Origin of the sequence: Nannocystis sp. RBIL2 (genome assembly GCF_026626745.1) — a bacterium.
Classification (GTDB): Bacteria; Myxococcota_A; Polyangia; order Nannocystales; family Nannocystaceae; genus Nannocystis.
Window position 1 is genome coordinate 5,361,214 of sequence record NZ_JAPNJW010000002.1, and the last position, 57,671, is coordinate 5,418,884.

At 71.1% G+C, this 57,671-nt stretch carries 45 protein-coding genes (2 of these 45 only partly in view); 23 read left to right on the forward strand and 22 right to left on the reverse strand.

The annotated features are described in order from the left end of the window. Both OV090_RS46170 and OV090_RS46175 read left to right on the forward strand, forming a co-directional pair. On the forward strand, positions 1–16 hold the end of the coding sequence (locus tag OV090_RS46170) for a hypothetical protein (protein ID WP_267711419.1). Its footprint begins 110 nt before the window's first position; the window shows 16 of its 126 coding nt (coding positions 111–126); the start codon falls outside the window, past its left edge; its stop codon occupies positions 14–16. Positions 17–29: 13 nt separating this feature from the next. Beyond that, positions 30–443 carry a hypothetical protein gene (locus tag OV090_RS46175; RefSeq protein ID WP_267711420.1) on the forward strand — a complete coding sequence of 138 codons (414 nt, stop codon included), beginning with the start codon at positions 30–32 and terminating at the stop codon, positions 441–443. 254 nt (positions 444–697) lie between these two features. Here OV090_RS46175 and OV090_RS46180 read toward each other — a convergent pair whose 3' ends face one another. After that, a complete protein-coding gene (locus OV090_RS46180) occupies positions 698–1,156 on the reverse strand; it encodes a hypothetical protein (protein WP_267711421.1) in 459 nt (152 codons plus the stop codon). A gap of 40 nt (positions 1,157–1,196) precedes the next feature. Beyond that, positions 1,197–1,742, reverse strand: coding sequence for a hypothetical protein (locus tag OV090_RS46185; protein WP_267711423.1), 546 nt, complete (start codon positions 1,740–1,742; stop codon positions 1,197–1,199). Positions 1,743–1,992: 250 nt separating this feature from the next. Between OV090_RS46185 and OV090_RS51355 the strand changes: the two genes are divergently transcribed. The 4 genes from OV090_RS51355 to OV090_RS46205 all read left to right on the forward strand — a co-directional run bounded on the left by OV090_RS51355 (position 1,993) and on the right by OV090_RS46205 (position 6,533). Further along, positions 1,993–3,399, forward strand: a complete 1,407-nt coding sequence (locus OV090_RS51355) for a GGDEF domain-containing protein (protein ID WP_267711424.1) — start codon at positions 1,993–1,995, stop codon at positions 3,397–3,399. Positions 3,400–3,621: 222 nt separating this feature from the next. Next, positions 3,622–4,149, forward strand: a complete 528-nt coding sequence (locus OV090_RS46195) for a hypothetical protein (RefSeq protein WP_346660443.1) — start codon at positions 3,622–3,624, stop codon at positions 4,147–4,149. 10 nt (positions 4,150–4,159) lie between these two features. Then, positions 4,160–5,476, forward strand: coding sequence for a peroxidase (locus tag OV090_RS46200; protein WP_267711426.1), 1,317 nt, complete (start codon positions 4,160–4,162; stop codon positions 5,474–5,476). 28 nt (positions 5,477–5,504) lie between these two features. Continuing rightward, positions 5,505–6,533, forward strand: a complete 1,029-nt coding sequence (locus OV090_RS46205) for a hypothetical protein (RefSeq protein ID WP_267711427.1) — start codon at positions 5,505–5,507, stop codon at positions 6,531–6,533. Between the two features lie 21 nt (positions 6,534–6,554). Here the strand turns inward: OV090_RS46205 and OV090_RS46210 are convergent, their stop codons facing one another. From OV090_RS46210 to OV090_RS46225, 4 genes are all read right to left on the reverse strand, one after another. Continuing rightward, positions 6,555–7,928 carry a VCBS repeat-containing protein gene (locus OV090_RS46210; RefSeq protein ID WP_267711428.1) on the reverse strand — a complete coding sequence of 458 codons (1,374 nt, stop codon included), beginning with the start codon at positions 7,926–7,928 and terminating at the stop codon, positions 6,555–6,557. A gap of 55 nt (positions 7,929–7,983) precedes the next feature. Beyond that, positions 7,984–9,258 (reverse strand): GTP-binding protein, encoded by a 1,275-nt coding sequence (locus OV090_RS46215; protein ID WP_267711429.1) that lies wholly within the window; start codon positions 9,256–9,258, stop codon positions 7,984–7,986. 122 nt (positions 9,259–9,380) lie between these two features. Further along, positions 9,381–11,111, reverse strand: coding sequence for a hypothetical protein (locus OV090_RS46220; protein ID WP_267711430.1), 1,731 nt, complete (start codon positions 11,109–11,111; stop codon positions 9,381–9,383). 152 nt (positions 11,112–11,263) lie between these two features. Further along, positions 11,264–12,070 carry a hypothetical protein gene (locus OV090_RS46225; protein WP_267711432.1) on the reverse strand — a complete coding sequence of 269 codons (807 nt, stop codon included), beginning with the start codon at positions 12,068–12,070 and terminating at the stop codon, positions 11,264–11,266. A 331-nt stretch (positions 12,071–12,401) separates the two neighbouring features. On the opposite strand from OV090_RS46225, the gene OV090_RS46230 reads away from it, so the two are divergent. The 3 genes from OV090_RS46230 (at position 12,402) to OV090_RS46240 (ending at position 14,799) form a co-directional block, all read left to right on the forward strand. Beyond that, entirely contained in the window at positions 12,402–13,046 is a 645-nt protein-coding gene (locus OV090_RS46230) for a hypothetical protein (protein WP_267711433.1), read from the forward strand. 173 nt (positions 13,047–13,219) lie between these two features. Then, positions 13,220–13,678, forward strand: a complete 459-nt coding sequence (locus OV090_RS46235; protein ID WP_267711435.1) for a hypothetical protein — start codon at positions 13,220–13,222, stop codon at positions 13,676–13,678. Continuing rightward, positions 13,675–14,799, forward strand: a complete 1,125-nt coding sequence (locus tag OV090_RS46240; RefSeq protein WP_267711436.1) for an RtcB family protein — start codon at positions 13,675–13,677, stop codon at positions 14,797–14,799. Before OV090_RS46235 ends, OV090_RS46240 begins: the two co-directional genes overlap by 4 nt. Positions 14,800–14,853: 54 nt before the next feature. On the opposite strand, the gene OV090_RS46245 is transcribed toward OV090_RS46240, so the two are convergent. The 6 genes from OV090_RS46245 to OV090_RS46270 form a co-directional block, all read right to left on the reverse strand. Beyond that, a complete protein-coding gene (locus tag OV090_RS46245; protein WP_267711437.1) occupies positions 14,854–16,482 on the reverse strand; it encodes a hypothetical protein in 1,629 nt (542 codons plus the stop codon). A 108-nt stretch (positions 16,483–16,590) separates the two neighbouring features. Continuing rightward, on the reverse strand, positions 16,591–19,041 hold the full coding sequence (locus OV090_RS51360; protein ID WP_267711439.1) for a DEAD/DEAH box helicase: 2,451 nt from the start codon (positions 19,039–19,041) through the stop codon (positions 16,591–16,593). A gap of 184 nt (positions 19,042–19,225) precedes the next feature. After that, positions 19,226–19,657: a hypothetical protein gene (locus OV090_RS46255; protein ID WP_267711441.1), complete on the reverse strand. Its 432-nt coding sequence runs from the start codon at positions 19,655–19,657 to the stop codon at positions 19,226–19,228. A gap of 424 nt (positions 19,658–20,081) precedes the next feature. Beyond that, positions 20,082–20,528 (reverse strand): YciI family protein, encoded by a 447-nt coding sequence (locus OV090_RS46260; RefSeq protein ID WP_267711442.1) that lies wholly within the window; start codon positions 20,526–20,528, stop codon positions 20,082–20,084. A 178-nt stretch (positions 20,529–20,706) separates the two neighbouring features. Beyond that, positions 20,707–21,201: a TlpA disulfide reductase family protein gene (locus OV090_RS46265; protein ID WP_267711443.1), complete on the reverse strand. Its 495-nt coding sequence runs from the start codon at positions 21,199–21,201 to the stop codon at positions 20,707–20,709. A gap of 51 nt (positions 21,202–21,252) precedes the next feature. Then, entirely contained in the window at positions 21,253–22,320 is a 1,068-nt protein-coding gene (locus OV090_RS46270; RefSeq protein ID WP_267711444.1) for a DUF3570 domain-containing protein, read from the reverse strand. A gap of 137 nt (positions 22,321–22,457) precedes the next feature. On the opposite strand from OV090_RS46270, the gene OV090_RS46275 reads away from it, so the two are divergent. From OV090_RS46275 to OV090_RS46325, 11 genes are all read left to right on the forward strand, one after another. Continuing rightward, positions 22,458–22,883 (forward strand): hypothetical protein, encoded by a 426-nt coding sequence (locus tag OV090_RS46275; protein WP_267711445.1) that lies wholly within the window; start codon positions 22,458–22,460, stop codon positions 22,881–22,883. Beyond that, positions 22,880–24,376 (forward strand): hypothetical protein, encoded by a 1,497-nt coding sequence (locus OV090_RS51365; RefSeq protein WP_267711446.1) that lies wholly within the window; start codon positions 22,880–22,882, stop codon positions 24,374–24,376. The genes OV090_RS46275 and OV090_RS51365 overlap by 4 nt, the downstream gene beginning before the upstream one ends. A gap of 175 nt (positions 24,377–24,551) precedes the next feature. Continuing rightward, positions 24,552–25,478, forward strand: a complete 927-nt coding sequence (locus OV090_RS46285; protein ID WP_267711447.1) for a hypothetical protein — start codon at positions 24,552–24,554, stop codon at positions 25,476–25,478. A 262-nt stretch (positions 25,479–25,740) separates the two neighbouring features. Continuing rightward, a complete protein-coding gene (locus OV090_RS46290; protein ID WP_267711448.1) occupies positions 25,741–26,610 on the forward strand; it encodes a DUF4266 domain-containing protein in 870 nt (289 codons plus the stop codon). A 5-nt stretch (positions 26,611–26,615) separates the two neighbouring features. Continuing rightward, complete coding sequence (locus OV090_RS46295) at positions 26,616–27,818, forward strand: DUF2271 domain-containing protein (protein ID WP_267711449.1); 1,203 nt, start codon at positions 26,616–26,618, stop codon at positions 27,816–27,818. Between the two features lie 287 nt (positions 27,819–28,105). Then, positions 28,106–29,464 carry an ATP-binding protein gene (locus OV090_RS46300; protein ID WP_267711450.1) on the forward strand — a complete coding sequence of 453 codons (1,359 nt, stop codon included), beginning with the start codon at positions 28,106–28,108 and terminating at the stop codon, positions 29,462–29,464. A gap of 618 nt (positions 29,465–30,082) precedes the next feature. Further along, entirely contained in the window at positions 30,083–31,486 is a 1,404-nt protein-coding gene (locus OV090_RS46305) for a selenium-binding protein SBP56-related protein (protein ID WP_267711452.1), read from the forward strand. Next, positions 31,483–32,202: a hypothetical protein gene (locus tag OV090_RS46310; RefSeq protein ID WP_267711453.1), complete on the forward strand. Its 720-nt coding sequence runs from the start codon at positions 31,483–31,485 to the stop codon at positions 32,200–32,202. Before OV090_RS46305 ends, OV090_RS46310 begins: the two co-directional genes overlap by 4 nt. A gap of 115 nt (positions 32,203–32,317) precedes the next feature. After that, on the forward strand, positions 32,318–33,514 hold the full coding sequence (locus tag OV090_RS46315; RefSeq protein ID WP_267711455.1) for a V4R domain-containing protein: 1,197 nt from the start codon (positions 32,318–32,320) through the stop codon (positions 33,512–33,514). A gap of 7 nt (positions 33,515–33,521) precedes the next feature. Further along, positions 33,522–33,791, forward strand: a complete 270-nt coding sequence (locus tag OV090_RS46320) for a hypothetical protein (RefSeq protein ID WP_267711456.1) — start codon at positions 33,522–33,524, stop codon at positions 33,789–33,791. After that, positions 33,788–35,647, forward strand: coding sequence for an ATP-binding protein (locus tag OV090_RS46325; protein ID WP_267711457.1), 1,860 nt, complete (start codon positions 33,788–33,790; stop codon positions 35,645–35,647). The genes OV090_RS46320 and OV090_RS46325 overlap by 4 nt, the downstream gene beginning before the upstream one ends. A gap of 143 nt (positions 35,648–35,790) precedes the next feature. Here OV090_RS46325 and OV090_RS46330 read toward each other — a convergent pair whose 3' ends face one another. The 3 genes from OV090_RS46330 to OV090_RS46340 form a co-directional block, all read right to left on the reverse strand. Beyond that, positions 35,791–36,408, reverse strand: a complete 618-nt coding sequence (locus OV090_RS46330) for an SMI1/KNR4 family protein (protein WP_267711459.1) — start codon at positions 36,406–36,408, stop codon at positions 35,791–35,793. A gap of 336 nt (positions 36,409–36,744) precedes the next feature. Next, positions 36,745–38,586 (reverse strand): hypothetical protein, encoded by a 1,842-nt coding sequence (locus tag OV090_RS46335; protein WP_267711460.1) that lies wholly within the window; start codon positions 38,584–38,586, stop codon positions 36,745–36,747. Between the two features lie 185 nt (positions 38,587–38,771). Continuing rightward, positions 38,772–39,680, reverse strand: a complete 909-nt coding sequence (locus OV090_RS46340) for an AraC family transcriptional regulator (protein WP_267711461.1) — start codon at positions 39,678–39,680, stop codon at positions 38,772–38,774. A 101-nt stretch (positions 39,681–39,781) separates the two neighbouring features. On the opposite strand from OV090_RS46340, the gene OV090_RS46345 reads away from it, so the two are divergent. Then, positions 39,782–40,345 (forward strand): hypothetical protein, encoded by a 564-nt coding sequence (locus tag OV090_RS46345; RefSeq protein ID WP_267711462.1) that lies wholly within the window; start codon positions 39,782–39,784, stop codon positions 40,343–40,345. 31 nt (positions 40,346–40,376) lie between these two features. On the opposite strand, the gene OV090_RS46350 is transcribed toward OV090_RS46345, so the two are convergent. Beyond that, complete coding sequence (locus OV090_RS46350; RefSeq protein WP_267711463.1) at positions 40,377–41,204, reverse strand: hypothetical protein; 828 nt, start codon at positions 41,202–41,204, stop codon at positions 40,377–40,379. A 334-nt stretch (positions 41,205–41,538) separates the two neighbouring features. Here OV090_RS46350 and OV090_RS46355 point away from each other — a divergent pair, with 334 nt between their 5' ends. Continuing rightward, positions 41,539–43,269 (forward strand): hypothetical protein, encoded by a 1,731-nt coding sequence (locus OV090_RS46355; protein WP_267711464.1) that lies wholly within the window; start codon positions 41,539–41,541, stop codon positions 43,267–43,269. 16 nt (positions 43,270–43,285) lie between these two features. Here the strand turns inward: OV090_RS46355 and OV090_RS46360 are convergent, their stop codons facing one another. From OV090_RS46360 to OV090_RS46375, 4 genes are all read right to left on the reverse strand, one after another. After that, positions 43,286–44,179 (reverse strand): M28 family peptidase, encoded by an 894-nt coding sequence (locus OV090_RS46360; protein WP_267711466.1) that lies wholly within the window; start codon positions 44,177–44,179, stop codon positions 43,286–43,288. Positions 44,180–44,290: 111 nt separating this feature from the next. Next, positions 44,291–44,560, reverse strand: a complete 270-nt coding sequence (locus tag OV090_RS46365) for a hypothetical protein (RefSeq protein WP_267711467.1) — start codon at positions 44,558–44,560, stop codon at positions 44,291–44,293. A gap of 372 nt (positions 44,561–44,932) precedes the next feature. Continuing rightward, positions 44,933–46,150: a polysaccharide pyruvyl transferase family protein gene (locus tag OV090_RS46370; protein WP_267711468.1), complete on the reverse strand. Its 1,218-nt coding sequence runs from the start codon at positions 46,148–46,150 to the stop codon at positions 44,933–44,935. A 104-nt stretch (positions 46,151–46,254) separates the two neighbouring features. Beyond that, positions 46,255–46,497, reverse strand: coding sequence for a Nif11-like leader peptide family natural product precursor (locus tag OV090_RS46375; protein WP_267711470.1), 243 nt, complete (start codon positions 46,495–46,497; stop codon positions 46,255–46,257). A 581-nt stretch (positions 46,498–47,078) separates the two neighbouring features. On the opposite strand from OV090_RS46375, the gene OV090_RS46380 reads away from it, so the two are divergent. After that, a complete protein-coding gene (locus tag OV090_RS46380) occupies positions 47,079–47,621 on the forward strand; it encodes a GNAT family protein (protein ID WP_267711471.1) in 543 nt (180 codons plus the stop codon). Here the strand turns inward: OV090_RS46380 and OV090_RS46385 are convergent. Together OV090_RS46385 and OV090_RS46390 are read right to left on the reverse strand one after the other, a co-directional pair. Then, on the reverse strand, positions 47,618–49,339 hold the full coding sequence (locus OV090_RS46385; protein WP_267711472.1) for a carbamoyltransferase C-terminal domain-containing protein: 1,722 nt from the start codon (positions 49,337–49,339) through the stop codon (positions 47,618–47,620). The genes OV090_RS46380 and OV090_RS46385 overlap by 4 nt on opposite strands. Positions 49,340–49,346: 7 nt before the next feature. After that, on the reverse strand, positions 49,347–57,671 hold the final stretch of the coding sequence (locus OV090_RS46390) for a non-ribosomal peptide synthetase (RefSeq protein WP_267711474.1). 10,194 nt of this gene lie beyond the right edge of the window; the window shows 8,325 of its 18,519 coding nt (coding positions 10,195–18,519); the start codon falls outside the window, past its right edge; it ends in the stop codon at positions 49,347–49,349.

Sequence of the window (57,671 nt, forward strand, 5' to 3'; positions counted from 1 at the left end):
CGGTGTTGTGGTCTGATACCCTCCTCCCGATGCGCTTCACGCTCGGCCCGGACCTCCTCGCGCAGCTGCGCCGGTACCGCGACGAACAGCGACGTCAGTTCCCCGAGTGGGGCGGCGAAGAGGACGAGTTGAACGCGTTCCTACTCCACCCGGGCATGGGCCCGTTGATTTACATCACGGTCGACGGCCGGATCCTGATCGACGAGCGTACCTGGAACGGCGACGTCTTGCGCGAGGCCGCCGACGACGAGGCGATCGAGTCCGTCGTCATCGGCGCATCTATGACCGGCATCGACGCCCTCCTTGACCTGCTTCCTCCGCCTCCGCCAGCCGCTGCCCCCTGCCCCGAGTGCGCCGGCACCCGCTGGGTGACCCTGATTGCCGGCCGCCCTTGGAGGTCGGTCTGCCGCACGTGCCACGGCCGCGGCTGGGCCCCCAGCTGACCTCTCGTCGAGCGGTCGAGGCCTACGACTTGTGCATAAACACGTGCACGCGGGACCGAGCCGGGTCGCTCCTCATCGCCGCGACCCACATACCGATCGAGCATGAAGCCGATCTCGTCCTTCTTGTCGCCGAGGCGCTGTCGCAGGGCCTCGCGCACGTCGTTCTCTTCGTCGATCATTGGCGACATCCTCGGCCGACGAGCCTCCGCGGAGCTCACGCTAAGTCACGACGTGGCGCGGCGAGCATGTACGAATCAAAGCGGCATGGTGCACAGCCCCAGGCCGGGCGGGATACAGGCCTCATCGACATCGGGGTACGGCGGCCAGGTCTGGCACGCCGTGTCGGGCATCGCCGCCGGGCACGGGTCGGGCGCGTCCAGCTCGCACAGGGGCGTGCTGCGCGTGCTGCTGCAATTCGGCAGGAGGACGTTCACCACACACGTGCTCCCCTCCCCACAATCGTCGGTGCTCACACACGCCTCGTTGTTGCCGGCCGCTCCCTCGTAAGTGCATACGAACTTCCCCGCGTGCACCACCGAATTGCACACCACGCCCTCCGGGCAATCGTTCCCCAGGGGGTCGCAGGGCGGCGTGCACAGGCCGAACAAGCCGAAGTAGACGAACGGGTGCGAGCACGGGTCGGAGCAAACGGGCGCGTCGGCAGAACCGGTCGCCAGCAGGGTCGAAGCCGCTCCGAAGCGTGACGCCAGCATCCGCTCGATCGTAGGGCAGAGCGCGGGCCGGCGCCAGGTCTCAGTCCTCTTCCGCGTCCTCGTCGCTGCCCCGGAGCGTACGCGTGGCGCTCTCGATGCCCTTGCGCGCCGCAGCGTCGAGCCCCAGCGCCTGGGCCAGCCCGTCGAGGAAGCGCTTCGTCAGCCGGCGCATCGTGTCCGCCGCCTCGTCGTCCCAGAGACTGTTCTCGACGATCCACAGAGTGACCCAATAAGGGCAGGCGTAGAGCGCCTCCTGCACCCTGGGGGGCCACGCATCGGCGCGAACCTCGTCGAGCAGCGCGCTCAGCGGATCGACGGACTCGTCGAACACCTCTTCCAGCAGGCTCGGCAGATCGTCCAGAGTCATCGACAGCGACTCGCGGGCATCGTCCGCCAGGTCGCCCAGCGCCTCCCGGTCCATCGCCTCGTCCTCGCCGGTCTCGATCGCCTTGGCGCGGGCAATCAGCGCGAGCAGTCGCTTCTGAAAGTCGCGCCGCCTCGATGCGGCCAGGGCCTCGAGGGCAGGGACATAGTATTTGTTCGCTACGACTTTCATGGGATCGCCACTTCCTGGCTCCGGCTGCAAAGCTGACACCGGCCATCCTAGGCGAACAGCCGCTCCCCTCGACGTTCCGCGACCCCACCCGCGCTGCGAGCTCGAGCGCTCGCAGCAGCGCGCCACCGCCAGGCCCCGCCGGCCGGCCGACGCCGACGAACGCGCTCGCTCGTCCTGCTGACCATCGTCCACGCCGACGATCCCACGGCAAACGCCGATCCGCCTCGCGCCGCCGCCGCGCGAATGTGCCCCCAGAAGCAGGTGTGCTATGCCCTTCTTCGTGGCACAGGCGCAGTCCCGCATCTCCGAATACCTGAGCTCCGAAGACGAACGCCCCTTCATCAACAAGGCCTACAGCCGGTCGCTGGACGACGCTGGCCGGCTCGCCTACGCGAAGCTCGTCGAGGGCCGCGACCCTGCCCGCGCCGAATGGCTGCGCCTCGAGGTCGCCCTCCATTCGCGCCCCGCCGCCGATCCCGCAGTGATCGCGCGATTCATCGAGCTGGGGCGGCAGATCGGCTTCGATTACGCCAACCTGCTGCTCCGCGACGTGATCATGAATTGCGGCAGCGACAGCGCCAGGCAGGGGCGTCCGCGGGTCCGCTTCCTCTTCGCCTGCACCAAGCGCTGGGAGACGCTGGCGCCGACCGACGCCGACTCCGTCCGCTTCTGCCAGCAATGCAAGGAGCAGGTCTATTACTGCGACACGGTCGCCGACGCGGAGACTCGCGCGCTCGCGGGCCAGTGCATCGCCATCCCGAAGCAGCTCTCGGACGGCGGCGTCGAGAGCCACGCGATGGGCAGGCCCGACCCCACCAGCGACTGGGCCGGTCGCCTCTTCTCCGGCTTCCGCCGGGCGACGGCAGGCTCTTGCTACCTCGTCATCCTCTCCTCGGGCGACGCAGCGACGGTCGGCCAACACCATGTGCTGGAAGCAGCCTCTGCGCCGATCACTGTCGGACGCGGCGAGCACAACGCCATCGTCCTCGGGGGAGACTCGGCCTCCCGCAGCCACGGGCGCTTCGAAAAGCGCACCGACGGCTGGTGGGTGATCGACAACGGCAGCACCAACGGCACCTACGTCAACGGCCAACAGAAGCAGGAGGCGCCGCTCTCCGACGGCGATCGCGTCCGGATCGGCGACACTCTTTTAAAGGTGGTCGACGCGCCGCCGCTCGTCGAGTCGACGCATTCCCCGTCGCAGCTCGACGGCCTGACCGGACTGTACAAGCGCCATCACTTCGTCGACCTGCTCGACCGCGAGCTCCAGACCGCCAAGATCTCCGGACAGCCGCTCTCTCTGGTGCTGTTCGACGTCGATCGCTTCAAGCGCATGAACGACGACTACGGGCACCTCGCCGGTGACCAGCTGCTGCGAGAGCTCGTGCAGCGCTTGCGAGCGCACGTGCCCGCCGGCGCTGTCCTGGCCCGCCACGCCGGCGACAAGTTCGCGTTGCTCCTGCCAGGCACCGACCCCGAGAGCGCGGCGGCGCTGGCAGAGCAGATCCGCACGGACGTCGCCGGCCACACCTCCACCGTCGACGGCCACGCCCTGTCGCTGACCCTCTCCGCCGGGATCGCGCAGGCCAGCGACGCCATCTGCACCGTCGATCGTCTGATCGCCGCTGCGGACGAGCACCTGTACGCCGCCAAGCTCGCCAGCCGTCGCCAGCAATCATCCCCCTGACGGTCCGGAGAGGCGCGACTGTGTCGACATTCGGCGACACCATCGACGCATTCATGCCTTCGCGCCGCACGCGCACGATCCGCTCCGTTCGGCCTCAACGACGTTAGCGGGTCCGCGGGCCGCCGAAGTGTTCCGAGCCGCTTGCAACGGCTCACGACGCCCGCATCTTCGCGAATCGTGTCGGACAGGTCCAAGCCACCAGAATGGTCCAAGCCCGCGGCGATGGCGATCCCGGAGGGCGGCTTCTTCCCGGACGACGTCGAGTACGGTCGCTACGGGCCCATCTTCCCCAAGACGCCCGCTTGTTACGGCTTCACGATCGTCGCCAAGATCATCCCCGGGCGCGAAGAGGTGTTTCGCGAGCACGGCCGGACCCTCGAAAAAGCCATCAAGGAGCAGCCGCACTTGCTCGCGCCGCTCCAGCTACACTACCTGCGCTGGGTGCTGTTCGAGATCGAGGGCGCGACCTACTTCATGTACCAGGGCATCTTCGACACCGACTTCGACAAGTACACCGAGGACGCCGTCGACCTCTTCTCGCAGTCGGGGATCAGCACCGTCTTCGAGAACCTGGAGGGCTTCCCGGCCGACTGGAAGACCAATCCTGCGGCCTTCGTCGAATTCGTGCGAGCGCACCACCGCCCCAGCTTCCTCGAGTACGGCGAATATCCGTATGTCAGCGCCGACGAGATCAAGAAGTCGCTGCGCGTGAAGTTCCTGCTCTCCGACATCCTCGACCAGATGCAGTGACCCTCGCCGCATGCTCGACCTCGACGACATTCAGTACATCCTCCTGAACCGCGCCCCGGCCCGCGCCGGACGCTACGAGTTCCTCTCGTTCCACAGCGCGGCCGCCGGGCGGGCATGGCTGTCCGCGATGCTCGAGCAGGTGCAGTCGGTCGCGGCCATGCGCGCATCGATCGCCGACGAGAAGCGGTGGGTGACGCTCGCGTTCACGTGGCACGGCCTGCGCGCTCTCGGCGTCGACGAGGCCTCTCTGGCCACCTTCCCGGAGGAGTTCCGCCAGGGCATGGCCGCGCGCGCGGCGATCCTCGGCGACACTGGCGCGAATCATCCGGACCACTGGGTGGGCGACCTCACCCGCCCGGAGCTCCACGCCATCGTCCTCCTCTTCACCCGCGACGTCGCCGACCGGGCGCGTTACCAGGAGGAGCACGCCGGCACGCGGGCGGACTTTCCAGATACGGAGTTGCTCTCTGCGATCGACGTCGAGGCCATCCCGCCGTTCGACTACGCGCACGACCACTTCGGCTACCGCGACCAGCTGACGAATCCGGCGATCGAGGGCTCCGGTGACGAGCCGACGCCCGGCTCCGGCGGGCTGCTGAAGCCCGGCGAGTTCATCCTCGGCTATCCCGACGAGCTCGGACCACCCGCGAGCCTGCCGCAGCCGGAGCTGCTCGCGCGCAACGGCAGCTACATGGCGTATCGCCGGCTGCAGGAGCACGTCGGCAAGTTCCGCGACTTCCTCGCCGAGCACGGAGAGACCCCCGCCGAGCAGGAGCTCCTCGCAGCCAAGCTGATGGGCCGCTGGCGCAGCGGCGCCCCGCTGGTGCTCGCGCCCGACAAGGACGACCCTGCCCTCGGCGCCGACCCGCAGCGCAACAACGACTTCAACTATGCGCAGGCGGACCCCCACGGCTACGCAGTCCCGCTCGGCGCGCACATCCGCCGCGTCAACCCGCGGGACGCCGCCGCCAGCATGAATCGGCACCGCATGATCCGCCGCGGCGCCACCTACGGCCCGCACCTCCCCGACGATGCGCCCGAGGACGGCCAGGAGCGCGGCGTCGCGGCCTTTCTGCTGTGCGCCAGCCTGATCCGCCAATTCGAGTTCGCTCAGAACGTGTGGATCAACGACAAGAACTTCCACGAACTGGGCAACGAGCGCGATCCGATCGTCGGCACCCAGGACGGCACGCTCGAGTTCAAAATCCCGACACGGCCGATCCGGCGCCGGATCACGGGCCTGCCCGCATTCACCACAGTCCGCGGCGGCGCCTACTTCTTCATCCCCGGGCTCAAGGCGCTGCACTGGCTGGCCGCCGGCGGCTGATCCCGATCACTCGTCCCGATTCATCGCCATGAACCCGACGCACCGCAACTCACCGCCGGCGAGGACCTACAATCAGACCCACGTCCCGCGCAAGTACACGCCGGGCAAGCGACGGATCAGCATCTACTGGGCGTGGAGCTACGCGTGGGAGGCCCAGCGCAACCTCGCGGAGCTGGACAACCGCTACTCGACCATCACCGAGGTGCGCCGCGTGCTGTGGCCGGCCTACGAGACGCCGGAGTACGACGCGGCGCGGTTCCTCCAGGGCATCGACGGCACTCTGGAGCTGTTCCACCGCTCCGCGCTGAGCTTTCAGGCGCTCGCGGGCGAGGTCACCGGTCACCCCGTGGCGGTGTTTCAGCGCGTCGATCAGGCCGGCTACCCGTTGCCGATCGACGAGCGGATCCTCGCCGACACCGACACCCTCCTGGTGTTCGGCCTCGATCACCTGAGCTCCGACCAGGCGGCCGCGCCGGAGGAGATCGCCGCCATCCGCCACTGGCTCGAGCGGCAGGGCACCTGCCTCGTGATCGCCCCGCACCACGACGTCGGCGCTACCCCGGATTATGCGCAGCGCCAGGAAGAATACGAGCACCACGGCGACCCGCTCGTGCCCCGGCAGCAGCGCTTCAGCGGCTACACCCGCTCGCTGTTGCAGGCGCTGGACATCCCCGTGCTCAATCAATGGGGCCTGCGCCCCGCGGTCGAACCGGGCACCGAGAACATCGCCCCGCTGACGGCCTTCCGCGACCTCGACGAGAAGGGGCTGCTCGCCGACGTCACGACCTTCAACTTCCACCCGCACCTCCCGCACTACGCCCTGCTCGAAGACGACCCGAAGGCGGTGCAGGTGCTCGCCCGCCAGCCCATCGACCTCCAGCGCCCGCACCCCTTCACCGCGGCCGGCAACACCGAGTTCAATTGCCTGCTCCGCCTCCCGCCCGCCGGCCAGCGCGCCGGCGACATCCTCATGGTCGATTCGACGCACTTCACGACGCTGTTCGGCGGCACCGACAGCTTGAAGCACTTCTGGAAGAACCTCGCGCGGATGAAGTGACCACGGCGCGCGGCTCGCCGCTCAGGGGTTCGAGAGCAGGAGCATGTTCGGAAAGCCGCCGACCACGACGTCGTCGACGCCGTCGGCGTTGACGTCGCCGACCGCCGCGTAGTTCGGGTTGGACACGCTCGTGCTCGACAGCGAGACCGGGGTGGGCGGCCAGGGATCTTGACCGAGCGCCGCGGTGAAGCCGGAGAAGCCGCCGTGGGCGACATCGAGGCGGGCGTCGCCGTCGAAGCGACCGCGCACTGCGACCGAGTACTCGTCGCCCGTGAGCACCTCCTGCGGCTCGGCGAGCGCGCCGTCGGCTTCGATGGTGAACGAGCGCAGCACCGCGTCCGCGTCCCGCTTCGACAGGACGATCAGCGCGGGCCGCCCGTCGTCGGCCGCATCGAGCACGAACATCGACCCGATCTGCCCGATGTCGAGCCGCGACTCTCCGGGGGTGAAAGTGCCGTCGCCGACGCCGAACCACGTCTCGATGGCGCCCTCCTCGGGCTCCCAGCGGTTGATCACCAGGTCGAGGTGTCCGTCGTCGTCGAGGTCGAACAGGACCACGTCGGCCCAGACGATGTCTTGCGCGAACAGGGTCGTGGTGAAGTCGCCGAGGCCGTCGCCGAGCGCGACTGCGAGGCCTCCGTGGTCGACCGCGACGATGTCGAGGTCGCCGTCACCGTCGACGTCGCCGTGATCGCAGCCTCGCGCCTTGAGCGGCAAGGGGATCGCGCTCGGCGGGCCGAACGTGCCCATACCTGTCCCCTGGAACAGCTCCGGATCGGAGTTGCTGCCCCAGCTGAGCAGGTCGAGCACGCCGTCGCCGGTGAAGTCGGCGAAGCTCATCTCGTCGGGGAAGCCGAGGGGCTTCCATTCGGGACCGGGGGTGAAGCCGCCCTGGCCGTCGCCGAACTGGACGATGAAGGTCATGGACGACATCGCCACGACCTCGGAGGCGGCTCGCAGCGGCAACGGGGCGCTCGCGTCCGGCGACGGGTCGGGCACGAGCGGCAGCGGGAGCACGTGGAGGGTGAGCAGGTCGAGGTGACCGTCGCCGTCGAAGTCGTTGAACGCGACCGCCTCGACGAGATTGAGGAATTCGAGCTCGATCGCCTCGAAGCACAGCTCGCCGGGTGCCGGCAGGCCGTCGCCGCAGCCGGGCTCGACGGGCTCGCCGGTGGTGCTCGTCCCGTCCGTGGTCGTCGGATCCGCGGTCGTCGTCGTCGGCTCCGCTGGGGTCGTCGGGCCGCCGGTCGTCGAGGCGCTGACGCCGTCGCTGGTCGAGGTGGTGGCAGTCGAGGTGGCGCCCTCAGTGGCGCCCTCGGTGTCCATCCCCACCGGGTCGGGCGTGCAAGCGAGCGCCGCGGCGAGCGCGAGGGCGAGGCAGCGGCGGACAGGCATCCGTTCCACGGAAGCAGGAATCGCCCCTCGTCGGCTTCTGCGTTCTATCGCCAGCTCAGCCGCGCGCCTCGAGCACACGTCCCATGCCCGCGGTCCCGGCCCAGCGCGCCCGCTCGCCCGCGGGCAGCAGCGGCCCCTGGTTGCCGTCGCGCAGCAGGAACCGCATCCCGTCCTCGAGGTACACCGGCTGCACCAGCTCGACCGCCACGGTCGCGCCCTCGCCGGGCGCGATCGTCTCCTGCCCGAGCACGTCGAAGCGCCCGGCCACCACCGCCGTCCCGAACAGCAGCAGGCCGATGTGTCCGCTGCGCACGGGCGTGCGGCGGCCGTGCTCGCTGGTCGCCAGCAGGTCGAGGCGCGCAGTCACCTGCCGCGCGGCGGTCTTCCCCTGCTTCACCAGCGCCTGGCCGACGCGCAGCTCTTCGGGTTGCAGCGCCAGCCGCTGCCGCACCAGCCGCAGCCCGACGAACTCGCCGGCCTGGGCCCGCTCGACCTTGCGGCGGTTCATCTCGAGCTTCGAGACCTGCACCTCGATCGGCTCGCCGAAGCCTGCGATCGTCAGAGTGTCGCCGGGGCGCACCTGCCCGCGACGCACCCGCCCGTCGACCACCAGGCCCTCTTGCCCCGTCCGGCGCGAGTACACGTGGTCGAGGTACAGCAGCGGCGAGCCCTGCACCGCGTGCTCGGGGACCTGCAGCTCCAGCTCGAGCACCTCGAGCAGGTCGGAGATGCACGCCTCCCACCGCTTGCGATCGCCCTCGCGCGGCGCCGCGGCCCCGCGGATGATGCGGGTCCCGTCGCCGTCGAAGCCGCAGCGGATCAGCAGCTCGCGCACGTCCTGCTCGACCATGTCGAGCCATTCGACATCGACCACGCGGTCGCACTTATTCAAAAAGACCACGACCTGCGACAGCCCGAGCGCGCGGGCCAGCAGCAGGTGCTCGTGCGTCTGCTGCTCCACCCCCTTGGGCCCCGACACCACCAGGATCAGCGCGTCGACCACCGCCTGGGCCCGGGCCGCGTTCTTCAGCCACGGCCGCCAGCCGGGGCTGTCGACGTGGATGAAGTTGCGGTGCTCGGTCGCGTAGCGGACCTCGCTCGCGGAGACCGTCCGCGTCTCGATCCGCCCCTCGCCCGGGTCATGGACCTCGCCCTGAAACCCGCCGCGCCGCTCGAGCTCGAGCGCGCTCACCGGCCGAACCGCCCCGTCCGAGCGCTGCGCGAGCAGCTCGGTGATGGCGACGGTCAGCGACGTCTTGCCGCTCTGATGATGGCCGATGGTCGCGACCGCCAGCGTCGGTCGATTCGAAGTAGCGTCGGCGTCGGACATGCGAGCCCGCGATCATAGCGTGGAAGCGAGGCCGTCGTCGCGGGCGTTTTCGCCCACATGACATGTCCTTTAAAGCATGTTCTTATAGACATGTTGCGACATCGCCTGTACCGCGGGGCACCTCACGCCTCGCCGAACACCCGCCTCGCCGCCTGCGCCAGCGGCTCGTACGCCTCGCGGGGCCGGTCATAAAACACGTAGAACGGCTCCACCAGCGCGAACACCTCGCGCCACGTCGCCGCGTCGTCGAGGCTCGCCAGGTGCTGCTCTGCCAGCGAGTCGACGAAGCGCTCGTAGAACGCGCGGGCCCGGGCGATCTCCGAAGGCCCCAGCCGACCGCGATGCGTCGTCACGAACTCCGTCAGGCGCGAGCGCGTCAGCGCCGATCCCGGCGCCCGAGGGAATCGTGCGAACACCCCGAACTGTCCGACCAGCCAGCGGAGGAACGCCCGCTCGCGCCGCTCCTCGGCCGACGCCGGCGCCACCAGCCCGCGCAGCACCGGCTCGATGCGCGTCGCCATCACCCGCGCGAACACCCGATCGATCAGCGACCCGGGCCCGGTCGCCACCTGCTCGGCGAACGCCTCGACCGTCTCGAGCCCGAGGTCCGCCAGCGCGCGCAGCGGCTCCGTGTTGGCCCACCAGCGGGTGAACTCGCCGACGCGACCGGTCATCATCTCCCAGTTGCGCACCGTCCACCGCAGGTCCTCGACGAAGTACGGCTCGTACTTCTGTCGATAATCGCGGAGCGACTCGTCGGTCGCCCCCGCGCCCGCCAGCAGCGCCCGCCAGCGCGAATCGTCGCCCCCCACGCAATAGCCGACGTTGGCCGCCAGCAGCGCCCGCAAGCCCTCCGGCTGCGACGGATCGATCTGCGTCGCAGCGAACAACGGATGCGCGTGCCGTCGCGTCCAGTCGTAATCGGCCCCCGCGCGGCGCAGCGCCTCGACGAACACCATGTCGGCGAGCACCAGAGTCACCGCCTCGGAGATCATGCGATACGCCACGTACACCTGCCGGCGCAGCTCGCCGGTCGCCCCCGTGAACACCAGGTCGGGCATCAGAAAATGCCCGAAGTCGTGCATCATGAAGGTCGCCTCGTGCAGCCCGTCGCGCTTCGGGGTGTACGGGATCCCGGCGTTCAGCCCCGGCCACCAGTAGACCCTCTCGCGCCGGTTCTGCGCCGCGCGGAAGAACACGCCCCGATCGATCACCGCCGCCAGCACCCGGTCGACCCCGAACTGCGCCAGCGCCGGGCTGCCGAGCCACGGGCTCTCGCGCACGAACGCCGCCACGTCGTCGTCGAATTCGATCGTCCGTCGCGGCGCGCGCGGCGTCGCCGACAGATCGACGCGCTTTTTATAATAGACGCGGTCGAGCAAGAACCGCGAGATCGCCATGTCGCGCGACGACTGCTTGCCCGCGCCCCCGCGCATCTCGGCGTAGGTCGAGCCGGTCGCGCGCAGGCGGAAGATCGCGTCCCACCAGCCGCCCGGCTCCTCGCACGCGCCGTCCGAGCGGTCGACGAATCCCTCTGCCCGGTGTCGATAATGCGCCTCGCGCAGCTCGCCGTCCTCCATGAACCACGCGACGATCGTCGTCACGTGATCGACCAGCTCGAGGTCGTGGCGCTCGCTGCGAATGTCCGTACCGTGGACGAACAGGTCGCTGTCCTCGCGGCACACCGCGATCACGCGCACGCCCGCCGGCGCCGCCTCGATCAGCGCCCGCGCCGTCTCGGCCGTCGCCGCCGCCGCGACCGCCCGCACCGCGATCCCGTAGCGATCGAAGTTGCGCCGCCACTCGTCGGCCTTGCGCCCGTTGGTCGTCAGCAGCACCAGCTCGATCGGCATCGCCGGGAGCATACCGCGGGCCCGCCCGGGCCGCGTCGGCGCGCCATCGCGCCACCGGCTCGCGCTCGGCTTCGGCCACCGCGACGCCGACCCGGCCTATGTCTAATAGGACATGCCCTTCAAGACATGTCCTTGGGGACTACCCGTTCACGTCACGCGCGCGGCGCCCCGACCAGCCAGGTCACGCGCATCGGGCTGCGGCCGAGCGGCTCCGCCTCGATCTGCCACGTGTAGTCCTCGGCCCCGGGCACCGTCGCCAGCAGCTCGCGCAGCTCGTCCGGCGAGTAGACGCGCAGGCACGACACCACCCCGTCCCACGTCGCTACCAGCGGGATCGCCGGCACCACCCACGTCAGCGCCAGCCGCGACCAGCGGACCGGTCGCATCAGCAGGGACGTCGCCAGCACGCCGAGGCTCGTCGCCATGCACGTGGCGATCGACGCCGGGTAGCGGCCGACGCCCTCGAACAACGCGATCCCGCGCCGCTGCGCCACCGCGTCGGCGAGGATCGCCCGCGCCTGCGCGGGTCGGAAGTGATGGAAGGCGTTGCACAGCAGGCGGAAGCCGGCGAGCTCGGCCGGCACCGCGGTCGCGTCGACCGGCCGAGTCTCGTGGACGATCCGCCCGGGCACCGTCGAGGCCGCCGCGGCCATCGCGTCGGCGTTGGGGAACAGGTCGCTGAGGCGCACGCGCACCGGCAGGTCGCGTCGATCGAGCTCGGCGATCAGCGTCGGCAGCGGACCGGCCGAGCCCGAGCACAAATCGAGGAGCTCGCGCTCGCCGGTGGTCCGCATCGCGGCCGCGAGGGCGTCGCAGAAGCCCTGATACGGCCGCGCGTCGAGGTTGCCGACATAGTTGAGGTAGCCCGTCACGCCGTCGCGGATCGCCTGCGGCAACCACGGCTGATCCTCGATCTCGAACACGTGCCGCCTTCGCCCCAGCAAGCTCTGCCCTGTCATCACCATCTGCTTACCGCATTCCGCGACTCGCGGCCGCCCGGCGTGATATGTCTCTGAGGACAGATCGTCCCGCCCGCCTCTGAAGAGCCTGCCGGGCCCGCTCGCTGCAGATTTCGGGCGTTTTCGCGCTGGTTTCGCGACGCCGACGATCGCGACCTCACCGACCGGGGGCCCGCAGCCCCGAAGCTCGAGTCCGCCCGTCCGCCAACGCACGACAAGTCGGCTTCCGTGACGAGGCGCGGTTGTGTAGCGTGCGGTCAGGGTCGCACGCTGCGCCCGAAATTCCCGCGGAGACAACATGTCCATTCGTTCTCTTACTTCCTTTTCCCTGGTGTCCCTCCTCGCGCTCGGCCTCACGGCCTGCGGTGATGATGGCAAGCCGATGCTGACGACCGCGACGACCGCGACGACGCCCGGCACCACCAACAACACCACCAACACCACCAACAACAACACGACCGACGGCACGGCGACCGACACCGACACCGACACCGACGGCACCGACGTGGGCACCGCGACCGAGAGCACCGCCACCGAGCCGGGCACGACCACGGTCTCGCCGCCGACGACCACCGAGGAGCCGAGCACGACGACGTCGACCACCACGACGACCACCGAGCCCGGCACCACCACGGTGTCGACGACCCAGGACGAGACGACCGACACCACCACCGGCGGCGCCGGCGGCGAGTACCTCGGCTGCGGGGCGATGGGCGAGTGCCCGGCGGGTTCGGACTGCCTGCAGGTCACCGGCATCGAGGGCAACTTCTGCGCGCCGCAGTGCGACGCCATGACCATGTGCCCGCCGACCGGCGCGGCCGCTCAGGGGCAGTGCGTGCTCGGCATGGGCATGGGCGACCCGACCAATTGCGCGGCCCTGTGCCCGCCCGGCGACGATTCGGCCTGCCCGGCCGGGACGACCTGCAAGGAAGTCCCGGACCAGCCGCAGCCGGTCGGCGTCTGCACCGCGCCCTGAGGCGCGTGCTCGCCCCGCGCGGCTGCGGCCGCTTGCGGGAGGCCACGAGTTCGCATAGCTTCGTGGCCTCGGAGTCGGCCCATGCGTGTCTCTCCACATACACGTGCCTGAGTTCCGGATCGCCCCGGCGATCCGGTCCCGTGTGTGTGCATTGAGTCCGCAAAGAGCCTCTCATGAATCGACATCGAGACCGCCGGCGCCGTCGCGCGTCGGCCACAACTGAATATTCGCAGTCCCCACAATCGCTGCCGGGCGACATCGACCCCGCAGCGCTGTTCGGCGCGGCCCTGCCGGCCCAGACGCGCCGCAAGCTCGACCAGCTGGCGCGCCAGGTCGAGGAGCGCCTCGCCCTGGTGCTGACCGGCGAGATCGACGATCCGCACGTGTCGTCGCTGACGCTGATCGGGGTCGAACCCGAGCCCGGCAGCGGGAACCTGGTCGTCGTGCTCGCGCTGCCGGTCGGCGCCGGCGGCGGCGAAGCGGAGCTGGTGATGCGCCGCCTCGACGCCCTGCGCTCCTATCTGCGCTCGGAGATCGCCGGCGCCATCCACCGCAAGCGCACGCCCAACCTGGTGTTCCGGCTGGTGCCCGCACCGACCGGCGGCGCCCCGGACGAGGAGGTGACGCCATGACGGCCACCCTCACGCGCTTCGTCGCCGAGCCGCCGCCGCGCGACGTCGCCGACGCCCTCGAGCGCCTGCGCCACGTCGGCGATGTCGCCCGGATCGCAGTCATGCCCGACGTCCACCTCGCCGAGGGCGTGTGCGTCGGCACCGTCGTCGCCACCCGCACCCTGCTGCTGCCGGCAGCGGTCGGCGGCGACATCGGCTGCGGCATGGCGGCGGTCGCCTGCGACGTCGAGGCCGCCGTCCTCGCCGACGCGCGCACCGCCGCGGCGGTCCTGGTCGGCCTGCAGCGCGCCATCCCGGCGCTGCGCTACCCGGGCGCTGTCGCCGACCACCCGCTGCCGCCCGCGCTGGCCGCACGCCCGCTGTCCTCGCCCTCGCTTCAATCGGAGCAGCGCCGCACCGCCGGCCTGCAGCTCGGCACGCTCGGTCGCGGCAATCATTTCCTCGAGCTGCAGGCCGACGACGAGGACCGCCTGTGGCTGATGGTGCACAGCGGCTCGCGCGGGATCGGCACGGCGATCCGCGACCACCACGACGCGCTCGCCGAGCCGATCGGCGCCGGCCTGCGCGGCCTCGTCGCCGACAGCCCGGCCGGCGAGGCCTACCTCCACGACATGCAATGGGCCCTCGACTACGCCGAGGCCAGCCGGGCGCACATGGTCGCCCGCGCCGCCGAAGTTTTTAATAGGTGCTTCAAGGGACATGTCCGGACGGACACGTGGATCTCCTGCCACCACAACTTCGTCCGCCGCGAGCAGCACGGCGACGAATGGCTGTGGGTCCATCGCAAGGGGGCAGTGTCGGCGCGGGCGGACGAGCCGGGGATCGTGCCGGGCTCGATGGGCGCGCCGAGCTATCACACCCGCGGCCGCGGCGAGGTCGCGGGGCTGTGCTCGAGCGCGCACGGGGCCGGCCGAGCCCTGAGCCGCGGCGAGGCGCGCCGGCAGATTCGCGCCGGCGACGTCGTCGCCCAGATGGGCGGCGTGTGGTTCGACCACCGGGCCGCCGACGCCCTCCGCGACGAGGCGCCGGCCGCCTACAAGGACATCGGCGCGGTCATGCGAGCGCAGCGCGAGCTGACCCGCGTGGTCCGACGATTGCGGCCGCTGCTCAGCTTCAAATAGGCCGCGTGAATCCGCGGCTCGCCCCCTCGGCGGCGGGGCGAGCCGCTGCGATCGTCACTCGCCGCCGATCATCACGTAGCGCACCAGCGGGTCGAGGCCGACGCCCGCGGGGTCATCGTAGAAGGCCAGGTGGATCTGCCCCGCAGTGTCGAGGCGGGCCGCGGCGCGATCGGTGAACACGTCGACCGCCGCGACCTGGTGCTCGTCCTGCTGACTCCCCGGCCAGGCGACCCGCAGCTCCGAGCTGCGGTCCTCGACCTGCGTGTTCCAGTAGCAGAACGGCAGCGGGTTCTGCTCGCACTGCGACACCATCGTCCCCTGGCGGCGGATCGCCACGTACAGCGCGCGCACCTCGTCCTGCCCGGCCGCCAGCGCCAGCGGGTAGTAGGTCTGGTAGTCAAAGTCGCAGGTGACGCCCGCCTGCGGCGGCGGGGCGTCGCAGGTCTCGTCCACCTGCGAGTTCTCGCTGGCCAGAGTCTCGAGCGCCCACGTCGCCGGACCTGTCCGATGGGCCAGGACGATGTCGTGATGGATCTGGTCGGCCTGCTTGCGGGCCAGCAGCACCCACGGCGTCGCCTCGGCGCCGACCAGCGCCAGGTCGTGGTGTTGCCGCTCGATCACGTTCGAGCCGAGCGGCGTCACCACCTCGGCCACCCCGGGCGGGGCGAAGTAGTGCAGCTTCCACGTCGCGTCGACGGTCGCCCACGACGTCAGGCGCGGCGCGTCGGCGGCGTCGAGCGCCAGGCGCACGTGGATCTCCGCGTCCGTGATCACCTGCTGCTTCGACCATGCCCCGTCGAACACCTCGTGCTGGACCGCGAAGTCGCTGTTCACGTGGCCGACGTGCAGGGCGCCGACGCCGTCGCGGGCCAGCTGGTGCGCGCGCACGTGGTTCATCCCGACCAGCGCGCCCTCCTGCGTCCACTGGCCGTCGAAGCGGCGCCACAGCGAGGTGCCGAACGCCCCGTCGTCGACCATCGCGAACACCGCGTCGTCGTCGGGATCGGACGCCAGCGAGCCGGTCGCCACCACCATCGGCGTCGGCGTCGCCACCCACATGCCCGGCCCGAGGCGCTCGCCGTAGAAGCCGTGGAAGCCGTTCACCGCCTCGGAGTACAGCACCACCGGCTCGCAGTCGCCGTCGAGCGCGATCGCCGGCATGTCGTTGCGGAACATCATGTTCCCGCTCACGACCTCGTCGCGCAGCGTCGTGCAGGCCGGCCCGCCGTCGCCGCACAGCGGCACCTTGACCGGAAAGTCGGCCGACAGGCAGGTCTCCGGCACCTCGACGCCGCCGGTGGTCGTGCTCGTCGAATCCGTCGTGCTCGTGCTCGTGTCGATCGTCGTGCTCGTGCTCGTCGTGCTCGACGTGCTCGTCGTCTCGGTCGTGCTCGTGCTCGTCGTCTCCGTCGCGCTGACTGCAGTGTCGGTGTCCGGCCCGGTCGTCGTCGTGCTGGTGGTCGTCGTCGACTCGCTCGCCGACATCCCGCCGGAGTCGGTCGTCTCGTCGCCGGTGGTCGTCGACGTGGTCGGCGTGACCTCGGTGGTCGGCTCGGCGGTGGTCGAGCTCGAGCTCGTGCTCGGGTCGAGCGTATCGGTGGTGGCGACCGCGTCGCCGCAACCTGCGAGCGCGACGCACAGCAGCGGCATGGAGAGCGAAGTCAAAGTCGAGCGAACGATCATGCGGCGATCATACCCCGCGCCTCGCAGCCCGCGCCCACGCCCGCGAGAGCAAACGCGAGCGTCACCACCGCGTCGCGTCCGCGTCGCCGCGAAGGGCGCGCGGCCGGTTCACCGCAGCAGCTCGAGCAGCTCCTCGCGGCCGAGGCCCGACACGTCGCCCTCGTCGACCGTCGCCTGCGCCAGCGCCCGCTTGCGCGCGTGCAGCTCGAGGATCTTCTCCTCCACGGTGTCCTCCGCGATCAGGCGGTGCAGGAACACCGGGCGCGACTGACCGATCCGGTGGGCCCGCGCCCCGGCCTGATCCTCGATCGACGGGTTCCACCACGGGTCGAGCAAATACACGTAGTCGGCCGCTGTGAGGTTGAGCCCCGTGCCGCCGGCCTTGAGCGAGATCAGCATCACCGGCGGCCCGTCCTCGGCCTGGAAGCGGGCGACCACGCCGGCGCGGTCCTCGGTGGCCCCGTCGAGGCGGACGTGCTCGAGCTCCGCCGCAGTCAGCGCGTCCTCGACCAGGTCGAGCAGGCTGGTCCACTGCGAGAACACCAGGGCGCGGTGGCCCGCCGCGGTCACCTCGGTCAGCTGCGCCAGCAGCAGCTCGACCTTGCTCGAGCGCGTCGCCTCCTGCCCCGGCACCAGCGCGCTGTGACACGCCGCCTGGCGCAGCCGCAGCAGCAGCTCGAGCGCCTCGAGCATCCCGCCGCCCGACTGCAGCTTCGGCAGCTCGAGCTCGGCCGCCACCCGCAGCCCGTCGTAGACCCGCCGCTCCTCCGCGTCGAGCGGGCAGCGCAGCACGATCTCCGTCAGCGGCGGCAGCTCCGGCGCCACCTCCTGTTTGCGTCGGCGCAGCACGAACGGCCGCAGCTTGGCCTGCAGCTCGGCGGTCCGCGCCGCTCGCCCCTGCTCGACCGCCTTGCCGTAGCCCGCCGCGAACTCGCGCAGCTGGCCCAGAAGGCCCGGATTGAGGAAGTGGCTCAGGCTCCACAGCTCGGTCAGGCGGTTCTGCACCGGCGTGCCGCTGAGCGCCACTCGCCAGTTCGCGCGCAGGCCGAACGCCGCGCTCGCGGTCGCCGTGGTCGGCTCCTTGATCGCGTGCGCCTCGTCGAGCACCACGGTGTCCCATGTCTCTCGGGACAGCTTGTCGCGATCGAGCCGCAGCACCGCGTAGCTGGTGATCGTCACGTCGGCGGTGGGTTCGAGGCTGCGCTTCGGGCCGTGGTACAGCGCCGCGCGCAGGCCCGGGCGGAACCTCCGCGCCTCGGCCAGCCAGTTGTGGAGCGTCGACGTCGGCGCCACCACCAGAGTCCGCCCGCGCACCGCGGTGAGCGTCTGCAGCGTCTTGCCGAGGCCCATGTCGTCGGCGAGCAGCGCCCCGATGCCGGCGTCGCGCAAGAGGCTCAGCCAGTCGACGCCGCGGCGCTGGTAGTCGCGCAGCGTCGCGGTCAGGTCGGCCGGCAGCGTCGCCGACGGCAGCGCCGCGAACATCTCCTCGCGCGACAGCGCCGCCAGCCCCGCCAGCTCCGGCGGCGGCGGCACCTGCAGCGCCTCGCACAGCGCCGCCGCGGCCGTCCGGGCCCAGCGCGGCCGCTTGCCGTCGGCCCGCCGCGCCGCCACGAATTGCTCGAGCATCGGCCCGTAGCGCTCGAGCCAGTCGCGCGGCAGCCACACCAGCCCGCCGTCGGCCGTCTGCAGCGCGTATTGCCCCGAGCGCCACGCCTGCACCACCCGCGCCGCGTCGACCTGCGTCTCGCCGCCGGCCCCGCCCGGCGCCCGGAACGTCACCTCCGGCTCCGCGACTTCCTGCCCGTCCTGCCCCTCCGGAGCCTCCCAGCGCGGCTCGAGCGTGCGCTTCTCCGGCTCGCGCGCCTCCGGTGATTCGCCCGGCGATTGTGAAGACTCCTCCGCCGCCGGCGCCGCCATGCGCACCACGAATCGCAGCACTTGCCCGATCAGCGCCAGCCGCCCGCCGACGAACGTGCGCCCCTCGATCGCCGCGGTCGAGAAGACCCGCAGCGGCGCCGGATCGACCGTGATCGGCGCCCCGTCGAGCGTCACGTCGAACGCCCCCACCAGCCGCGACACCACGAACTCGGCGATGTCCGGGTAGATCGCCAGCGACGGCGCCCCCGCCGGCATCGCCGACAGCAGCGGATCGTCGGCGTCGACCGCCCCCGTGAGCACCGCCTCGCCGCCGGCGCTGACCGCCACCACCCGTAGCAACAGCTTGTCGCCGCCGCTCTGCAGGCGGTAGCCGAGCTTCAGCGTCTCCGCGACCTGCGGACCGATCTGCTCGAGCAGCCCGCCCGCCGTGTGCAGCACCAGCGCCGCCGCCACCACGTGCTCGCACGGCGCCGCCCCGCCGCAGTCGCAGCGCCACCCGTCCCAGGCCCAGCGCACCTCCGCCCGCACCCCGCTGCCGGCCAGCCGCGCGATCGCAAACACCCAGCCCCCCGCGTCGCAGCCCTGCACCCGCGCCGCGCCGAGCCGCGCCAGCTTCAATCCGCGGTGCCACGCCGCCGGCGTCGCCGCGCGGTGAACAGGTTCGAGGAGCTCCGTAAACACGCGCCCACGGTGGTACCACGCCCCGTCCTGCCGGTCAGCGCGCGTTTTCGCGCTCGCGTCCGCGGCGCCGGATCGGGCCCGCGCGGCCGTCCAGCGCCGCGCGGAGCCTACATGTCCTTCGGGACAGCCGAATCTCGGAGCGACCGTCGGCGCCCAGCCGCGCCGACGAATCACCGCGGCCGACTCAGCCCGCCTTCGGCACGATCCGCGACAGCAGCTGGACCGGTCCGCCGAACGACAGCATCACGCCCTTGCACTGCAGGCGCGTCTCGCCGACGTACTCGCCGTCGACCTTGCAGTCGGTGAGCTTGTCCTTGACGTCGTCCGGCTTGGTGTCGCGGTTCAGGCGGACCTCGCCGATGCAGTAGGTCTTGCCCGCCTCGACCTCCGTCGCCGGCGCGTCGGCGCCCGCAGTCACGGTCACGTCGCACTTGCCCGTCGGGGCCGGCGCGTCGGTCTTCTCGGGCGCCTTGGCCGGGGCCGGCGCGTCGGTCTTCTCCGGCGCCTTGGCGGGCGCGGCCGCGGTCTTGCTCGCGGACGAGCTCGTGTCGGCACAGGCGGAGGCGAGCAGCACGAGTGCTGCGAGACAGCGGAGGCGGGGGGACAGACGGAGCATGCAGGACCTCGGCCGCGAGCGGACCATCACCGCCGGGTGCGTGTCAATCGGGGCCCATGCGAATCCGACGCGCTCGCGCGCGCCCACGTGACGCCGGCGATCCGAATCAGCCGCAGACGTGTCCCGCCCGTCTCGAGTCGATAAAGAGAACCCCTCGCCTCCGACCCCGTCGATCGCCTGTTCATCTATCAAAAACAAAAAAGCATTCGCGAGCGGTGCAGCCTCATTGCACCGACTCGCGAATGCATGCACTCGCACGGCGGGCGCCTCCCTGGCCATGACCGGTGATTGTCCGCCCGCGGGCCGCGGCCTCCTCATGACCGCCGCCCGCAGCGGCCTACGATCACCCGTCTCCGCTCGGCGAGCGCATCGACGGCGGAGGCGGGCGCGTCCTCGTGGCGCCGGCCGCCGCGCGGCGACCTCGTCAGGTGGCAGACTGGCGGCGGGCCAGCTCGTCGCGGAGGGCGTTCTCGCGGGCGGCCTCCTCCGGCGACAGCACCTCGGGCGGGAAGTCTTCGGTGTCGAACACGCGGCGGATGTCGACGCTCCACTGCGCGTCGCTCTCGGGGTCGCCGGGGATCTTCTTCACCCACGCGATCGCCTCCTCCTTCGAGCGGGTCTGGAACAGCCAGTAGCCCGCGATCAGGTCCGACGTCAGCGGGAACGGGCCGTCGGCCACGGTCGGCGGCTGGCCGGGGCGGAACGTCACGCGTGCGCCCTGCGAGCTCGGGTGCAGGCCCTCGCCGCCGAGCAGCACCCCCGCCTTCACCAGCTCCTCGTTGTAGCGGCCCATCGCCTCGATGAGCTGCTTGCTGGGCATCGCCCCGGACTCGGACTTCGCGTCGGCCTTGATGATGATCAGAAATCGCATGGTCGTTCTCCTCGGGATTCGCCGGGCGCCGCGGTCCTGTCGGACCGCCGCGTGCCCGGGCTGCACCTTCACGTCGAACGGCCCGCGGCTCGATCGACAGGGCCCGCGAATTTTTCTGCATCTGCGAACATCGGCCAATTTGCCGGCCGCTCGCGCGACTTCGCGCCGTCCGCCGACCTCAGCCGCCGCCGAGGCGCTGCGTCACCTCGGCCTCGAGCTCGGCGAACTTCACCTCGCCGGCGATCACCTTGGCGACCTTGCCCTCCTGGTCGACCACGTAGAGCGTCGGCATCTTCGGCGGCGACCACGACTTCGCCAGCGCCTGGCCCTCGTCGAAGATCATCGGGAACGACACCGGCACGTCGCGCAGGAACGCCTCGGCGTCGCCGCGCGCCTCGTCCATGCTGACGCCGATGAGCTCGAGGCCGCTGGCCTGGTGGCGCTTGTACAGCGCCTCGAGCTCGGGCATCTCGCGCCGGCACGGCTCGCACCACGAGGCCCAGAAGTCGACCAGGACCAGCTTGCCGCGCATCGCCGCCAGGTCGACCGTGGTGCCGGCGCCGGCCAGCGCCGGGCCCGACAGCGCCGGCGCGGGCGTGTCGGCAGTCGCCGGGGCGCCGCCGCCGGGCGCCTGGGAGGCCGGCTTCGGCTCACAGGCGGACAACAAGAACATGGCGAAGAGGACAGGTCGTGAACGCATGCGTGTGCTCCGGGGACGGCCGTGTCAGTAGCGCCCGCCGAGCATGGCCGACAGCTCGAGGGCGAACACCCGCGACAGCCCGACGAACTCGTCGTAGCCGATCCGCGTGCCCGCGACCAGCGCGCCGACCTCGATAGAGCCGCGCTTCAGCGGCTTGGCGTAGACGCCGTGCAGCGCCAGCCGCTGGCTGCCGAGCGACGACAGCTCGCGGTCGCGGGTAAAGTAGCCACCTGGCCCTGGGGCCATGTAGCGAGAGCGGTAGAAGAACGCCGACGACTGCGCGTAATGGCGGTACTCGAGCGCCAGCGTCGCGCCGCGGGCCGGCATCACCGAAAGGTCGACCGACGCGGTGTGCGAGCGCAGCTGCCACGAGTCGTAGTAGAAGCGGTACGTCGCCCCGAGCGAGACCTTGCGGTGCAGCGCCTGGCGGCCGCGCAGCACCCACGCGTGGCGGTTGCGTCGGCGCGGGTGGACCTCCGGCAGGCAGAACTCCGCCGTCTCGTTGCACAGCCCGTCGCCGCTGCCGATGGCGACGAAGCGGTACGGGCTGGCCATGTAGCCGAGCGCCCCGCGCAGCTCGTAGGCGAACTGCAGCAGCGTCGTCTTCGTCAGCACGAACGTCGCGCTGACCAGCGCCCCGCCGGCGCGCAGCGGCTCGCGGAAGGTCGGATCGCCCGAGCGGCCGACGCGGTCGAGCGCGCCGAACAGCCGCCCGGCGAGGGTGATCGTCCGCTGGGCCAGGTCGAGCTTGCCGCCGAGCGTCGCGCTGTTGGCCAGGTAGTCGGGCTCGTGTGAGAAGCGATACGACGCGGCCCACGCCGCGTTGCCGCGCTCGCGCTCCACCCCTACAACTCCCTCGTGACGGTTCTCGCGGACGATCGGCGTGGCCGCCGTACGAATGTCCACCGACGCGCTGGTCCAGGCGTCGAGGCTGTAGCTGATGTCGAGCTGCGTCTGCGGGCTGCCGAGCTGCTGCCGCACGTGCGCCCGCGGCGAGATCACGGTCGTCCGGTCGCTGTCGGTGCGGACGTAGATGCCACCGCGGAGTTGGCCTCCGATCGGGGCCGGCTCGGCCGCGAAGACCAGAGCCACGCTCAGGGGGATCCACCTCATCGACGGCGAATCGGCGCGCGCAAATCGCGCGAAACCCCGAAATTAATTTTGAAAACCATTTTCAGATCGGAGACTATCCGGCACGGCGTTTGCCGTCAACTCTGGAGTTTTTAGACATGGCCGATAAGGCACGTCCCACGCTCGTCCTGCTCCTCGGTCTCGCCGCATGCGGCGGGCTCGGGAACCCTGGCGACAGCGACAACAACAACTTCACGACGGCCGTGCCGCCGTGGATGGGCAGCGAGAGCGAGAGCGACGGCAGCGGCAACGTGGTGCCCGGCGGCGCGACTACCACCTCGACGAGCGGCGCCACTGCGGGCGAGAGCACGACGACCGAGGGCCCCACGACCTCGACCTCCACGTCGACCTCGACCTCGACTTCGACCTCGACCTCGACGACGGCGCCCGACCCGACCGGCGCGCCGAAGCTCGACCTGCCGCCGGAGTTCACCACCGGCGACACCGACAAGGACAAGGACAAGGACAAGGACGACGACAAGGACAAGGACGTGGACACGACCACGTTGCCCGTTCCGCTGTGACCGTCGGCCCCTCACCGCGCTCCGCGGCCGCGCGCGAGGCGGCGACGCTGCTGCTGGCCGGCCTGTGCTTCGGCGCCAGCCAGCAGCTCGTCGTGCGCGAGCTGGTCAGCCTCCTCTACGGCGAGGAGGTGGTGTTGTTATTCGTCTCGGCCGCCGCGCTGGCCGCCGCCTCGCTCGGCTACGGGCTCGGCGCTCGCCTGTCGCCGCGCGCGCTGGCCCGCCTGCTGCTCGCCTGCGGCGCCCTCCTGCTGCTGTCGCCGGCCCTGCCACGATTCGCGGTCGCCGGCCTGTGCCTGCTCCGCGGCGACTCCGGCCCCGAGCTCTTGCTCGTCCTCGCCCTGCTGACATTCGCCGCCGCCGCCCCGTTCACCGCGGTCGTCCCGGCCCTGCTCGACCGCCACGAACAGCCCGACGATCGCCTGGCCGCGCTGCGCCGCGGCTACACCTGCGAGCTCGTCGGCTTCGGCCTCGGCAGCACCGCCGCCCTCGCCCTCGGCGGCGCCCCCGGCCTGCGCTTCGCCGTCCTCGCCGCCGCCCTGGTCGCCCTCGTCCACGTCGCCCTCGACCGCCGCGCCGTCACCTTCGCCTGCACCGTCGCCGCCGCCCTCGCCTGCGCCACCCATGCCCCCCTGTCGCAGCTCGGCGCCGATCTGGTGTATCGCCACAAGCACCGCCTCCCCGGCGCCCAGGTGCTGTGGTCCGTCGATTCGCCGTACCAGCGGGTCGAGGTGGTCACCGCGCCGGGCCGCGGCCGCATGCTCTACCTCGACGGCCTGCGCGACCTCGACGACCGCGACCTCGGGGCCCTCAATCACTACCTCGCGCGCGCCCCGGCGACGCTCGTCCGCCCGCAAAATGCGCTGCTGATCGGCAACGGCACCCTGTCGATGGTGCCCGAGCTCTCGCGCATGTCCGATCATTTGACCACGGTCGAGCTCGACGCCGCCGTGGTCGACGCCGGCGCCCGCTTCTTCACCCCTGGCGAGCCGCTGGCCCGCCTGGACAATTGGCGCCTGGTGCTGGCCGACGGCAAGCAATATTTGGCGGCCACCGAGCGCCGCTTCGACCTGATCGCGGTCGACGTGCCGTCGCCGCTGACGCTCGGCGAGGCCTATCTACATACCCGCGAATTCTACGCCCTGTGCCGCGCGCGCCTGAACCCCGGCGGGGTCCTGGCGATCCAGCTCAGCGGCCCGCTCGGCGCCCCGACCCGCACGCCGGCGCGGCTGGTCGCGTCGCTGCGCGCCGAGTTCCCCGCGGTGATGGTCGCCGACAGCGAGACCGCCGACCGCGCCTTCGCCTACGCCGGCGACCGATTGCCGTTCACCGCCGAAGCCCTGCGAGCGACCGCAGTCGCCGGCGAGCGTCGCCTCCTCGTCCTCGGCGGCCCCGAGCTCGACGCCCGGATCGCCGGCGCGATACCCTTGACCCTCGACGACCTCGACCTCGTGCTCCGCCGCGGCGCCGAACGCCTGCGCGAGCGCTACCTGTGACTCTCATGCCTGGCGCCGCCACCCCGCATTCTTTCGCCGTCACCGCCGCGGCAGGCCTACGCGCGCTCGCTCCCGTGATCGCCATGCCCCGCCCTGCCGCCACGCCTCTTCTCGCCACCGCGGCAGGCCTGCGCGCGCTCGTCACGATCTCCGCCCCCTCGCTCCAGTGACTCTCATGCCTCGCGCGTTGCCCTCCGCCTTCCTCGTCGGCGTCCACCTCGGACTGCTGCAGGCCGGGCTGCTGCTCACCCTGTCGCGCGCCCTGTCGGCAGCGCACACCACCTACGCGCTGGTGCTGACCGCCTGGCTGGCCGGCTCGGCGCTCGGCTTGTGGTCGCGCGCGCCGGCCCGCGACCTGCCGCGCGCGCTCGGCCTCGGGCTCGTCGCCTACGCCGCCGCCGCCCTGTCGCTCGGCCGGGTCGACTTCGTCGCTGCCAGCCCGTGGTGGTTCGTGCCCGCGGTGGCCGCCGCCGGGCTCGCCTCCGGCACCTACTTCGCCGCCGCGGTCGCCGGCGGGGCCGCGACCGCCCGCGTGTTCGCCCGCGAGACCTGGGGCTTCCTCGCCGGCACCCTGCTGGCCGCCGCGGGCTACGCGTTCCTCGGCCGACCTGCCCTCTTGTACATGCCCCTCGTGACAGGTGTACTCACCCTCGTCGGCCGCCCGCGCGCCGCCGTCGTCGCCCCCGCGCTGCTCCTGGTCGCCGGCTGCGACGACCCGGTGCGGGTGGTGCCCGCGCCCGACCGGGGCCGCTTCGGCGCCGAGGTCTACCCGGTGCTGCTGCGCGACTGCAGCTTCCCCGCCTGCCACGGCGACCCGCGCCGCCCGCTGTTCGTCCCCGGCCCCGGCCGCACCCGCCTCGGCGAGCCCGAGTCGCCGCTCGACGCCCCGACCCGCGCCGAGGTCGACCTCGCCTACGACCGCGCGCGCGCCTGGCTGCTCGCCGAGGGCGACGAGCCGCCGCCGCTGCTGCACAAGCCGGGCCCCCGCGCCGCCCACGAGGGCCGCGACGAGCACGGCCGCAACGTCTACGAGGACCCGGACGCCCCCGGCCTGGCCGTCCTCACCGCCTGGGCCGAAGGCACGGAGGCCCCCGCGCCATGACGCAACGTCGCCACCTGCGCCCGGCGCACGCAGCCTCTCGCCCCGTGACGCAACGACCTGGCCGCCCAGCGCTCGCGCTCTCCCGCCCCGGAGCCTCGCTGCGTCTCCGGGGCTCCCGAACGCCCGGCCCCCACGCCATGCCCATTCCGACATGTCTACATGCACATGTCCTCCAAAGCATGCATGATCGAACATGTCCCTTCAGACATGGCTTTCAGAGCATGTCCATTCGTTCATTCGCCGCGCGCCCGCAGGTGACCCGATGATCCGCCCCGTCTCGCTGCTCGCCGCGCTCGTCGCCCTCGCTCCTGCCGTCGCCGCCGCCTACTCCTCGCCCGCGCTGTACACCGCCGACCCCGCGCGCCACGGCGGCGCGGGCGGGCGGATCTTCAGCGGCAGCCCGGGGGACGGCTTCACCTGCGCGGTCTGCCACACGGGCGGCCCGGCCCCGAGCCCGGAGATCCGCGGCGGCCCGGGCGGCCCTTACAAACCTGGCGCGACGTACATGTTCGAAGTGACCTGGCCCGAAGACGTGTTCGGGATCGTCCTGGAGGCCACCGATCCAGGCGGCGCCCCGCTCGGCACCCTGCGCCTGCCGCCGCCCGACGTCCTGCAGGACGACGAGCGCTGTCCCGGCGGGCGCGCGGCCGAGTGGATCGAGTTCCCCGAGGGCGACCCGCGCCAGGCGGTCGCGGTCAACGTGTGCGGCTCGCACCGCCTGCGCGTGCAGTGGACCGCCCCCGACGAACACCTGCCCGGGGCGATCTACATGGCCGCGGTCGCGGCCGACGACGACGGCACGCCCGCCGGCGACGGCGCGGCCGCGTGGGAGTTCCCGGTCGGCCCGCCTGCCGCCGAGTCCGGCTGCAACGCGACCGCAGGCGCCCCGCCGTGGTGGGCCCTGCTGCTGCTGACCCGCCGACGCCGCCGCGCCGCCGCGCTGCTCGGGCTGCTGTCTCTCGGGACAGGTTGCGCCCGCGTCCAGCCCTACGAGCGCGGCCGCCTGGCCCAGCCCGACATGCAACTGGGCGGCGACGCCGACCTGTCCGCCGGCCCCGAGCACGCCCTCGACTACCGCGAGGGCTCGGCCGGCGGCCTCGGCGGCGGCGGCGGAGGTTGCGGATGCAACTGACGCTCATGCGACTGACTCTCATGCCTCGCCGCAGCCTCGCCGCCCTCGCCCTCGCCCTCGCCTGCGCCCCGGACGGCGGCGCCCGCTTCGAGTACCCGCCGACCAGCGCCGGCGGCAGCGACGGCACCGGCTCGACCACCGCTTACACGACGGGCGGCGGCGACGACTCTCTGACCTCCGGCGGCCCCGGCCTCCCGCCGCCCCTGCCGACCACCGCCGACCCGAGCGGCCCCACCGGTGACAGCGACACCGGCGGCGGCCCGGTCCCCACCGCGCTGATCCCCGCCAAGGCCACCTGGCGCTGGCAGCCGCTGCAGACCGCCGTCGACGGCGACTGGAAGGTCGTCGGCTTCGACGATACGGCCTGGTCCGAAGGACAGGCCGCGTTCGGCGACGGCCCCGGCGACGCCACCCCGATCGACCCCGCCACCGCCCCGCTCGGCCTGCGCCTGCGCCACACCTTCACCGTCCCCGCGGCCGTCGACGACGTCCTCCTGCGCGCCTACCTGCGCCGCGGCGACGGCGTCGCGGTGTGGCTCAACGGCGTCCCCCTGCTCCGCTCCAACCTCCCGCCCGACCCGCTCGCGGCCGACACCCGGGCCCAGACCGACCTCAAGGGCAACGAGCCGCTGCGCTACATCCGGCTCGCCGCCCCGCACGCCAGCCTGCTCGCCGGCGACAACGTCGTCGCGGTCGAGGTCCGCCGCTACCAGTCGGGCGCGGCCGGCCTCGGCTTCGACCTCCAGCTGGACGTTTGGGACATGTCCTACGAGCCAGCCGACACCTTGACCGCCCAGGTGCGCACGCGCAGCTACGGGGGCGAGTACGCCGACGAGCACGTCGGCGTCGCGTGGATCCAGGGCAGCGGCGGCCTGGTGCGCACCCTGTCGGTGTGGGCCGAGGTCCGCGAGCAGCACCTGATCCGCTGGCGCTCGCTGTCCGACGGCGACAACGCCGACGCCATGACCTCGGCCACCCGCGGCTCGCACCGCACCACCGACCTCGCGTGGGACCTCAAGGATCGCCTCGGCCAGCCGGCCCCGCCCGGGGATTACAAGCTGGTGGTCGAGTTCACCGAGGACAACTCCAACGAGGGCGCCCCGCCTGGGCCTGTCCTCGAGATCCCGTTCACCCTCGGCGGCGGTCCGCACCTCACCGACGTGCCCGCACACCCGCAATTCGCAGACGGCCTGCTCGTCGTACCCTGAGCCCGAGGGCGCGAGCGCGTGCGCGCGTCGGCGGGCCCGAACGGACGGGGGACATCGCAGGCTCGCTGAGCTCGCCGTCCGGAGCCATACCAGCCGCGACGGACCGGTTCCCCGCATCGGGCCGCGGCCGCCGCACGCGCGTCGCCCGCGGGTGCGCCGGGCCGCATCGTTGCCGCTACAATCGGCGCGGATGGAGCTTGCGACCCGTACGCAATCGACGTCGCGCGCGAGCTCGACTCCCTCGGCCTGCCTCGACAACCTCATGATCTCCGCCGTCGTCTCCCGCCATGGCTGACCGCGACACCAACCTCGAGGGTCGCGTCCGCGAGCTCGAGCAGCGGCTCGCAGCGGCCGAGCAAGCGCGGCTCGCCGCCGAGGCCGAGGTCGCCGCGCTGCGCGTCGAGCTGGCCGACACCAGCGAGCGCGAGCGCATCGCCGCCGCCCACACCGAGCGCCTGCTCGAGGGCCTCGAGGTGCTCGGCGAGGCGCGCGACGCCCTGCCGCTGTTCGCCGAGGTGCTGCGCGTGCTCGGCGACCTGCTCGAGTTCGACGCCGCGTTCATCGTCGGCTTCGCGCCCGAGGTCTCGCCGCAGATCGTCGCGGCCACCGACCCGCGGCTGCGCCTCATCGCCTGGCCGGGCGGGGCCTTCACCGACCGCGTGCTCGCCGGCCGGGCCGCCGCCTTGCTCGACCTCGCCGACAACCCCGAGTGGCAGCAGGTCGAGCCGGCTCTGCGCGAGGAGTACGCCTCCGCGCTGCACGTCCCGCTGCACGCGCTGCACTCGCAGGCGATGCTGGTCTGTCTCCACCGCCGGCGCGGCTTCTTCACCCCCGACCGGGTCACCCGCGCGCGTCGGTTCGCCGCGCTCGCGCGCCAGGCCCTGCAGACCGCCGAGCACCTCGTCGACCTCGAGGTCGACCGCGACCACGCGGTCGAGCTCAGCCGGGCCAAGAGCAGCTTCGTCGCCAGCATGAGCCACGAGCTGCGCGCCCCGCTGAGCGCCATCGTCGGCTACTGCGAGTACCTGCTGGCCGACCGCGCCGCCCAGCGCGACCCCGACCTGGGCGAGACTCTCGGGCGCATCTACCTCTCTGCGCGGATGCTGTGCGACCTGATCGGCAACGTCCTCGACCTCAGCAAGATCGAGGCCGGGCGCATGGACGTCCACCTCGGCCCGGTGGTGGCCGCCGAGGTGTGCCGGCTCGCCCTCGTCACCGCCGAGCCTCTGGCGGTCCGCCGCGCCAACGTGGTCCGCGTCGACATCACCCCCGACCTGCCCGAGCTGCACACCGACGCCGCCAAGCTGCGGCAGATCCTGGTCAACCTGCTCGCCAGCGCCAGCAAGTTCACCGCCGCCGGCACCATCGACCTCGTCGTCCGCCCCGACCGCCGCGCCGACCCACCCGCGCTCGTGTTCGAGGTCCGCGACACCGGCAAGGGCCTCGGCGCCGCGGAGTCGGCCGCGGTGTTCCTGCCGTTCTCGCAGGTCGGCCCCGTCGACCCCCGCCGCCTCGGCGGCACCGGCCTCGGCCTGACGATCGCCAAGCACCTCACCGAGCTCCTCGGCGGCACGATCCACCTCGCCAGCTCCGCCGGCGCCGGCACCACCGTCACCGTCCGCCTCCCGCTCGCCGGCGTCCACTGACGCATGCCTTTTAAAACATGTCTGATCGAGCATGCCCGATCAGACATGTCCTCGATGACAGAATCGTCGCTGTCGCGTGATTCGATCTGGCGGCGAGGACGGCCTCGCGCCGGCTCGACGCGGGCCGCGAGGCGCAGCGGCGATCGTGCCGGGCGATCCGCTCGCGAGCGCCGGCGGATCGCTCCCCGGCTCCAGGACCAGCGCCACGGCGGTCCTCGCTCGACCGACGCCCATGCAGCGGACTGAGCCGCGCGGACCGCGTTGACGACAGGGCGTCCGGCCCGACCGCCGACCGCGGCGCGGCGCGGCGCTGACACTTCGGGCATGTCTCGCCAGACATTTCGCCGCGGCGCCGCGGCGGCTGCCGATTCGCGTCCCGTTTTTCGGGCCGCGATCCCGCGTAACCAAGGTGGCAGCAATGTGGGCACAGGTGTTGCCTGCACTCCTGCGTCGCGACCCGGTCCGCCGGCGCCGACGCCCCCTCGACGAATCGCGGCAATCGTCGCGGCCGGACGCGCGCAATGGCCCATGTCCCCGCGGTCCTATGAATAGTCCGCCGCCGCACCGGCCTGCCGGCCCTTGACGCGGCCTGGCCGCGCGGGGCAGGCTGCCGGACACATGGCCGCTCGCTTTCGTCCCGACCCGACCTTTTATCCGTCGCCGACGATGGCGATGCAGGCCCCGCCGGAGCAGCTCGCGTACGTGGTGCTGCTCGACCCGACCGGGGCCAAGCGGCCGGACGCGATGGCGGTGGTCGACGTCGACCCGGCCTCGAAGAGCTTCGCCCAGGTGGTCGGCCAGGTCGACATGCCGAACATCGGCGACGAGCTGCACCACTTCGGCTGGAACGCCTGCAGCGCGTGCCTGTGCCCGTACGCGCCGCACCCGCACGTCGAGCGCCGCTACCTCGTGGTCCCCGGCATCAACTCGTCGCGGATCTACATCCTCGACACCCAGCCCGACCCGAAGCGGCCGCAGATCGTCCGCACCATCGAGCCCGACGAGCTGTTCCGCAAGACCGGCTACGCCAGCCCGCACACGACCCACTGCGGCCCCGAGGGCATCTACGTCAGCGCCCTGGGCGCGCCCGACGGCGGCGGCCCGGGCGGCATCTTCATGCTCGACCACGAGACGTTCGACATCCGCGGCCGCTGGGAGATCGATCGCGGCCCGCAGGTGCTCCACTACGACTTCTGGTGGCACCTCGGCCACGACACCCTGATTTCCAGCGAGTGGGGCACGCCGAACATGGTCCGGCGCGGCCTCGTCCCCGAGCTGCTGCTCGGCGGCAAGTACGGCAATTCGCTGCACGTGTGGGACCTGCGCCGGCGCAAGCACCTCGAGCGGCTCGAGCTCGGCCCCGAGTATCAGATGGTGCTGGAGCTGCGCCCGGCCCACAATCCGACCCGCCCGTGGGGCTTCGCCAGCGTCGTCGTCTCGCTCAAGGACCTCTCGGCCTCGATCTGGCTGTGGTTCCTCGAGGGCGGCAAGTGGCAGATCAAGAAGGTCATCGAGATCCCCGCCGAGCCGGCCGACCCCGCCCTGCTGCCCCCGCTGCTCAAGGGCTTCGGCGCAGTGCCCCCGCTGATCACCGACATCAACCTCTCGCTCGACGACAAGACCCTCTATGTCTCGTGCTGGGGCACCGGCGAGTTCCTCCAGTACGACGTCTCCGACCCGCACAACCCCAAGAAGACCGGCAGCGTCCACCTCGGCGGCATCGTCCGCCAGACCGCCCACCCGAACCAGCCCGACGTCAAGCTCGGCGGCGGCCCGCAGATGGTCGAGGTCAGCCGCGACGGTCGCCGGGTCTACTTCACCAATTCGCTGTACGCCCCGTGGGACGAGCAATTCTACCCCGGCGGCTTCGACGGCTGGATGGTCAAGCTCGACGTGCCCGCGGACGGCAAGGGCATGACCCTCGACCCGAAGTTCTTCCTGCAATTCGAGCCCGGCCTGCGCGGCCACCAGATCCGCCTGCAGGGCGGTGACGCCTCCTCCGACTCCTACTGCTACCCATGAGCGACGCTCAGGCATGGCTGGCCCTCCTGGGCCTCGGCGCCTTCCACGGCATCAACCCCGGCATGGGCTGGCTGTTCGCAGTGGCCCTCGGCCTGCAGGAGCAGCGACGGGCGGCCGTCCTGCGCGCGCTGCTGCCGATCGCTCTCGGCCACGCGCTGTCGATCGCGGTCGTCCTGCTCGTCATCGGCGTCCTCAAGGACGCCCTGCCCGACGCCTGGGTGCGCTGGCCGGTCGGCCTCGGCCTCACCGGCTTCGGCCTCTACAAGCTGGTGCGCTGCCGTCACCCGCGGTGGGTCGGCATGCGCGTCAACTGGCTCGACCTGACGTGGTGGAGCTTCCTGATGGCCACCGCCCACGGCGCCGGCCTGATGCTCGCCCCGGTGCTGCTCGGCTGGCGCGACGGTCCTGCTGTTGACCACGCTTCAATGCCCGAGCACATGCATCACGCGGGCCACCACGCGCAGCACGCAATCGACGCCGCCGGCGGCCACGCCGGGCACGCCCAGCACCTCGCGGAGCTGGGCGCCTCGACGCCCTTGCTCGGCCTGCTCGCCACGGCGCTGCACACGCTCGGCTACTTGCTGGTGATGGGCCTCGTCGCGGTGGTGGTCTACGAGAAGGTCGGCCTGGCGATCCTCCGCAAGGCGTGGTTCAACCTCGACGTCTTGTGGGCCGCCGCGCTGGTGATCACCGGCATCGTCACTCTGGCGCTGTGATGCGCGCGGCTGCGCCTCAGCCTGCTCGCGCACGGCGCACCCTCACGTGTGGAGTCGCGGCGGCGATGTCCGGCGGAGTATGATGCTCCCCGCGCACCGCGCGAGGAGGATGACAATGGCGATCGACAGCGACCTGGCTTCACGGCTGGCCATGCAGTACGAGCCGACGACGTATCGCCGACGGATCGCCGGGCACGACGTCATCATCCACTGTCATCACTACAACGCGCGGCTGCAGCGGACCCTCGAGGGCGCGCGCGGCATCGACGGCAAGGGCCTGATCGTCGGCGCCGCCGAGACCGTGTTCGCCGACCAGCTCGCGCGGGCGCTGCGCCCGGGCGACGACGAGGCCCGCCGCTGGGCCGTCGCCGAGCAGCTCTACCGCCACCTCGGCTTCGGCCGCATCGACCTGTCGCAGATCGGCGCCGACGTCGTCACCGCCGACTCGTCGCACTTCGTGGAGGGCTGGCTCGCCGGCCTCGGCGAGAGCAGCGACAACGTGTGCAGCTTCACCGCCGGCTACGTGCAGGGCGCCGTGCACGCCGTCACCGGCGCCGCGGTGCGCGTGCGCGAGGTCGAGTGCATGGCCCGCGGCGCCGAGCGCTGCCGCTTCGAGGTCGACCGCGGCGAGCGTCCGCCGGTGGCCCCGAACCGCAAGGACCCGGCGATCCCCGCCCCGCGCGAGCCCGGCGCCGGCTGGCTGCGCTCGCCCCAGGTCGACGAGCAGGCGATCATCGACGCCGTCGTCGGCATGCCGATGGTCGGCGACGAGGCGGGCCTCATCCCCGCCTTCAGCGTGTACCTGGCCAGCATGCCGGCCGACTTCTACAACCGGATCTGCATCGGCTTCGTCGAGGCCATGCGCGGCCTCGGGCGCGACAAGACCGCCATCCGCCTGCTGATCTCCGACGCCGAGCACTGCGGCATGAACACCTTCCGCGGCATCATGCACTCGCCCGAGTGGGACGGCCTCATCGCCCCCATGGTGCGCGACCGGTCCGACGCCCTGCACGCCATCATCGCCATCAGCAACGCCCTCGGCTGGGGCGACTGGCACGTCACCGCCCACACCCCGCGCTCGCTCGCGCTCGAGTCGCGCTACGGCTACGAGGCCGTCGGCTACCGCGAGTACCGCGGCCTGGCCGCCACCCCGCAGTGCGCCATGCTCACCGGCGTCGCGGCCGGCGTCATGGAGCTCGTCTACGGCGAGGGCACCGTCGAGGAGCGCTACGGCACCTTCAACGCCCGCGAGGAGCGCTGCGTCAGCTGCGGCGAGCCCTCGTGCAACTTCGCCGTCGAGCAGGTGGAGTAGCCGCCGCATGCACCGCGAGAAGGTCCCCGCGTGCGTGCATCCGGAGACCTACAAGTACTTCCTCGACCGTGACGCGGTGATCCCGATCTGGCAGAAGCTGGCCGCTCGCTGGGGCGAGCCGCGTCACAACCCGAGCTTCCGGACCATGGAGATCGCCGCGCCGCGGTTCACCTTGCGCAGCACCGTGCTCGGCAACCCCATCACCGTCCTGCGGCGCCGCGAGTGCACCGCCGACGACGTCGCCGAGCTGCACGCGCTGCTGGGGTACGCCGAATGACGAGCGACCGCGCCGGCGCGACCTCCTGGGCCTACGAGCTCGAGCTCGACGCCGAGCTGCGGATCGTCGCCGTCGACCCGCAGCTGTGCGCCCGCCTCGGCTGCGACAGCGGCACTCTGGTCGGCCAGGGCCTCGACGAGCTGTTCTCGCCGCGCGACCGCAAGGGCCAGCGCCTCTTCTACCAGGCCCTGAGCCGCGCCGACGAGGCCGGCCTCGACCTCCTCATCACCTTGCAGATCGGCGGCCAGGAGGTGCTCTCGCGCCTGCAGATGGTCCCGCGCGACCGCCAGTGGCTGGCCCGCGTCGAGCCGCTGACCGCCGACGGCAACCTCGTCTACCAGCTCTACTCGGCGCAGGAGCGGTGGGCCCACATCGTCAAGCGCAGCACCGAGGGCGTGGTCGTGCTCGACCCGGAGGGCCGGATCGTCGACTCCAACGCCGCCTTCTTCGAGATCATGCGCTTCCGCTCGGCGCACGGCGTCATCCTCAGCGAGGAGGCGCTGCGCGGGCGGCCGCTGCGACCGCTGCTCGCCGCCCACGGCTCCGGTCTCGACCCGCTGGCCGAGCACCTGCAGAGCCCCGCCGCCACCCGCGACCGCTTCGCCGCCGAGCTGGCGTGGGGTGACCGCTGGCTCGACATCACCGTCACCCCGCTGCAGCTGCCGGTGCGCGGCTTCGTCGGCCTGTGCGTCACGCTGCGCGACGTCACCGAGCGCCGCCAGGCCGAGATCTTGCTGCGCCAAAAAGAGGCCGCCGAGGCGGCCAGCATCGCCAAGAGCCGCTTCCTCGCCAACATGAGCCACGAGCTGCGGACCCCGCTCAACGCCATCATCGGCTACAGCGACCTGCTGCTCGAGGAGGCCGAGGCGCGCGGCGACCACGAGAGCGTCGGCGACCTCAAGCGGATCGGCATCGCCGGCGTGCACCTGCTCGAGCTCATCAGCAGCATCCTCGACCTCACCAAGATCGAGGCCGGGCGCATGGAGGTGTGGCCCGAGCGCTTCAGCGCCCGCGCGCTGGTCCAGGGCGTCACCTCGGCGCTGGAGACCCTGGCGCAGCAGCGAGGCAACCGCATCGAGCTGCGGATCCCCCGCGAAGTCGGCTTCATGGTCACCGACATGCTGAAGCTGCGCCAGGTGCTCTTCAACCTGCTCGGCAACGCCATCAAGTTCACCGAGCGCGGCACCATCCGCGTCGGCGTGCGGCGCACGACGAAGGACGCGCGCGACTGGATCGAGATCGCGGTCGCCGACTCCGGCATCGGCATCGCCGCCGAGGCCCTGCCGCGCCTGTTTCAAGAGTTCACGCAGGCCGACGCCTCGACCACCCGCCGCTACGGCGGCGCCGGCCTCGGCCTGTCGATCGCCCGCGAGTTCTGCCGCCTCATGGGCGGCGACATCACCGCCACCAGCGTCCCCGGCGAGGGCTCGACCTTCACCATCACAGTCCCCACCGAGCTCGACGTCGCCGCCCCGCCGCCCGACGCCGCCGCCCCGCCGCAGGGCCCCGTCCTCGTCATCGACGACGACCCCGCCACCCTCGAGCAGGTCCAGCGCGGCCTGCAGGGCGAGCACGTCCCCGTGATCAGCTGCACCAGCGCCTCGCAGGGCCTGTCGCTGGCCAAGTCCTTGCGCCCGCAGGCGATCGTGCTCGGCATCGCCGTCCCCGACGACGACGCCTGGAACGCCCTCGTCCAGCTGCGCAGCGACATCGGCCTGCGCAGCGTCCCCGTGATCGTCGCCTCGCTGCTCGACGAACAGGCCCGCGCCCTCGTCCTCGGCGCCTCCGCCTACGTCGGCAAGCCGATCGACCGCGACCACCTGCTCACCGCCCTCGCCCAGGTCCGCGCGGCCTGACAGCGTCCGTCTTTTTAAAATAACATGTCCCGACGGACATGTCTCCACGATCGGCCGATCCCTTCGCGGAGTCTCCCGCGGAATGCCTCATGAGACATGCCCTCAAGGTCATGTCTACCCGAGGCCGTCGTCCGGGAGAGGCCTTATTGTCCGTAGTCCCACTCGCCGCGGCAAACGGCTTCGGCGCGTGCCTTCATCCTTTTGACCGCCTTGTCGATGTGCGCCGCGAAAGAGGTGCGTTTCCCTTGCCAACCCATCTCGCTGCCGACACCGACGAGGCCCGTCGCTCGGAAGAAGCCCGGCCACCCGGCGAACGACGAGAAGTCGAAGATGCGGACGGCGCCGTCGAATCCGCCTTCCGTGACCTTCGGTCCTTCGTGGGCTTTGCCGCCGATCCAGATCCACATCTCGCGCATCACGTCCTCCCACGACCGGTCGAGGACCACGTCGAGAGGCGGCAAGACGAGGGCGCCCTCCTCGTCGATCGGGTCGACGAGCGCATACACCCAGGCGACCGAGCCCCGCGGGATCTCGGCGCCGCGGCGCGCGTACGCGGGGTTAGCGAGTCCCATCCAACGGATCTGCGCGGAGCCGACCTGCGAGTAGAACGCGCGAATGTCGTCGGGGACGGTCCCGCCGAACCAGGCCTCGAGCCGCGCGAGATCATCGTCCGAAGCCGGGGCGCCGAGCTCCGCGCCGAGGACTTCGATCTCGGGCTTGGCGCGAAGCTCTTCGACGAGGGTCGTGAATCGCTCTCGCAACGTGCTCTCCGTCTCGCATGGGTGTACCGCAAGGGGCACGACGAGGCGTAGTCCCGCGCGGCGTTGAAAGTCGAGTTGGGGGGCTGCTCGAGAAGGAGCCACCACGATGAAGAAGGTAGGGCAGAAGGAGCCGGTGAGGAAGGGGATCGCGGAGCTGGTCGACGCCGGCCTTCGCGCCTCCGAGGCGCTTGGTAGCTCCTCGAGGCCGAGCGCGTCACGACGCGGCTCGCCGTACGGTCAAGTCACATTCGCAGCTCCACGGCCCGCAGGGCAAAGAGGCCCGCCGTCGCGGTGGAGACCGCGATGGGCAGGCGAGCCGCGCTCAGGCGAAACGTTCTACTTCTTCGCCGTCTTCTTCTTCGCCATCTTCTTCGATGCCGGCTTCTTCGCCGACTTCTTCGACGCCGACTTTTTCGCGGTCTTCTTCGCCGCGGTCTTCTTCGCCGCTTTCTTCGCCGCCGACTTCTTCCCGGCCTTCGCAGTCTTCTTCGCCGCCGTCTTCTTCCCGGCCTTCTTCGACGCCGACTTCTTCGACGCCGACTTCTTCGCCGCAGTCTTCTTCGCCGCCGACTTCTTCGCCGCCGACTTCTTCGCCGCCGGCTGCTTCGACGCCGACTTCTTCGCCGCCGGCTGCTTCGACGCCGACTTCTTCGCCGCAGCTCGCTTCGACGCCGACTTCTTCGCCGCAGCTCGCTTCGCGGCCTTCTTCGCGCCCTGCTTCGCAGTCGTCTTTCTGGCCGCCGTCTCCTCCGGCTCCGCCGCCTCCGACTTCTCCTCCGCAGCCGCCTCCGACGTCTCCTCCGCCGCCGTCTCCTCATCCGCCGCCTGCGCCCCCGTCTTCTCCTCCGCGCTCACGGCAGGCACGGTCACGGTGTGCAGCACGCCCGGCGGCAGCTCCTCCGCGCGCAGCTCGAGCCACGGCACCTCCTCCTCGTCGGACACCTGCGCCAGTTCGAAGCGGACGTGGTCGCTGTCGCGTTCGAACACGTAGAGGCCGTCGTCATCGATCGGGTTCGCAGTCAGCGCGGGCGGCCTGCCGGCGAACTTGTCGACCTGCTGGAGCGGCGCGCCCTCCTCGTCCAGCGCGCGCACCAGGATGAGCCGATCGAGGAAGCTCCGCAGCGTCACGCGCTTCAGGCCCTGCGCCTCGATCCAGCGCTCGACCGCGTCGGCGTCTCCGCCGTGAAACCCGTTGACGTAGGTGCCACCGAGCAGCGCCCCGCCGCGCGGCACCTCGTCGGGTCGCAGCGTGTTTGCGAACGCCTCGGACCGCGCCGCGATCGCGGTCACGCGGTTGGCGATCTCCATCGCCGCGTCGACTTCGGCGTGCTCGTCCTCGGGGATCGCCGCGAGCATCGCGTCGATGGCCGGGCTGTCGTCGCGCGCGGTGAAGAACAGGCACCGCCGCACGCTCGAATCGGGCGGCAGCTCGCGGGTCAGGAACTCGGGCACCTCGTCGAGGCGGTACACCAGCAAGGTCTCCGGGCCCCTGGCCTCCGCGGCCTTCGCCGCGGCCTGCGAGTCGATTTGCGCCCGCACGGCCTGCAGCTCGACGAAGACAGCGTCGGTCTCGGGCGGCAGGTACGACGGAGCCGCCTCCGCCGTGTACTCCTGCTCCTGCTCCGGCGCCCCGCCCGAGACGAAGTAGGCCGCGGACAGGGCGTCCTCCGTGTTGCCGAACTGGAACACGCGGCCGACGCCCGTGACCTGCCGCGCCAGCTCGAACGCCCGCTCCAGCTCGGGGTCGGGCGGAGACCCTGCGGCCTTCGACGTCCGGCGCACGAGCTGCAAGACGGCCCCGTCCGCCGTCTCGGGGGCCTCGTCGGTCGCATGAAAATAGACCTCGGAGTCCGCCCAGTCGCAGTCCCACTCGTCCTCGGCGGGGTCGAGCACATCCGCCGCGAGGAGCGAGCTGCCGCGCGCGGCGATCGAGCGGATCACCGCGAGGAACTCCGCGAACGCCTCACCGGCGTCGACCTCGACGCGTCGCGCCGGGTACCACAGGTGGCGCCCGTCGAAGCAGCGGTAGAACTGGGCCGCGAGCTCGGGCGCCGCGCCGGGCGCGAGCCGCAGGACCACCTTGATGGTGATCATGTCGGCGTTGCCACCGGGCCAGCGGTCGAGGGTGCGGAAGTAGAAGACAGCCTTCCTGAAGTCGAACTCGTCGGGGGTCGTCATGGGGGTGGCAGCGGATTTAACCCGCGGGAGCGCGCGGGACAAGGCGAGAATCCCTGGACGATCGGCGAGCACCGCAGGGGATCGCCCGACGAGGCCGGCAGAGGCCTCGCGACACTACAATTCGATGCTCGCCCCGCCGCGCCGGCGAGCGCGGATCCGCCCCCAATCATGGCATGCCTGAAAGGTCATGTCATCGCATTGCCGAGCCCGCCGAGGCGCTGCACCGGCACGTGCACCACGCAGCGCGAGCGTTCGAACCGCGACCCGTGCCACACGGCGGGGTCGAACAGAGTCACCACCGGCGCGAAGCGCCAGCGCAGCGCCGAGCCCGGCAGCCAGTCGCGGAAGATCCACGTCATCAGCGCGTGGATCCCCGCCATCGCTCCCTCGTAGCGGAAGCGGGCGAACCAGCCGGCCTGCATGCGCCACGGCGAGAAACCCGGCGGGGCCTTCTCGCCGTACCCGAGGCGGATGCACCGGTACTCGCGCGGCAGCCCCGTTTGATTGGTTTTAAAAAATCCCCACGGCGGTGACGCGGCCGCCAGCTCCCACGCCGACGCCGGCGGCGCGACCGTGTAGAGCCGGCGCCACGCCTCGGCGATCGCCGCGTCGTCGAACCGCGCCGCCACCACCGTCACCGCGGAGGACAGCGGCCCGAAGCGCACGATCTCCGGCGCCCCCACGAGCCCCTCCGGGCGCCCTTGCAAGGCCCCCTGCGGCCGCGGGGCGGCCCCTCTCGGCCCGCGCGGGCGGCCACGCATCGCGCTCGGCGGCACCCCGAACGCGCGCACGAAGGCGCGGCGGAACGCCTCGTGCGACGCGTACCCGGCCTCCTCGGCCACGACCTCCAGCGCCTTGCCCGGCGCGGACGCCAGCTCGTGCGCCGCCCGCTCGAGCCGCAGCGTCCGCAGCCAGCGCAGCGGCGGCTGCCCGACCACGGTCTGGAACGCGCGGGCGAAGTGCGACGGATCATAGCCGACGCGTCCCGCCATCGCCTCGACCGTCCACGGCTCGTCGGGCGCGTCTTGCAGCTCGAGCAGCAGCACCGCCAGGGCCGCCCGCGCCTCCGGCCCGACCGCGTACCCCCGGCTCATCCTGCGTCTCCCGTCATTCCCAGGACCGGTAGGGGTCGCGCCGCCGATCGACGATACAACCCTCGCGACGCGGCCCCCGCCGCGCGACCGAGGAGTCGTCCATGCCGTCCGATTACGTCCACAGGGCCGCGTTCGTCGCGTTGGCCGTCGCCGCGTTCGCCTGCAAGCACCCCGAGCAATCGACCCCGCCTCCTGCCGTCGCCGCAACATACTACGTCGGCACCACCGCCACCACGTCGCCCGACGGCGCGCAGCCCTACGGCCCGCCGAAGACCATCGCAGTGCGCCGCACAGTCGACCCCGCGCAGGGCAGCATCGAGGAGCTCGTCGTCCACCCCGGCGAGCAGTTCTTCACCGAGCTGCGGCGACGTCCTGGCGACGCCGCGGTGTTCACGACCACCGACCGCGCCGGCAGCTTCGCCGGCACGGTCAGCTTCACCGGCCCCGAGTGGGCCTGGACCGCGTGGACCTACGACATCGCCATGAGCGACGGCTCCGGCAAGCTGCAGGGCAGCGGCCGCCTCGGCGCCCGCACCCTCGATACCGACAAGCTGTTCGTCGGCCCCGACGGCCAGCCGCGCGCGCGGATCGTCGAGCACCTCGAGCAGGTCGACGAGCCCACCTACGCGAGCACCCGCGACCAGCTCCTGGCCTCCGCGACCTGACCTCGACGGCGGCTCCTGGGCAGAATGATGCTCACACTCGGGCCATTCGCCGCTGCCACCATTCCGGCCACGGCAGCAGCACGACGAGGACCAGCACGATCATCGGCCGGAAGTCGATGTGCAGCACCTGGTCGATACCCACGTGCAGCGCCACCAGGCCGGCCGCCAGCCACGGCCGGACGCGCGGCAACGGCACCAGCAGGACGGTCGCCAGCTCGAGCCCCAGCGCCACGGTCGCCAGCCCCGCGGCGACCCGCGGATCGGCGATCGCCCACGCCCGCACCATGCTGTCGGGATCGCCGAGGCGCCACAGCCACAGCTGCAGCGCAGTCCCGTCGGCCCAGCGCCCCCCGGACGTCAGCACCTTATTAAAACCAGCGCCGGCGTAGAAGCACGTCAGCACGAACACCGCCCCCTCGCGGACCCACCGCGGCGCCTGCCCCGGCTCCGTGCGCGCGTGCTCGCCGGCGACCAGCACCACCAGCAGCCACAGCGGCGGCACGAACTTGTGGCGGAACCACGGCAGGTTCTCCCAGTACAGCGAGCCGAGGGTCAGCATCCCCAGGGCCGTCGCCCAGGCCGCGATCAGCCTGATCGTTCGTGCATGTCCCAAAAGCCATGTCGCCGCCCCGCCCCACAGCAGCGCGCGTCCCAGCCACAGCAGCGCCGGCGACGACCACCACCCCGTCGGCACCACCAGCCCCGCGACCGACACCGTCGCGTCCTTGGCCAGCGAGGTCCAGCGCAGGTCGACCTCGAGCGACAGCCACAGCGCCGCCGCGATCGTCGCCGCGCGCAGGCCGGCGGCGAACAGCGCCGGCTCGCGCTCGAACAGTCTCGCCCAGGGCCCGCCCCGCACGCGCGCAGCGTAACCGACCTCGCGCCCGGCGCGGAAGCGACCTCCGCAACCGCGAATCTCTTCCGCGCGCGACCGCCCGAGGACCGACGCGCGACACCGTCTGAACACGGTCCCCGGCGCGTCCGCGCATCCTCGCGATTGTGTCGTCTCGGAACGACGACAGATCGCGCAAACCTCGGGACCCTCCATTCGTGGTAAAAACCGTCGCACGATGACAGGGCCTGGCAATGACGTGATCCTCGCGATCGAGGCGCCGAGCGCTCGTTTTTTCCAAGTGGACGGCCGGCCCGTATGGCCCGTGTGCAGCGCGAGGGAGCGAGACAGCCTGGAGCGGATGGTCTCGACCCTCGGCGGCACCGTCGTGTTCGTCGACCACGCCGACGAGGCGGTATTGAGCGGACCTGAGCTCGTCGTCGGCCTCGGCGTCGACGCATTCGAGCACGCGCGGCTCTACGCCCACCTGACCGGCCGCGCCTGCGAATTCGTCGAGGACCTCGAGCGCCTCGGCGCATTCCCCGACGCCGTCGTCGTCGTCACCACCTACGCCTTCGTCGACGAGAGGCTGCTCGACCAGCTCTACGATCGCTACCCTTTGACCTCCGCGCCCGGCCTGATCTTCAGCTACGACGACGCCGACCTCTCGCTGCAGGTGCTGACGCGTTCCGCCGCGCGTCACTGCAGCCACCGACACTTCGATCATCGACGCGTCGACATCAACACCAACATCGAATTCGGCGCCCACATGGCGCCCGAATTCTCGATCGTCGGCGCCCAGGCCACGCCCGCCGAGTTTCGCCGGGCCCTGGCGAGCGGCGCCGGCCTGCTCACGCTCTACAGCCACTCCGACGGCATCGACGCCTACCTGCGCGACGGCCTCGTGCTCTGTCCCATGGAGGGCGCCGACCTCGGCGTCCAGCCCGCGCCGAGCTGCGTGGTCACCGGCTACTGCCAGCGCTGCAGCCGGCCGATGTCCGAGGTGCTCGGCACCGAGGCCCTTTTGCATCCGCGGGTCGTCAAGGCCCACGTCCTCGTCTATTGCGTGTGCTGGGGCCTCTACCCGTCGCAGCACATGTACTCGCCCGCCTACGCGCTGTCGCGCCGATTGCTCGAGAGCTTCACCGTCGGCGCGCTGGTGACGAGCTGGGAGATCAACATCCAGCGCCTCCCGCTCACCGCCCGGTTGTTCCACGACGTCGCGCGCGGCCTGCCGCTCGGCGAGGCGCTGGCGCGCCACCTGTCGTCGCCGGAGGCCCGCGGCAACTACCACAAGCTGTGCCTGATCGGTGACCCGGCAGTCCGCCTCGAGCCCCTCGACGTGCCCGATCCGCTCGCGGGGGTGCAAGCGTTCCAGAAGCCGCCGACGCCGTCGCCACGCTGCTTCGCCGGGCTCACCCTGCTGCGCCTGATGATCCTCCGCGGCCACTCCAGCGAAGGTCGCCCCGACGTCGCCGCCAGGGTCACGGCGAGCGCCGCCGAGTACGAGGCGATGCGGGTCGAGGGCCGGCGCCACGACGCCGCGCTCGTCGATCGCTTTCGCAGCGACATGCTCGACTGGCTGACGAGTCAGGACACCATGCTGTCCAAGAACTGGGGCCGGTTCGTCGAAACCATCGAGGTCCTGCCCGACAAGACGCCGTGCTCCGCGTGCGGCCGGCGGACCGTCGCGCGGACGTTCGTCCTGCGCATCGCCGGCTCCGTGCCGCGGCGTGAGACGGTGTGCCCGAGCTGCGGGTCGGTGCAGGACATGGCGATCGATCACACTCTTTCAATGTCGGTCACACCGGACGGGTGGATGCACCTGCACGGATCTCCGCCCCGCTCGGGGTGGCTCGCCCGCGTCACCATCGAGCGCTTCTTCACCCGCGAGACCCTCCACTGGGACTGGCCGGCCGCCGCGTCGGGCGAGCCGGTGCAGTCGTTCCAGGTGCCCGAGCCGTGGCCGCACGTGCCGTTCCGGCTGTCTCTGATCATCGTCCACGGCGACAGCGAGTTCACCGTGCTCGGCTGCCTCTACCGGGGCACCCTCGCGCCCGAGCCCGACGCAGTCGATTCGACCTCCGCCTGAGTCGAACCACGACCTCTCATTCCGCGCGCGCGCCGACGAGGCGGCCGATGCCGGTCACCAGGCCGCGGCTGACAGTCTCGAGGAATTCGTAGTCGAGGGTGTCGGGCGAGTCGGACGGCTCGTGATAATGCGGATTGCGCAGACCGGCGGTGTCGGTGACCAGCACGGCCGGATAGCCGAGCTCCCAGAACGGCACGTGATCGCTGCGGCACGACGTCGGGATCCACTCACCCTTGAACCCCGTGGGCAGCGCGAACGTCCGCGCCTCCGCGGCTCGCAGCCCGCGCGCGAGGGTGTAGGTCGAGCGCAGGCCGCGGAGATTATAAAGAAGCCCGATGAAGTCGCCGCGATCGGGCAGCACCTTGCCGAGGTTGCCGGGGTACTGCTGGCTGCCCGGCGCGTGGCTGCAGTAGCCCACCATCTCGAGCGACATCATCAGGCGGATCGGCTGCCGGGCCCACTTGCACTGCGCTGCGTGATAGCGGCTGCCCTGAAACCCGACCTCCTCGAGATCGAAGGCGACCAGGCGCAGATCGTGGCGCCGGCGCAGCGGCGCCAGGCAGCGACCGATCTCCAGCAGCGCCGCCAGGGCCGAGCCGTTGTCGTCGGCGCCGGGCGAGTCGGGGACCGAATCGTAGTGGGCCCCGACCACCACCAGCTCGCGCTCGCCGTCGTCGCCGTCGCCCGGCAGATCGACGACGAGATTCTCGTGGACGACCCGACCGCGCAGGAACGGCTCGACGCGCAGCGCCCCGCCGATCGCCGACAGCCGCTCGAGCAGCCGCTGCTTCACGCGGGCGTGCCCTTTCGGGTTGGCGCGGGGGCACCGAGGCTCCGCGACCGCCTCCACGTGGGCCCGCAGGCGCGCGCGCTCCGGCTGAACTGAGGTCGACTGCTTCGCGGCGTACATCGGCTCAGCGTACCGCGGGTGCCCTGATAAGTCCAAAGGGAGCGGCGAAGAGACTCCGCCGCTCGTTCCTCGCTATTCAGCGAGGATCATGGTCCTGTGACGGACCCGCTGCTACCAGCAAACGGGCTCGCCGAGGAACAGGCTGCGGATGGCCCACTCGGGCAGGCCATGCTTGCGCAGTTCTGCCGTCGCGATCGACCGCGCGTTGGCGGCCAGGGTGTTCTCGTCGTCACCCAGGCCGGCGTCCTGCGCGTGCTTGAGCAGCTCGTCGCTGTTCTTGGCATTGCGCAGCTTGTTGTGCAGGTCCTTGGAGCCCGCGGCCTTGTTGAAAATGCTGTCGCTCATCATTTCATCCTTGGTTACTGGGACGTAGGCCGACACTTGCGCCCTACTCTATGAATCTTGCTGCAGTCGTATCGCGACTGTCAATCATACGAACGACGTTCGACAATGGGGGCTCTCGGAGACGCCGGACCGCGGGCCGGACACACGAATTAGCACGTGCATTCGCGCGAGCGCGAGCGCGGCCACGCCGACGCGACGCGCCGGAGTCAGCCGTGTTCGCCTGCGCAGTTTCGGCGCCTCTGCACCCTCTACAGGGGCTTCTTCGCCACAATCGCCATTCCGGAACAGTCGCGCCCGCCGCCGACGTTCCGTTGAACCAATGACGATATCGGCCCGGAGCAAGACGGGCCGTCATTTTATTGATGAAAGCGATGATTCACGCTCGCGGACGGACGGCGGAGGGACCTCTCAAGCGGGCCGAGCCCCTGTTCGTGCGGGTGAATCCGTGAGGCCGGACGATGCGGCGATGCCGTGCGCGATTCGGTCGAAGTGAGCGTCGATGATCGCGCGGACCGTGCCGAGGTCTTTTGAAGAATCTCCGCGCGGCTGCTCGCGCAAGGTCTGCAGCGGTCCACGCCAGCGCTCGACGAGGGCGTCGCCCAGGAGCAGGCCGTCGTCGGCGGGATCTGTCAGCCCGTGCCGGCGCGCGGTCACGATGCGATCCTCCCAGGAGAACAGCCGGAGCAGATTGCGGCTGCGCGAGCGGACTTCGTCCTCGCGATCGATCACCAGGAAGGGGATCCCCGCGAGCAGCGCGGCGATCGTGCCGTGGTAGGTGTCGTTGATCGAGGCGTCGAACTGCGCCATCAAGGCGAAGGTCGCCAGCGGGTCCTGGTAGCGCTCGATGTAATGGAAGCGATCTCCGTACTTTTGCTGGATCCGCAGCACCGCCTCGATGTGGTTGTACTGGCGGCTGTACGGATAGACCCACAGATCGTACTCGTCCAAGAAACTCGGGTCCGCCGCGATCGCGTCGACGATGCCCTCGACGAAGTGCGCCATGACCGAGAGCCCGAGGATCTTCTTCTCGCGCTTCAAGCGGGGGACCTCGATCCCGCGGAGCACCTCGTGCAGGTCGAGCGAGAGCGTCGGGTCGGGGCAGAACGCGACCTTGTCGGCGCAGCCGAGCTCTCGCAGCGCGTCGCGGACGTGCTCGGTGCGCACGCCCACGTAGTCAGCGCGCTTGCACAGGCCGCGGAGGCGCTCGGTGTGGAAGCCGTCGACGATCTCCTCGCGCGACAGGGCCGAGTGCGCCGCGTTGTAGAACACGGGCGGGCTGGGCGCCGCGAGGAACGCCGGCGACTCGAGCAGGAACACCGACGGCGCCGGCGGCGGCGCCAGGATGATGTCGCCGCCCAGGACGAGCGCGTCGTAGCCCATGAGGCTGGTCGCCAGCAGGGTCTGGCCCCACTGCGACGAGAAGTAGCGCAGCTCGCGACCGTGCACGAGCTCGCTGCGGACCCCGTGGAAGCGACCGATCGCGTCCTCCGAATAGATGTCGAACGAGGCGTCGGGCAGCCGCCGGCCGAGCGCCCGGAGGGCCGCCTCGAGGATGAGGAAACAGCCGGGGTTCCGCTCGCCGAAGTAGCCGCCATACATCCCCACGAGAGCGACACGACGCTGCATGCTGCGGTCTCCAGGCGAACGAGTTCGGGGGTCGAGGGTGGGTATTGGAGGCGAGGAGAAGGTGCCCATACACCGTCGCGGTGGACGGCGTATGGGCGTTCGAGTCACCAGCAGACGGACTCGCCGAGGAACATGCTGTCGACCGCCCAGTGCGGCAGGGACAGCGGCGCCAGCGCCTTCGCCGCGACGGACCGCACGGCGGAGGAGAGGGCGTGGTTCTCCAGGTTGTATCCGGCCGTCTCGGCGATCTTCAACAGCTCCTGGGGGTTCTTGGCGGCGTTCACCTCGGCCTGAAGCTTGGTCGAGGCCGCGACCGCGGCGAGAAATTCTGAGGCATCGTTCTTCATGATTTTTCTACTCCTGACTGCCTACATTAAGGCCCCGTACGTTAACCACTCTGGATCGGCCGGGTCAAGGTTAAAGGCCACACACGGCGTCGTGTTCGTCGTTCACGGGATGATGGCCGCGCTCTCTCGATCGCGCGGAGGCGTGCTCCGCCTGCGCCTGACGGCCGCCGGGCCTGCTGCTGCTGCGAATGCGAACCGCACGCTCGCGCCGGCGAATCGGCGCTGCACGCCGTCGCTCTTCCTGCCGACAATCGCCATTCATGGCCGACCGGACGCTAAGGCGGGCGATTGCGATGATCATGACGAATGCAGCCTCGCCCCGAATGGGGCCCCGGGCGGTCGCCCAGCGTGAGGCAGATCCAGACCATTGTCGCTCCCCGGGCGCGGCCCGCGGAACGGAGACCCGGCGGCGCGCGGGCGGGTATTTCCCGGCCGAGTGCGCTCGCCAGCCGAAGCGCGATGGCGGGGCCGCGCCGAGAATGCTGTTTCGCGCGCCCCTGCGGCGGCGCTCGCCGGTGTTCGGAATTTATGTTGGACGCCGCGCGGGCCTGGCCTAAATTGGCGCCGAACCCGGAGTTGTCGTGCCCCCAGAGATCCTCACCAAACGCCTGCGCCTCGACGATCTGACCGCGGATGACGCCCACGCGCTGTTCACCTACCGCTCCCATCCGGAGGTGACCCGCTTTCAGGGCTGGTGCCCCGCGGCGGTCGAAGACGCCGGGGCCTTCATCGCTCGCAACGCGACCAAGCCCTTCAACGAGCACGACTCGTGGTACCAGCTCGCCATCCGCGCCGCGGACACGGGCGCGCTGATCGGCGACTTCGGCGTCCACTTCATCGGCGACGACGGCCAACAGGCCGAGATCGGCTTCACCATCGATCCCGCGTCCCAGCGCCAGGGCCTCGGCTCCGAGGCGGTGACCGCAGTGCTCGACCACCTGTTCACCACGCTTCGGAAGCACCGGGTGTACGCGTCGGTCGACCCGCGCAACGAGGCCTCGATGGCGCTGCTGAAGAAGGTCGGTATGCGGCAAGAGGCCCATTTTCGGGAAAGCCTGTTCTGGAAGGGCGAATGGGTCGACGACGTGGTGTTCGCGCTGCTGCGCTCGGAATGGCGGGCCTAGCTCGGCCGCGACACCAGGTAGCTCCCCAGCGCGAGGTAGTTGATCCGGGTCGTCATGAACGTCTTGATCGCGTCCTGCGGGGAGCACACGATCGGCTCCGAGTCGTTGAATGACGTGTTCAGGACCAACGGCACCCCGGTCCTGCGCTCGAACTCGGCGATGAGCTCGTAATACCGCGGGTTGTCGGCGCGGCTCACGAGCTGCGCCCGCACCGTGTCGTCCTTGTGGATCACCGCCGGGATGCGCTCGCGCTTGTCCGGGCGCACGATCGAGGTCGCCAGCATGTACTTGTTCGCGTCGGCGCCGCCGCCGGCGTCGAACCACGCGTCGGCCCTGTCGGCGAGGACGCTCGGGCAGAACGGCCGGTAGCGCTCGCGGTGCTTGACCTGCACGTTCATCAGCTCGCGCACATCCTTGTTGCGCGGGTCGGCCAGCAGGCTGCGGTTGCCGAGCGCGCGCGGCCCCCACTCCATCCGCCCCTGAAACCAGCCGATGATGTGCCCCTCGGTCAAAAGCCGCGCGACCTCGTGGGTGATGTCGACCTTGCGATGCGGCAGCGAGGTGTGGGCCAGGATCCGCTCGATCTCCGCGTCGCTGTACTCCGGCCCGAGGTAGGCGTCGGTGAACACGTAGTTGCGGGGCTGGCCGAGCACCTCGGTCCAGATCAGGATCGCCGCCCCGAGCGCGGTCCCGGCGTCGTGCGCGGCCGGTTGGATGAACACGTCGTCGAACAGGCCGCTGCGCACGATCTTCCCGTTCGCCGCGCAGTTGAGGGCCACGCCCCCGGCCATGCACAGATTGGGGTAGCTCGCGTGGTCGAAGTTGGCGAGCACCGCGAACAGCGCCTCCTCGGTCAGCTGTTGCAGGCCGGCGGCCACGTGGGCGTAGGCCTGCCAGTCGTCGACGCCGAAGTCGACGGGCTCGCTGCGCCGCGGCAGTTCGAACAGCCGCTCGAGCGGCGAGAAGTCCGGCGACTCGTGGCGCAGCAGGTCCTGATCGACCGCGAGGGTCGACCGGTCGGTCATGATCCGCGAGAACGCGTCGATCGTCCGCGCTGGGTCGCCGTACGCGGCCAAACCCATGACCTTACACGCGTCGTAGCGGCTGAAGCCGAGGTAGCGCGACAGCTTCTCCCACACGAAGCCGAGCGAGTTCGGAAAGGTGAAGTCGCGGACCTTCTCGAGGCGCGTGCCCACGCCGTGGTAGAGCGAGGAGCTGGCCCACTCGCCGATGCCGTCGACCACGAGGACCGCGGCGCGCTCGAACGGCGAGACGTGGAACGCGCTGGCGGCGTGGCACGCGTGGTGCGACAGGAAGTGGAACTCGCCGCGGAAGCCGGCCTCGCCGAGCTGCTTCTTCGAGGCCAGCACGCCCTCGAGGAATTTCAGCCCGTTCTCCTGGCTCTGGTAGCTCGTCGCCTCGAGCTCCCACTCGTGCTGATGCGCCCCGGCGCGCCGCCACGCCTCGACCCCGGCCTGCAGCGCCTCGGGGCTGAACGAGTAGCCGACGTGCGCGACGTCTTCGAGGCCGATCCCCTCGTGGGCCAGGCAGGCCCGGATCGCCCGCCACGGCAGGACGCTCGTGCTGTCCGGCGTCGAGTGCTTGCCGTGCTTGCGGCGGTTGAGCCGCTCCTCTTCGATGGCGATCCGCACCACCCCGTCCTTGACCAGGCAGGCGGCAGATTCGTGGTACGCGGCGTTCAGACCGAGGATGTACATGGTGCCCTCATCCCTTCGCGTGCAGGTTCAAGATCCGCTCGAGGTGCTCGATCGTCGGCTCGCGGTAGAACTCGCGCAGCTTCACGTCGGCGCCGTAGCGGTGATTGATCTCGGAGATCAGCTCGACGGCCCGGAGCGACTGGCCGCCGAGGACGAAGAAATCGTCGCCCAGGCCGACCTCGACCGCGGTCCCCAGGACCTGCCGCACGAGCTCCGCGAGCTCTCGCTGCAGCGTGGTCTCGGCCGCCTTGCGCACGATCCCGCCGCGAGCGTCGACTGCGGGCAACCGCTTGTCGTCGACCTTGCCGCTGTCGGTCCGCGGGATCTCCGCCAGGAAGTGGACCGCGTCGGGGACCATGTAAGCGGGCAGCGATTCGAGCAAGAAGCTGCGCACGCTCGCGGGGTCGAGCGGCGAGCGTCGGTTGGCCGGCGCGAGCTTTTCGAAAAACAACAGGCACGGCTCGGCGTAGGTCCAGAGATTGGCGTCGAGGTCGACGTCGACGGGTCGGAGCGCGGTGGGCACGGTGACGGCGCCCGAGCGCGTGACCGCGGCGCCCGTCCACTCGCTCCACTGGCAGCCGGTTCCTTCGACCTGCAACGATTCGTGGACGACGCCGACGAGGCGACCGCCGTGCTGACGCTGGGCCCGGAGCTGCGGATCGGAGTGCTCGGCCTCGCCGGCCCGGAGCAGCCACTCGGCGCAATCACTCGGCGCCACGTCGCGCAGACCGAGCGGACGGTGGGCGTAGACGATCCGCGTGAAGCCGTGGGCCCGCGCCAGCTCGCGGTGCCGCTCGAGCAGCACGGACCAACCCGCCGAGTCCGCGAGCGTATCGGCGCCGATGAAGGCGTACAGGGTGTTGGGCCCTCGCTCGCGCGCAAAGGCCTTTTTAAAGGCCTCGCGCCAGCCGAGAGTCATCAGCGCATCGTCGGTCTCGGGCAGCCACAGCGGCACTGCGTTGCCGACCAGGTCGATGGTATCGGCGGCGTCGGTGACGACGAACTGCAGCCCGGGGAAGTCGCTCGCCAGGCGCGGCCACAGCTGCCGGAGAGTCGCCTCGCCGGCGAAGAAGGCCGGCTGATGGCGGCGTTGCCAGGCGGTCGCCGCTGCGAGCAGCTCCGGCCGCTGGGCGAGCGTGAACGCGTAGCGCGGACCCGCGGCCGTGGTCACCTGGTTGACCGATGGATCTTGCTCGACGTAGGCGACGAGGCGTTCACCGTCGCTAGAATTTCCCAGCCAGCGGATCGCGGCCACTGCGATATCGGGGTGGGCCATGAGGGCGCCGACGATCTCGTCGGCCTCGACGCGATTGCCTCGCACTTTGAGCTGCCGATCGCGGCGGCCCCTGAAATAAAGCAGGCCGTCGCGGTCGAACTTGCCGAGGTCGCCGGTGCGGAACAGCCGGTGGCGCACGCCGTCGATCTCGCGCTCGACGAACGCGGCCTCGGTCGCGGCGGCGTCGCCGAGGTAGCCGCGGGCGAGCCCGGGCGAGGCGACGTAGATCTCGCCGATCACGCCCCGGGGCACGCGCGCGCCGTGGTCGTCGAGCACGAAGATCCGCGTGTTGCCGAGCGGGCGGCCGATCGGCGCCAGCTCGCCGACGAAGGGCTGCTCGCAGTCGAAGCACGAGGCGTCGACCGTGACCTCGGTGGGGCCGTAGTGATTGGCGAGCCGCGCCGAAAAGGCCGCGCGGAACGCCTCGAGCAGCGCCCGCGACAGCACCGCGCCGCCGCAAAGCACCTGCCGCAGCGACGGCAGCGCCGACACAGTCCCCTTGTGCCGCGCGGCCACCAGCGCCTCGAGAGTGACTGGCACGAACTGCGCGAGCGTCACCGCGTGACGGTCGATCAGCGCCGCCACCTCGCGCGCCCCCTTGAGCTGATGGCCCGGCGCCACTACCACCGCCGCGCCGACGCTCAGCGGCCAGAAGATCTCCTGGACCGAGACATCGAAGGTGATCGACGTCTGGAACAGCACGCGATCCTCGGCCCCGAGCGCGTACTGGTGCTGCATCGCCGCCAGCATGTCGGCCACGCCCGCGTGCTCGAGCTGGATCCCCCGCGGCTGCCCCGTGGTGCCCGAGGTGTGGAGGACGTAGGCCAGAGAGCGCGGGTCCACCGGCCCGAGGTCGTCGGCGACGAAGCAGGCGAGCACGTCCGCCAGCTCGTCGACCGCGATCGGCTCGGCCGCAGTGTTCACGAACCTGTGCTGCTGCGTCGACGTCGTCAGCACCGCGCGGACGTCGGCGTCGCGCACGATCGCGTCGAGCCGCTTCTGTGGGTGGTCGAGGACCAGCGGGACGTAGCAGCAACCGGCCTTGAGGACCGCGAGCAGCGCCTCGAGCAATGCGATCGACGGCTCCAGCGCGACCGCGATCGTCTGCCCGGGCGCGATGCCCAGCGAGCGGAGGTAGTGCGCCAGGCGATTGGCCCGCTGGTTCAACTCTCGATAGGAGCAGCGCTCGTCGCCAGCGATCACCGCGGTGCGTTCGGGCGTGCGGGCAGCCTGCTGCTCGAAGCCGCCGTGCATCGTGGTCGCGGCGACGGGCACGCGCGGGCCGAGCTCGTCCGCGTGGTCGGGGCGCAGGTCGCCGTATCGGTGCAGCGGGCGGTCGGGATCGTCGATCACCGCCTCGAGCAGCGCGGTCATGTTGTCGAGCATGAGCGCCACGGTCTCGCGGTGGAACAGATCGGTGTTGTAGATGCAGCTGAACTTGATGTCGCTGCCGAACTGGTCGACGACGAAATTGAGGTCGAAGCGCGAGGACTTGTTCTCGGTGTCGACGACCTTCTCGAAGCTCGCCTCGAGGCCGCGGAACGACAGGCCGCCGAGCACGTCGGTCTTGTCGTTCTGCACCCCGAACATCACCGAGAACAGCTTGGGCCGCGACAGGTCCTTCTGGTGGCTGAGCTCCTCGATGAGCTGGTTCGACGGGTAGAGGAAGTGCTCGAAGGCGTTGACGGCCCGGCCGGCGACGTGGCGCAGCAGCTCGCGGAAGGTCATGCCCGCGTCGATCTCGCAGCGGATCGGCATCGGCGTGGCGAACAGGCCGAGCAGCGGCGCGAACTCCGGCCGGGCGCGCCCGGCGATCGGGCACCCGATCACGAAGTCGCGCTGCCCCGTGAGCAGGTGGAGGTAGTGATCGATGACCGCGAGCTTGAGCATGAACAGGGTCGCGTCGTTGCCCTTGAGGAACGACTCGACCTTGCGGACGACGCGGCGCGGCAGCCAGGTCTCGATCGCGTCGCCGCGGTAGGACTGCAGCTCGGGGCGCGGGTAGTCGGTCGGCAGATCCAGCAGCGGCGGCAAGGTCCGGTACTGCGCCAGCCAGTACTGCCGCGAGGCCTCGAAGGCGCCGCTGGCCAGCGACTCGTGCATCCATTGCACGTAGTCGAAGTAGCTCGCCTGCAGCGCAGGCACCTCGGGCGCGCGCCGCTCGAGCTCGGCGTTATAAAATTCCTTCAGCTCGCGCGTGAGGTTGATGAGCGAGGTCTCGTCCCAGATGATGTGGTGGACGACGAAGATGAGCTGGTGCCGGTCGTCGCCGTAGGAGACGAGGTGGAGGCGGAACAGCGGCCCGCGTTCGAATTCGAACGGCGCCACGCCCAGCGCGCCGGTCAGACGGTTGGCCTCGGCCAGCACCTCGTCGTCGGTCACCAGCTCTTCGCGCGACCAGAACACCTCCTCCGCGCGCAGCTCGATGCGCTGGTCGACGGTCTGGAACGGCTTTCCGTCGCGGTAGCCGAAGCGCACGTGGAGCACCTCGTGGCGTTGCAAGATCTGCTGCCACGCGCGCAGGAAGGCCGGCTTGTCGAGCTTGCCGCGCAGGAACAGATCACCGACGCAGATGTTGTAGACCGGGCTCGCCGGGTCGAACTGGTAGGCGTACCACTCCGGGACCTGGCACGGCGCGAGCTCGTAGCGCGGCTGCGCGAGGTAGCGGCGCAGCGCCGGCATCAGCGAGGCGGGTAGCGTGTCGCGGCGGTCGATCAAGGCCGCCAGCTCGCGCACGCTCGGCCCGGCGAAGAACTGGCGGAACGACAGCTCGACGCCGTAGCGGTTGCGGACCGCGATCATCAGTTCCGCGACCAGCAGCGAGTGGCCGCCGAGTTCGAAAAAACTGTCGAGGACGCCGAGCGCGTCGACGCCGAGCAGCCTGGCCCACAGCGCGACGAGCTCGCGCTCGGTGTCGGTGGCCGGCGGCGTGTACTCGTGGCGGTGGAACAGCTCCGCGTCGGTCAACACCGGCAATCGCTTGCGATCGACCTTGCCGTTGTCGTTGAGCGGGAACTCGTCCATGAACACGAAGGCCGCGGGGACCATGTGCTCGACCAGGCGCGCTCGCACGAACGACTTGAGCTCCTGGGCAGTCGGCGCAGGGTGGCTCGCCGGCACCACGTAGGCGAGGAGGTAGAGGTTGCCCTGCTGCGACCGCGCGGCCGAGACCAGCACCTCGCGCAAGCCGTCGTGCGCGGCCAGGGCGGCCTCGATCTCGCCGAGCTCGACGCGGCGGCCGCGGATCTTGACCTGAAAGTCGGCGCGACCGAGGAACTCGAGGATGCCCCCGGGATGAAAGCGGCCGAGGTCGCCGGTCCGGTAGAAGCGCCGATCCGGCTCGCCGGCGAACGGATCGGGGCGGAAGGCCTGGGCGGTGCGCTGCGGGTCTCCGATGTACCCGCGGCCGACGCCGACGCCGCCGATGTAAATGTCGCCGGGCACGCCCATCGGCGTCGGCTGCATCCACTCGTCGAGGACGTAGGTGGTGAGGTTCGCCAGGGTGCCGTGGATCGGCATGTACGGCAGCGCGCCGATCGACGGAGCGTCGATGACGAGATGACTCGTGTCGTCCGAGCACTCGGTCGCGCCGTAGGTGTTGATGAGCGTCACGTGCGGCAGGCGCCGGAACCACCGCCGGCACTGCTCGGGCGTCAGCGCCTCGGCGTTGCTGATGTAGGTCCGCAGCCGCGGCAACGGCCGCGCGTCGGGACGTGATTCGAGCTCGTCGAGGATCACGTGCATGTGCGACGGCACCGATTCGAACACAGTGACCTGCTCGCGCTCCAGCTCGGCGAGCAGCTCGCGCGGCAGCCAGGCCGCGTCGCCCTCGATGACTGCAGTGCGCCCGCCGACCAGCAGCGCGGCGAGGTACTGCCAGATCGACACGTCGAAGGTGGTCGCGGCCATCTCTGCGACGACGTCATCGGCGGTCAGGGCGAGCCCACGCACCTTGTTCAGCAGGTGGTTGAGCATGCCGCGGTGCTCGATCATCACGCCCTTGGGTTCGCCGGTGGAGCCGGAGGTGTAGATGACGTAGGCGAGCGACGAGCCCGAGACCTGCACCTCGAGGTCGCGCGTGCGCGGGTCGTCGACGTCGGCCTGCGGCAGCTCGACTGCGACGAGCTCCGGCCCCATCTCGGCGATGCGCTCGGCGTGGCGCGGCGCGGAGAGGACGAAGCGCGCCGAGGCCTGACGCACCATCGCCGCCCGCTTGTCGCGCGGATAGTCCGGGTCCATCGGCACGAAGGCAGCGCCGGCCTTGAGGCACGCGAGCATCGCCACGAGATAGGAGGCGTCGCGCTCGAGCAGGAGCACCACCCGCTCCTCGGGCCGCGCGCCGCGATCGAGCAGCTCGCGGGCGACGAGGTTGGCCCGCCGGTTGAGCTGGGCGTACGTCAGGGCCTCGCGCCCGCAGGTCACCGCGATCCGCTCGGGGTTCGTTGCGGCCCGCTGCTCGATCAGGCGGTGGGCCAGGCCGTCGGGCGGCAGCGGCATCGCCGGCCCGTTGTGCCGGTGCACCAGCGCGTCATACTCCGCCTCGCCCAGCAGCTGCAGGTGCGCGACTGCGGCGCTCGGCCGCTCGACGATGTCGCGCAGCAGCCGCTGGAAGTGGCCGAGCATCCGCTCGATGGTGGCGCCGGCGAACAGGTCGGTGCGGAACTCGATCGCGCCGACGAGGCCGTCGTCGCGCGTCCAGGTCGCGAGGTAGAGGTCGAACTTGGCGCTGCGGTGGGGGAACTCGAAGTCGCGGACGTCGAGCCCGTCGAGCGCCTCGGCGCCGGTGCCCTCGCCCTCGTGGAACGAGAACATGGTCTGAAAGACAGCCCGGCGCCCGTCGAGGTGCGGGGCGTTGACCTGGGCTGCTATCTCTTCGAGCGGGACGTCCTGGTGCTCGGCGGCGTCGAGGTAGACGTCGCGGACCTGTCGCAGCAGCTCGCCGAAGTCCGCGGCGCCGTCGACCCGGCAACGCAGCACCAGAGTGTTCACGAAGAAGCCGATCACGCCGTCGAGCTCGGGTCGGTCGCGGCCGAGCGCGGGGATGCCGACGAGCAGGTCCGACTGCCGCGAGTAGCGGAACAGCAGCGAGAAGTAGGCGCCCAGCAGCACCATGAACAGCGAGACCTGGCGCTCCTGCGCCAGCGCCTGCAGGCGAACCACCAGCTCGCCGTCGATGCGGAACATCCGAACGTCGCCGCGACCGCTCGGCTGCGACGGCCGGACGAAGTCGGTCGGCAGCTCCAGCGAGGGCAGGACGCCGCCGAGCGCGGTGCGCCAGTAGGCCAGCTGCCGCTCGCGCTCGCCGCCGTCGAGCAGCCGACGCTGCCACTCGGAGAAGTCGCGGTACTGCAGCGGGCGCACGGGCGCGCGAGGCTCGTCGCCCTCGCCGCGCACGCATCGGTTGTAGGCCCGGGCGAGCTGCTCGTTCCACACCCGCACCGACCAGCCGTCGATGATGATGTGATGGAAGATCGAGACGAGGACGTGCAGCTCGGGCGCGAGGCGGATCAGGTGGAAGCGGCACAGGGGGCCCCGCTCGAGCTCGAAGGGCTGCTCGAGCAGGTCGCGGGCCAGCTCGGCGGCGCGCGTCTCGGCATCGCCGGGCTCGAGGTCGCCGAAGTCGTGATCGATGAGCGTGGCGTCGATGTCGGGCAGCACGACCTGCACGGGTGCGTCGCCGCGGACCACGAACACGGTGCGCAGCGACTCGTGGTCCCGGATCGTCTCGGCGATCGCGGCCAGCAACGCGGCGCGGCGCAGCGGGCCGGCGAGGCGCAGGCAGTTCGGCACGTGATAGGCGGTGCTCCCGGCCTCGACCTGCTGCAGGTACCAGATCCGCTGCTGCGCCCCCGACAGCGCGACCTCGGTGGCGTCGATGCGCGGGATCGCGGCCGCCGTCGCGGCGTCGTGCCCTCGAGCGTCGACGAGCTGCGCGAGCGCGCGGACGGTCGGGTGCTCGAAGATCTGCCGCACAGTCAGGCGGACGCCGGTGTGCAGCTCGATCCGCGTGATCAGCTGGATCACCAGCAACGAGCCGGCCCCGAGCGAGAAGAAGTCGTCGGTGACCCCGAAGCCGGCGCGCGGCAGCAGCTCGCGCCAGGTGGCGAGCAGGAGCACCTCGGTGTCGCTCGCGGCCGGAATCACTGCGCGAGGTGTCGGCGCCCGCTCGCTCAGCGCGGCGCGATCGATCTTCTGATTCGTGGTCAGCGGGAATTCGGCGACGATGTCGAGAGTCGCCGGCACCATGTACGAGGGCAGCCGGGTCCGCAGGTCGGCGAGCAGCTGCGCCGCGGTCACGCGCGCGCCGGCCTCGGCCAGAGTGACGTAGGCGACGAGGTGGTTGTCCGGGGTGCCGACGTTGCGCGCGAGGACCACTGCCCGGGCCACGGCCTGGTGTTGCTCGAGCAGCGCCTCGACCTCGCCGGGCTCGACGCGCACGCCGTCGATCTTGACCTGGAAGTCGGCGCGGCCGAGGAACTGCAGCGCGCCGTCCGCATCGACCCGCACGCGGTCGCCGGTGCGGTAGAGGCGGCTGCCGGGCGGACCGAAGGGGTTGGGCACGAAGGCCTCGGCGGTCGCGGCCGGACGCCGGTGATAGCCGTGCGCGAGGCCGGGGCCGCCGACGTAGACCTCGCCGTCGACGCCGGCCGGGACGGGGTCGAGGTTGTCGTCGAGGACGTGCAACTCGACGCCCGTGACCGGGTGCCGCAGCGGGACGTAGTTCCCCGCCACCGTGACGCCCGCGCCCGCCAGGGGATCGACGATGCAGCCGATCGAGCACTCGCTCGGGCCGTAGATGTTCCACAGGGCGATGCGGTCGCCGACTGTGTCGACCCACCGTGCGACCGTCGCCAGCGGCGCAGTCTCGCCGCCGAGGCTGATCATGCGCACGGTCGGCAGGGCCGCGCTGCCGACGACCTCGACGTGCTCGGCCAAGAGTCGCCAGTAGGCGGTGGGCAGCACGAGCACGCTGATCTCGAGCCGCTCGCACAGCTCGACCAGCGCAGTCACCGAGTCGCGGACCCCTCGCGGCCCCACGTACAGCGAGGCGCCCGA

What these genes read in the sequence shown, in the direction of transcription:
- OV090_RS46205 (WP_267711427.1), top strand. Translation starts at nt 5,505, where the DNA reads ATGAACCCGACGCACCGCAACTCACCGCCGGCGAGGACCTACAATCAG.
- OV090_RS46305 (WP_267711452.1), top strand. Translation starts at nt 30,083, where the DNA reads ATGGCCGCTCGCTTTCGTCCCGACCCGACCTTTTATCCGTCGCCGACG.
- OV090_RS46265 (WP_267711443.1), bottom strand. Translation starts at nt 21,201, where the DNA reads ATGTTCTTGTTGTCCGCCTGTGAGCCGAAGCCGGCCTCCCAGGCGCCC.
- OV090_RS46245 (WP_267711437.1), bottom strand. Translation starts at nt 16,482, where the DNA reads ATGATCGTTCGCTCGACTTTGACTTCGCTCTCCATGCCGCTGCTGTGC.
- OV090_RS46285 (WP_267711447.1), top strand. Translation starts at nt 24,552, where the DNA reads ATGCCTCGCGCGTTGCCCTCCGCCTTCCTCGTCGGCGTCCACCTCGGA.
- OV090_RS46340 (WP_267711461.1), bottom strand. Translation starts at nt 39,680, where the DNA reads ATGAGCCGGGGGTACGCGGTCGGGCCGGAGGCGCGGGCGGCCCTGGCG.
- OV090_RS46195 (WP_346660443.1), top strand. Translation starts at nt 3,622, where the DNA reads ATGGCGATCCCGGAGGGCGGCTTCTTCCCGGACGACGTCGAGTACGGT.
- OV090_RS46320 (WP_267711456.1), top strand. Translation starts at nt 33,522, where the DNA reads ATGCACCGCGAGAAGGTCCCCGCGTGCGTGCATCCGGAGACCTACAAG.
- OV090_RS46220 (WP_267711430.1), bottom strand. Translation starts at nt 11,111, where the DNA reads ATGCCGATCGAGCTGGTGCTGCTGACGACCAACGGGCGCAAGGCCGAC.
- OV090_RS46210 (WP_267711428.1), bottom strand. Translation starts at nt 7,928, where the DNA reads ATGCCTGTCCGCCGCTGCCTCGCCCTCGCGCTCGCCGCGGCGCTCGCT.
- OV090_RS46370 (WP_267711468.1), bottom strand. Translation starts at nt 46,150, where the DNA reads ATGCAGCGTCGTGTCGCTCTCGTGGGGATGTATGGCGGCTACTTCGGC.
- OV090_RS46175 (WP_267711420.1), top strand. Translation starts at nt 30, where the DNA reads ATGCGCTTCACGCTCGGCCCGGACCTCCTCGCGCAGCTGCGCCGGTAC.
- OV090_RS46360 (WP_267711466.1), bottom strand. Translation starts at nt 44,179, where the DNA reads ATGTACGCCGCGAAGCAGTCGACCTCAGTTCAGCCGGAGCGCGCGCGC.
- OV090_RS46375 (WP_267711470.1), bottom strand. Translation starts at nt 46,497, where the DNA reads ATGAAGAACGATGCCTCAGAATTTCTCGCCGCGGTCGCGGCCTCGACC.
- OV090_RS46310 (WP_267711453.1), top strand. Translation starts at nt 31,483, where the DNA reads ATGAGCGACGCTCAGGCATGGCTGGCCCTCCTGGGCCTCGGCGCCTTC.
- OV090_RS46300 (WP_267711450.1), top strand. Translation starts at nt 28,106, where the DNA reads ATGGCTGACCGCGACACCAACCTCGAGGGTCGCGTCCGCGAGCTCGAG.
- OV090_RS46215 (WP_267711429.1), bottom strand. Translation starts at nt 9,258, where the DNA reads ATGTCCGACGCCGACGCTACTTCGAATCGACCGACGCTGGCGGTCGCG.
- OV090_RS46240 (WP_267711436.1), top strand. Translation starts at nt 13,675, where the DNA reads ATGACGGCCACCCTCACGCGCTTCGTCGCCGAGCCGCCGCCGCGCGAC.
- OV090_RS46260 (WP_267711442.1), bottom strand. Translation starts at nt 20,528, where the DNA reads ATGCGATTTCTGATCATCATCAAGGCCGACGCGAAGTCCGAGTCCGGG.
- OV090_RS46290 (WP_267711448.1), top strand. Translation starts at nt 25,741, where the DNA reads ATGATCCGCCCCGTCTCGCTGCTCGCCGCGCTCGTCGCCCTCGCTCCT.
- OV090_RS46315 (WP_267711455.1), top strand. Translation starts at nt 32,318, where the DNA reads ATGGCGATCGACAGCGACCTGGCTTCACGGCTGGCCATGCAGTACGAG.
- OV090_RS46325 (WP_267711457.1), top strand. Translation starts at nt 33,788, where the DNA reads ATGACGAGCGACCGCGCCGGCGCGACCTCCTGGGCCTACGAGCTCGAG.
- OV090_RS46355 (WP_267711464.1), top strand. Translation starts at nt 41,539, where the DNA reads ATGGTCTCGACCCTCGGCGGCACCGTCGTGTTCGTCGACCACGCCGAC.
- OV090_RS46295 (WP_267711449.1), top strand. Translation starts at nt 26,616, where the DNA reads ATGCGACTGACTCTCATGCCTCGCCGCAGCCTCGCCGCCCTCGCCCTC.
- OV090_RS46385 (WP_267711472.1), bottom strand. Translation starts at nt 49,339, where the DNA reads ATGTACATCCTCGGTCTGAACGCCGCGTACCACGAATCTGCCGCCTGC.
- OV090_RS46200 (WP_267711426.1), top strand. Translation starts at nt 4,160, where the DNA reads ATGCTCGACCTCGACGACATTCAGTACATCCTCCTGAACCGCGCCCCG.
- OV090_RS46255 (WP_267711441.1), bottom strand. Translation starts at nt 19,657, where the DNA reads ATGCTCCGTCTGTCCCCCCGCCTCCGCTGTCTCGCAGCACTCGTGCTG.
- OV090_RS46235 (WP_267711435.1), top strand. Translation starts at nt 13,220, where the DNA reads ATGAATCGACATCGAGACCGCCGGCGCCGTCGCGCGTCGGCCACAACT.
- OV090_RS46225 (WP_267711432.1), bottom strand. Translation starts at nt 12,070, where the DNA reads ATGACAGGGCAGAGCTTGCTGGGGCGAAGGCGGCACGTGTTCGAGATC.
- OV090_RS46180 (WP_267711421.1), bottom strand. Translation starts at nt 1,156, where the DNA reads ATGCTGGCGTCACGCTTCGGAGCGGCTTCGACCCTGCTGGCGACCGGT.
- OV090_RS46335 (WP_267711460.1), bottom strand. Translation starts at nt 38,586, where the DNA reads ATGACGACCCCCGACGAGTTCGACTTCAGGAAGGCTGTCTTCTACTTC.
- OV090_RS46345 (WP_267711462.1), top strand. Translation starts at nt 39,782, where the DNA reads ATGCCGTCCGATTACGTCCACAGGGCCGCGTTCGTCGCGTTGGCCGTC.
- OV090_RS46275 (WP_267711445.1), top strand. Translation starts at nt 22,458, where the DNA reads ATGGCCGATAAGGCACGTCCCACGCTCGTCCTGCTCCTCGGTCTCGCC.